At 75.3% G+C, this 57,500-nt stretch carries 44 protein-coding genes and 1 pseudogene (1 of these 45 running past the window's edge); 10 read left to right on the top strand and 35 right to left on the bottom strand.

Translation table 11 applies throughout. The annotated features are described in order from the left end of the window. The 6 genes from AC067J_RS39060 to AC067J_RS39035 all read right to left on the bottom strand — a co-directional run. On the bottom strand, positions 1-908 hold the 5' portion of the coding sequence (locus AC067J_RS39060; protein ID WP_478307551.1) for a hypothetical protein. Its footprint begins 379 nt before the window's first position; 908 of the gene's 1,287 nt are visible here — the first part of the coding sequence; the start codon lies at positions 906-908; its stop codon lies beyond the left edge, outside the window. A gap of 101 nt (positions 909-1,009) precedes the next feature. Then, a complete protein-coding gene (locus AC067J_RS39055) occupies positions 1,010-1,552 on the bottom strand; it encodes a SigE family RNA polymerase sigma factor (RefSeq protein ID WP_478307550.1) in 543 nt (180 codons plus the stop codon). Positions 1,553-1,648: 96 nt separating this feature from the next. Continuing rightward, positions 1,649-2,890 (bottom strand): type VII secretion-associated serine protease mycosin, encoded by a 1,242-nt coding sequence (gene mycP, locus AC067J_RS39050; protein ID WP_478307549.1) that lies wholly within the window; start codon positions 2,888-2,890, stop codon positions 1,649-1,651. Positions 2,891-2,976: 86 nt separating this feature from the next. Then, the gene (locus tag AC067J_RS39045) at positions 2,977-3,270 is read right to left on the bottom strand and encodes a WXG100 family type VII secretion target (RefSeq protein WP_478307548.1); all 294 of its coding nucleotides are present in this window, start codon (positions 3,268-3,270) and stop codon (positions 2,977-2,979) included. Between the two features lie 77 nt (positions 3,271-3,347). Beyond that, the gene (locus AC067J_RS39040) at positions 3,348-3,647 is read right to left on the bottom strand and encodes a WXG100 family type VII secretion target (protein ID WP_478307547.1); all 300 of its coding nucleotides are present in this window, start codon (positions 3,645-3,647) and stop codon (positions 3,348-3,350) included. A gap of 187 nt (positions 3,648-3,834) precedes the next feature. Continuing rightward, positions 3,835-5,538, bottom strand: coding sequence for a type VII secretion protein EccB (locus tag AC067J_RS39035; protein ID WP_478307546.1), 1,704 nt, complete (start codon positions 5,536-5,538; stop codon positions 3,835-3,837). Positions 5,539-5,705: 167 nt separating this feature from the next. Between AC067J_RS39035 and eccE the strand changes: the two genes are divergently transcribed. The 3 genes from eccE to AC067J_RS39020 all read left to right on the top strand — a co-directional run bounded on the left by eccE (position 5,706) and on the right by AC067J_RS39020 (position 10,222). Then, positions 5,706-7,094, top strand: coding sequence for a type VII secretion protein EccE (eccE, locus tag AC067J_RS39030; RefSeq protein ID WP_478307545.1), 1,389 nt, complete (start codon positions 5,706-5,708; stop codon positions 7,092-7,094). Beyond that, positions 7,094-7,867, top strand: coding sequence for a hypothetical protein (locus AC067J_RS39025; protein WP_478307544.1), 774 nt, complete (start codon positions 7,094-7,096; stop codon positions 7,865-7,867). Before eccE ends, AC067J_RS39025 begins: the two co-directional genes overlap by 1 nt. 129 nt (positions 7,868-7,996) lie before the next feature. Beyond that, complete coding sequence (locus AC067J_RS39020) at positions 7,997-10,222, top strand: MinD/ParA family ATP-binding protein (RefSeq protein WP_478307543.1); 2,226 nt, start codon at positions 7,997-7,999, stop codon at positions 10,220-10,222. Between the two features lie 82 nt (positions 10,223-10,304). On the opposite strand, the gene AC067J_RS39015 is transcribed toward AC067J_RS39020, so the two are convergent. From AC067J_RS39015 to rimP, 10 genes are all read right to left on the bottom strand, one after another. After that, the gene (locus AC067J_RS39015) at positions 10,305-11,249 is read right to left on the bottom strand and encodes a bifunctional riboflavin kinase/FAD synthetase (protein WP_478307542.1); all 945 of its coding nucleotides are present in this window, start codon (positions 11,247-11,249) and stop codon (positions 10,305-10,307) included. Further along, positions 11,150-15,343: a trypsin-like peptidase domain-containing protein gene (locus AC067J_RS39010; protein ID WP_478307541.1), complete on the bottom strand. Its 4,194-nt coding sequence runs from the start codon at positions 15,341-15,343 to the stop codon at positions 11,150-11,152. Before AC067J_RS39010 ends, AC067J_RS39015 begins: the two co-directional genes overlap by 100 nt. A gap of 369 nt (positions 15,344-15,712) precedes the next feature. Next, positions 15,713-16,642 (bottom strand): tRNA pseudouridine(55) synthase TruB, encoded by a 930-nt coding sequence (truB, locus tag AC067J_RS39005; protein WP_478307540.1) that lies wholly within the window; start codon positions 16,640-16,642, stop codon positions 15,713-15,715. Positions 16,643-16,852: 210 nt separating this feature from the next. After that, positions 16,853-17,968 carry a DHH family phosphoesterase gene (locus tag AC067J_RS39000; RefSeq protein ID WP_478307539.1) on the bottom strand — a complete coding sequence of 372 codons (1,116 nt, stop codon included), beginning with the start codon at positions 17,966-17,968 and terminating at the stop codon, positions 16,853-16,855. Between the two features lie 2 nt (positions 17,969-17,970). After that, complete coding sequence (gene rbfA / locus AC067J_RS38995) at positions 17,971-18,414, bottom strand: 30S ribosome-binding factor RbfA (RefSeq protein WP_478307538.1); 444 nt, start codon at positions 18,412-18,414, stop codon at positions 17,971-17,973. Between the two features lie 153 nt (positions 18,415-18,567). After that, positions 18,568-18,864 (bottom strand): DUF503 domain-containing protein, encoded by a 297-nt coding sequence (locus AC067J_RS38990; protein WP_030289887.1) that lies wholly within the window; start codon positions 18,862-18,864, stop codon positions 18,568-18,570. 150 nt (positions 18,865-19,014) lie between these two features. Next, positions 19,015-22,185 (bottom strand): translation initiation factor IF-2, encoded by a 3,171-nt coding sequence (gene infB, locus AC067J_RS38985; protein WP_478307537.1) that lies wholly within the window; start codon positions 22,183-22,185, stop codon positions 19,015-19,017. Between the two features lie 250 nt (positions 22,186-22,435). Next, positions 22,436-22,729, bottom strand: coding sequence for a YlxR family protein (locus AC067J_RS38980; protein WP_327683838.1), 294 nt, complete (start codon positions 22,727-22,729; stop codon positions 22,436-22,438). Between the two features lie 80 nt (positions 22,730-22,809). Beyond that, complete coding sequence (gene nusA, locus AC067J_RS38975; protein ID WP_478307536.1) at positions 22,810-23,847, bottom strand: transcription termination factor NusA; 1,038 nt, start codon at positions 23,845-23,847, stop codon at positions 22,810-22,812. 57 nt (positions 23,848-23,904) lie between these two features. Next, positions 23,905-24,489: a ribosome maturation factor RimP gene (rimP, locus tag AC067J_RS38970; RefSeq protein WP_478307535.1), complete on the bottom strand. Its 585-nt coding sequence runs from the start codon at positions 24,487-24,489 to the stop codon at positions 23,905-23,907. Positions 24,490-24,793: 304 nt separating this feature from the next. Here rimP and AC067J_RS38965 point away from each other — a divergent pair, with 304 nt between their 5' ends. Next, on the top strand, positions 24,794-25,990 hold the full coding sequence (locus tag AC067J_RS38965; RefSeq protein WP_478307534.1) for a ferritin-like domain-containing protein: 1,197 nt from the start codon (positions 24,794-24,796) through the stop codon (positions 25,988-25,990). A gap of 222 nt (positions 25,991-26,212) precedes the next feature. Beyond that, positions 26,213-27,133, top strand: coding sequence for an aminoglycoside phosphotransferase family protein (locus AC067J_RS38960; RefSeq protein ID WP_478307533.1), 921 nt, complete (start codon positions 26,213-26,215; stop codon positions 27,131-27,133). Here AC067J_RS38960 and AC067J_RS38955 read toward each other — a convergent pair. The 5 genes from AC067J_RS38955 to dxr all read right to left on the bottom strand — a co-directional run bounded on the left by AC067J_RS38955 (position 27,106) and on the right by dxr (position 32,723). Further along, the gene (locus AC067J_RS38955; RefSeq protein WP_478307532.1) at positions 27,106-27,684 is read right to left on the bottom strand and encodes a GNAT family N-acetyltransferase; all 579 of its coding nucleotides are present in this window, start codon (positions 27,682-27,684) and stop codon (positions 27,106-27,108) included. The two genes, AC067J_RS38960 and AC067J_RS38955, sit on opposite strands and share 28 nt — an antisense overlap. 88 nt (positions 27,685-27,772) lie before the next feature. After that, on the bottom strand, positions 27,773-28,648 hold the full coding sequence (locus tag AC067J_RS38950) for a GNAT family N-acetyltransferase (protein ID WP_478307564.1): 876 nt from the start codon (positions 28,646-28,648) through the stop codon (positions 27,773-27,775). A gap of 155 nt (positions 28,649-28,803) precedes the next feature. Further along, positions 28,804-29,964 carry a flavodoxin-dependent (E)-4-hydroxy-3-methylbut-2-enyl-diphosphate synthase gene (gene ispG / locus AC067J_RS38945; protein WP_478307531.1) on the bottom strand — a complete coding sequence of 387 codons (1,161 nt, stop codon included), beginning with the start codon at positions 29,962-29,964 and terminating at the stop codon, positions 28,804-28,806. Positions 29,965-30,105: 141 nt separating this feature from the next. Further along, the gene (locus tag AC067J_RS38940; protein ID WP_478307530.1) at positions 30,106-31,410 is read right to left on the bottom strand and encodes a M50 family metallopeptidase; all 1,305 of its coding nucleotides are present in this window, start codon (positions 31,408-31,410) and stop codon (positions 30,106-30,108) included. 71 nt (positions 31,411-31,481) lie between these two features. Next, positions 31,482-32,723 (bottom strand): 1-deoxy-D-xylulose-5-phosphate reductoisomerase, encoded by a 1,242-nt coding sequence (gene dxr, locus AC067J_RS38935; protein ID WP_478307529.1) that lies wholly within the window; start codon positions 32,721-32,723, stop codon positions 31,482-31,484. Positions 32,724-32,905: 182 nt separating this feature from the next. Here dxr and AC067J_RS38930 point away from each other — a divergent pair, with 182 nt between their 5' ends. Continuing rightward, complete coding sequence (locus AC067J_RS38930; RefSeq protein ID WP_478307528.1) at positions 32,906-33,571, top strand: NAD(P)H-binding protein; 666 nt, start codon at positions 32,906-32,908, stop codon at positions 33,569-33,571. A gap of 110 nt (positions 33,572-33,681) precedes the next feature. Here AC067J_RS38930 and AC067J_RS38925 read toward each other — a convergent pair whose 3' ends face one another. The 3 genes from AC067J_RS38925 to AC067J_RS38915 form a co-directional block, all read right to left on the bottom strand. Continuing rightward, positions 33,682-35,124 (bottom strand): aldehyde dehydrogenase family protein, encoded by a 1,443-nt coding sequence (locus tag AC067J_RS38925; protein WP_478307527.1) that lies wholly within the window; start codon positions 35,122-35,124, stop codon positions 33,682-33,684. Between the two features lie 224 nt (positions 35,125-35,348). After that, positions 35,349-36,914: a PucR family transcriptional regulator gene (locus AC067J_RS38920; RefSeq protein WP_478307526.1), complete on the bottom strand. Its 1,566-nt coding sequence runs from the start codon at positions 36,912-36,914 to the stop codon at positions 35,349-35,351. A gap of 169 nt (positions 36,915-37,083) precedes the next feature. Then, positions 37,084-39,147: a type IV secretory system conjugative DNA transfer family protein gene (locus AC067J_RS38915; protein ID WP_478307525.1), complete on the bottom strand. Its 2,064-nt coding sequence runs from the start codon at positions 39,145-39,147 to the stop codon at positions 37,084-37,086. Between the two features lie 239 nt (positions 39,148-39,386). Between AC067J_RS38915 and gabT the strand changes: the two genes are divergently transcribed. Together gabT and AC067J_RS38905 are read left to right on the top strand one after the other, a co-directional pair. Further along, the gene (gabT, locus tag AC067J_RS38910; protein WP_478307524.1) at positions 39,387-40,727 is read left to right on the top strand and encodes a 4-aminobutyrate--2-oxoglutarate transaminase; all 1,341 of its coding nucleotides are present in this window, start codon (positions 39,387-39,389) and stop codon (positions 40,725-40,727) included. Between the two features lie 513 nt (positions 40,728-41,240). Then, positions 41,241-41,855, top strand: a complete 615-nt coding sequence (locus tag AC067J_RS38905) for a phosphatase PAP2 family protein (protein ID WP_478307523.1) — start codon at positions 41,241-41,243, stop codon at positions 41,853-41,855. A gap of 34 nt (positions 41,856-41,889) precedes the next feature. On the opposite strand, the gene AC067J_RS38900 is transcribed toward AC067J_RS38905, so the two are convergent. Next, entirely contained in the window at positions 41,890-42,228 is a 339-nt protein-coding gene (locus AC067J_RS38900; RefSeq protein WP_478307522.1) for a DUF2218 domain-containing protein, read from the bottom strand. A 267-nt stretch (positions 42,229-42,495) separates the two neighbouring features. Here AC067J_RS38900 and AC067J_RS38895 point away from each other — a divergent pair. Next, positions 42,496-42,876, top strand: a pseudogene (locus tag AC067J_RS38895) (MarR family winged helix-turn-helix transcriptional regulator); the annotation flags it as partial. Positions 42,877-42,979: 103 nt separating this feature from the next. Here AC067J_RS38895 and AC067J_RS38890 read toward each other — a convergent pair. Beyond that, the gene (locus AC067J_RS38890; RefSeq protein WP_478307563.1) at positions 42,980-43,957 is read right to left on the bottom strand and encodes an EamA family transporter; all 978 of its coding nucleotides are present in this window, start codon (positions 43,955-43,957) and stop codon (positions 42,980-42,982) included. Positions 43,958-44,066: 109 nt separating this feature from the next. On the opposite strand from AC067J_RS38890, the gene AC067J_RS38885 reads away from it, so the two are divergent. Continuing rightward, positions 44,067-44,993 (top strand): LysR family transcriptional regulator, encoded by a 927-nt coding sequence (locus tag AC067J_RS38885; RefSeq protein ID WP_478307521.1) that lies wholly within the window; start codon positions 44,067-44,069, stop codon positions 44,991-44,993. An 82-nt stretch (positions 44,994-45,075) separates the two neighbouring features. Here the strand turns inward: AC067J_RS38885 and AC067J_RS38880 are convergent, their stop codons facing one another. From AC067J_RS38880 to AC067J_RS38840, 9 genes are all read right to left on the bottom strand, one after another. Then, entirely contained in the window at positions 45,076-45,840 is a 765-nt protein-coding gene (locus tag AC067J_RS38880; RefSeq protein WP_478307562.1) for a ZIP family metal transporter, read from the bottom strand. Positions 45,841-46,271: 431 nt separating this feature from the next. Next, positions 46,272-47,942, bottom strand: a complete 1,671-nt coding sequence (locus tag AC067J_RS38875; protein ID WP_478307520.1) for a restriction endonuclease — start codon at positions 47,940-47,942, stop codon at positions 46,272-46,274. A gap of 113 nt (positions 47,943-48,055) precedes the next feature. After that, positions 48,056-50,173: a hypothetical protein gene (locus AC067J_RS38870; protein ID WP_478307519.1), complete on the bottom strand. Its 2,118-nt coding sequence runs from the start codon at positions 50,171-50,173 to the stop codon at positions 48,056-48,058. Positions 50,174-50,392: 219 nt separating this feature from the next. Further along, a complete protein-coding gene (locus AC067J_RS38865) occupies positions 50,393-50,707 on the bottom strand; it encodes a cupin domain-containing protein (protein WP_478307518.1) in 315 nt (104 codons plus the stop codon). Positions 50,708-50,910: 203 nt separating this feature from the next. Continuing rightward, positions 50,911-51,567, bottom strand: coding sequence for a YigZ family protein (locus AC067J_RS38860; protein WP_478307517.1), 657 nt, complete (start codon positions 51,565-51,567; stop codon positions 50,911-50,913). A gap of 142 nt (positions 51,568-51,709) precedes the next feature. Beyond that, positions 51,710-52,999 carry a DUF6986 family protein gene (locus AC067J_RS38855; protein WP_478307516.1) on the bottom strand — a complete coding sequence of 430 codons (1,290 nt, stop codon included), beginning with the start codon at positions 52,997-52,999 and terminating at the stop codon, positions 51,710-51,712. A gap of 178 nt (positions 53,000-53,177) precedes the next feature. Beyond that, positions 53,178-54,941: a DUF2637 domain-containing protein gene (locus tag AC067J_RS38850; RefSeq protein WP_478307515.1), complete on the bottom strand. Its 1,764-nt coding sequence runs from the start codon at positions 54,939-54,941 to the stop codon at positions 53,178-53,180. A 201-nt stretch (positions 54,942-55,142) separates the two neighbouring features. Beyond that, the gene (locus AC067J_RS38845) at positions 55,143-55,808 is read right to left on the bottom strand and encodes a response regulator transcription factor (RefSeq protein ID WP_478307514.1); all 666 of its coding nucleotides are present in this window, start codon (positions 55,806-55,808) and stop codon (positions 55,143-55,145) included. Further along, entirely contained in the window at positions 55,760-57,163 is a 1,404-nt protein-coding gene (locus AC067J_RS38840; protein WP_478307513.1) for a sensor histidine kinase, read from the bottom strand. Before AC067J_RS38840 ends, AC067J_RS38845 begins: the two co-directional genes overlap by 49 nt. Between the last annotated feature and the right edge of the window lie 337 nt (positions 57,164-57,500).

The raw sequence follows: 57,500 nt of genomic DNA, 5'->3' as shown, positions 1-57,500 counted from the left end.
AGGATCTCCGCCTTGCTGTACTCCCCGGTGCCTTGCGGTTCCACCGGGGTCGAGGCCGGGAGACCGGCGACGATCCGGTCCCAGGACCCGTCCGTCACGACCGCCTTCAGCTGCTCGACCGTCAGCGGCGGGGTGGGCCGGGAGACCGGCGCCCCCTTCTCGGCCGCCGCGTTCCACTCGGTCAGCTCGATCAACCTGCCGTCCTTGCCGACCAGCCGCGCGAACCAGCGCTTGGCGCTGTCCCGGCCGTCGGAGTACTCGTAGCCCTGGAAGACGGTCAGTGCTCCGCCGTTCGGCAGGGCGGTCGTGGTGCAGGCGTCGAACCGCACCGTCTTCCGGTCCGGGCAGACCTCCTCCGTCCGGCGCGGGTCGCCCTCCCCGAGGCGGAGCAGCGAGATGCCGATCGCGGAACGGCCCTTGCCGTCGTCGAACACCACCGACGCGCCGGCCTGCGGGCTGGTGCCTCCGCCACCGCTCTCGGTGCCGGTGATCACGCCCTTGGGCAGCAGCGCCCGGAAGGTGGCGAGCACCTCGGCACCGGCGGGCGTACCCGCCGGGGACGATCCCGGGGCGCCCGCCGAAGCGGACGCCGAGGGCGTACCGGCGCCGCTGCCCGCGCCCGCACCGTCACCGCTCGGGGCACCGCTCGGGCCGCCGGCCGCCGCCGCCAGGGGCACGGCGGCCGGGGAGCCGCCGGTCCCGCCGGTGAGGTACACCGCGCCGGTGCCGACCAGGGCCAGCGCGGCCACGCCGCCCACCGCCGCGGCCGCCGAGCGGCGGCGCCAGCGACGGCGCCCGCGGTCGAGCCCGCCGGCCGCCAGCCGGTCCCCGCGGTCGCTGCCGAACCCCTCACCCGTGCGGGTCATGGCGAAGAGAAGGTCGTCCTCGAACCTGTCCTGTCCGGACATGCGTGATCACCGTTTCGGTAGGTGGCGAAGTGGCAGGGCGGCGCCGGTTCCGCGGCGCGGGCGGTCGCGGACCGTCAGTGGCGGCGGGGTCGGCCGGGCACTCAACGGGCGGCCAGCTCGGCGAACGAGTCACCGAGCTGCGAACGCATCCGGCCCAGGGCGCGGGTGGTACGGGTGCGGACCGCCCCCGAGGACACCCGCATCACCTCGGCGGTCTCCTCGACGCTGCGGTCCTCCCAGAAGCGCAGCACCAGCACCGCCCGGTCCTTGGCCGACAGCCCGCCGAGCGCGTCGAGCATGGTCACCCGAAGTGCGCGGTCCACCTCCCGGCCCGCGGGCTCGGGGAGTTCGCCGACGGGCCGCTCGCCGCTCGAACGGCGGCGCTGCTGGGCGAGGAAGGTGCGCACCATCACGGTGTGGACGTACGCGCCGGGGTTGTCGACCCGGTGCCGCCCGCCGGTCCAGGAACTGCGGCGCCACAGCACGTACATCCGGCCGAGGGCCTCCTGGACGAGGTCCTCCGCGTAGTGGGTGTCGCCACTGGTGAGCAGGCACGCCGAGCGGTACAACCGCCCGGTGTGGCCGGCCACGAGTTCCAGGAACTCCCCGTCCTTGGTCTCGCGCGTGCTCCCGGTCCGCCCCATCCGCGGTGTCCTCCCCCGATTCCGGTCCCCCGACATCATGGAGATGCGGTGAGCGGCGCCGGATGTTACAGCCGGACCGGAAAAGGATTCCGCCGATCAGTCCGAGGTCCGGCGGCGGTGGTCGCGGAGCACCACGCCGCCGCCGATCAGCAGGGCGACCAGCAGCGCGCCGACGCCGAGCACGTACGTCGCGGTCCGGCCGTCGCGGTCGGCCTGGGTCTCGCCGAGGCCGAGCGGACGCGGCACGATCGGGGCGGCGGCCAGCCGGACCGGCGGGTCCTCCACGGGGCGGTCCGGCGGCGCCACGGGCGCGGTGGCGACGGCCTTCACCGGGTCGACCACGCCCCACCCGATGTACTCGTTCGGCTTGCGGTCGGTGCGCTGCGCGGTCTGCTCGATCCAGGCCCGCACCTGGCTCGGCCGCCAGTCCCGGTGCGCGCCGACCAGCAGGGCCGCCAGCCCGGCCACGTACGGCGCGGCGAAACTGGTGCCGTTGTCCACGCACTGGCCGCCGCGCGGGACGGTGGAGAGCATGTCGACGCCGGGCGCCGCGACGTCCACGAAGTCGCCGTACTGGGAGAAGTAGGTCCGCTCGTTGTTGCGGTCGGAGGCGCCCACGGCGAGCACGGTCTGGAAGGCCGCCGGGTAGGTGTCGCCCTTCTTGCCGTCGTTGCCGCTGGAGGCGACCACCACCACGCCGCGCGTCTCGGCGTTGTCGATCGCCGCCTTCAGCTCGTCGTAGCCGACGAAGCCGCGGTCGCCCGCGCCGCGCACGTCCTGCGAGATGTTGATGACCTTGGCGCCCTGCCGGACGGCCGAGTCGATCGCCTCGACCAGCGAGTGGACGTCGCCGTTGCCCTCGGCGTCGTTCTGCCGGATCGCCAGGATGGTGGCCCCCGGGGCGATGCCGACGAAGCCGGTCTGCTCGCTGCGGCCGGCGGCGATGATGCCCGCCACCTTGGTGCCGTGGCCGACCAGGTCGTTCCTGCCGCCGCCCTCGACCCGCTTGCCCTCCTTGTCCTTCAGCAGCGAGCCGCCGTCGACCACCCGGTTGGCGAGCTGCGGGTTCAGGTCGTCCACCCCGGTGTCGATGACCGCGACGAGCACCCCTTCACCCGTCGTCGCGCCGCCCTGCCAGAGCTCGTCCAGCACCATCCGCTGCAGCGACCACGGCACGGCCCGCACGTTCTGCGCGGACTTGCCGCAGTCCCCGGCGGCGGCGACGCCCGGTCCGGCCGCCACCGCGGGGGCCGCCGACGGGCCGCCGAGCACCGCGAGCACCGCGAGCGTCGCGGCCGCCGTCCGGCACCTGACCACCGGCACCCTGCCACCCCTCATGTCGTCCACCCCGGTTGCGTGCCTGGGGGCGGGCACCCGGCGGGCGCCCGCCCCCTCGGCGGGTCGTGCTCGGGCCGCAGCCGCCGTCAGCCCGTCCAGAGGGTGGCGTTGCGGTTCTCGGTGTTCTGGTAGCTCTCGGCCGCCTTGTCCAGGGAGTTGGCGATCTGCGCCAGCACCTGCTGCAGGTGGGCGGCCCGCTGGTCCCACTTCGCCTGGTGGGCCTGGTAGCCCTGCTGGGCGACGCCCTCCCAGCTGGAGGCGATCTTGGTGACGCCCGTCTTCAGCTCTTCGAGCTGGGCGTTGATCGTCTGCGCGGTCCGACGGACCTCGGAGCCGGCGTTCTTGATGGTGTTGAAGTTGACGAGAATGTGTTCGGCCACGATGTCTCCTAGTCGAGGCTGCGAGGCACCCCATCGCCCGAGGGGCGCGTCGCCGGGTGAGCGGACGGAGCTGGGGATCAGACCGTGCCGGCGCCGAAGGCGGCCTGCTGGTCAGCGTCGGCCTGCGCGTACTTCTGGGTCGTGAGCTCGATCGCTTCCTTGATCGCCACCAGCGACTTGTTGAGCTCCTGGGCGTCCGTGTTGAACTGGCCCTGGAGGTTCGTGTAAGCCTGCGCGGCCTGGCCCTGCCAACCGCCGGTGATCGAGGTCACCAGGTTGTTGAGGCCGTTGATCTCGGTGTTGATCTTGTTGATGACCTCGTCCATGTGCTTGGCGAACGCCAGCATCTCCTGAGCGGTCGTCCTGAACTGACCCATGCTCCACCGTCCCCATGAGACAGACCCTGTGTCAGGAGGCCGCTCTCCGAGGCCTCCCGAGCATCACCGGTGTGATGTCCTGCAGCACTGTAGTCGGCACACGCAGCTCACCCAACACCAGCCGACGGCCAGTTACCAAGCCATGACATCGACGCCAATTCCTTTGCCCCGAAAGGAGAAAGGCCGATCATGCGTTCTGCTGCTGGGCGGCGCTCTTCGCGTTCAGCGCCGGACCGGACGGCACCAGGTTCGACCACTGCCGGGGGACCGGCGCCGGCTGCAGACCCTGGTAGCCGAGCCGGGCCTGGTTGCCGCCCGACTCCTCGGGCTGCGGCGGCCCGGACGCCTCCCCCGGCTGCCCGGACGGGCTCTTCGGCGCCGCGCCCTGAGCCCCCTGGCCGCCCTGACCGCCCTGACCGCCCGGTTGGGCCGGCGGCGTGGTCTGGCCGCCCTTGCCGCCCTCGCTGCTGGCCGGCACCGGGTACCGCAGGCCGGTCTCGGTGATCAGGTAGTCGGTTCCGGAGCCGTCCGCCCCGTTGTCCAGGGCCCGGTAGAACAGTCCGTGACCCGGCGTCACATGCGCCGAGGACGCGCCGTTGCTGTACCGCGCCGGGTAGTCCGGGCCGGTCCAGACACTGCGCCTCGGGGTCCTGCCGTCCTCCGCCACCCCGTCGAAGGTGCTGCACACCACCGTCCTCGCGTCCTTCTGCGCCTGCCAGTTGTTCGCCGGCGCGCCCGTCCTGGTCGGCCAGTCGGCCGCGCCGTCGGCCATCAGCGGGACGCTGCTGTTGAGCGCCGCGTGCTCGGCCGGGGTGATGTCCTCGATCCGCGGGTTCTTGTTCGCGTCCTGGTTGTACAGCGGCTGCAACAGCGGGTTCTGCCGGATCAGTTCGGCCTGGAACGGGCTGATCAGCAACAGCTGGGTCCGGCCCACCACGTAGTGCCGGTCGCCGAACCGGACCAGCCGTCCCACCTTGCGGTTCTCCGGGTTCTGCAGCGCCACCGAGGAGTTGGGGCCCTTGGTGTCCGGAACCAGCCCGTCGATCCGCGGGAAGACGATGTCGCTGCCCGGCGCCAGCGTGTCCAGCCAGTCCTTCTTCACCTTCTGCGGGTTCGCGGACGCCCCGAAGACCGCCCCCATCAGCTGCGTCCGGATGGCGTCCGAGTCCTCCGGACCGCCGATCGCGTGCTTGCGGCCCTTCGCGTCCACCAGGAACAGCCTCAGCTTCCCGCGGCCCGCGCCCGGCAGCCCTGGCGGGGCCGCCACCTGCGGGTCGTCCGCCTGCTGCACCAGCACCGCCTGGTCGACGTCGAGCAGCCGGTCCTTCGCCTCCAGCGCCAGGGCGTCGGCGCCGCCCGCCACGAAGACCGCCTGGTTGACCGTGTTCCCCTGGTCGTCCGCGCCCGGGCGGTCGCAGACCGACCACTTCATCGGCTTGCTCGCGTTCTCCTTGGACGGCAGCTTGTCCGGGGCGTACGGGATCCCGATCGTCGGACCGTGGTTGGGGTACTTGTCGAGCACGCCGTCGTCGACCACCACCACCTTGGCGTCCACCGGCAGCACCAGCCGCGCCGACGACATGTTCAGCACCTGGTGCAGCCGCTTGGTCCGGCCGTCCGGATCGGTCAGCACCACGTACCGGGTGGTGCTCTGCTTGCCCTGGACGATGAACCCGCCCTCGTCCCAGCCCACCGGCGCGCTCGGCTTGAACACCCCCCAGAGGCCGAACCCGCTCACCACCAGCGCCCCGACGATCACGCTCGGCAGGACCGCCTTCACCGGACGCGGCGCGTCCTCGTCGCTACCCCCGCCACCGGGCAGCAGGAAGGCCGCGACCGTGCGCTTGCGGGCGAAGGTGTAGGCGTTCAGCTCGTCCCGGCGCGATGCCATCCTCGTCGTCCCCCCCTGTCAGACCGACCTGCCCCGTCGTCCGCACCCGGGCGGAAACCTGCTCGAACCCTCTACGATGCGGCAGCAGACGGTGAGTACGGTACGGGTACGGTTCGCCAACCGGCCAGCCCGGCACGGCAACTGACGCAGAGAGGGGCACTCGGGGGATGCCAGGCCACACCGCTCCAGGACGTCAGGGCACGGCACGGGGCGGCGGGCCGCGCCGCCCCGGCAGAGGGCCGCGACCCGGCCCCTCGGCCGCCCCCTCCAGCGCCCCCGACCCGTCCGGCGGCCCCGTCACGGTCCGCATCCACCCCCGCCCCGGACTGCTCGGCGGCCGACTGAGGCTCCAGCAACTCGTCCTGGTCGAGGTCGCGCTGGCGCTGACCGCGGTCGGCTGGACGATCAGCCGGCCGGTCGCCGCCGCGTTCGGCGCGGTCGCCCTCGTCCTGCTGGTGCTCGCCGCCGTCCCGGTCCGCGGCCGCACCGCCCCGGAGGCACTGCGGGTGCGCGCCGCGCTGCGGTCCCGCCGCAAGCGCGCCCGGACCGACCTCCCGCCGGCCGGCACCGACCCGGCGCTCGCCCCCGTGCTGGAGCTGGAACCCGCGCTGCGCACCTGCACCCACGCCACCGAGACCGACTTCGGCGGCCGCCCGGTCCGCCGGGAGACCGGCATGGTCGGCGACGGCACCTTCCTCAGCGCCGTCCTGCTCGTCCAGGCCAAGGACCGCCCGCTCCGCCCGGCCCGCACCGCCCGGCCGCTGCCGCTGGACGTCGTCTGCTCCGCGCTGCGGGTGGACGACATCACCCTGGAATCCGTCCAGCTGGTCCAGCACACCCAGCCCGCGCCGGCACCGCACCTGCCCGAGCAGTCGCTGGCCGCCCGCGCCTACCGGGAGCTGCCGGACGGCACCGCCACCCCCGCCCTACGGCTCACCTGGGTGGCGCTCAAGCTCGACCCCGAACGGGCGGCCACCGCGGTACGCGCCCGCGGCGGCGGCGAGGAGGGCGCCCGCAAGGCGCTCCAGCGGGTCACCGACCAGCTCGCCGGGCGGCTGAACAGCGCCGGCTTCGACGCGACGGTGCTCGACGAACGCGAACTGATCGCCGCGCTCGCCATCTCCACCTGCGTCAACCCGCTGGCCACGGCCGGCCGCCAGGGCAGCGGCGTCGGCAGCGGGCGGCGCGCCCAGGAGGGCAACCGCTTCTGGCGGGTCGACGACCGGTGGCACAGCACCTACTGGATCTCCCGCTGGCCGCAGCTCGGCCGCCCCGGCGGCGCCCCCGGCCGGATCGCCGTCCCCGACCTGGTGAACCTGCTCACCGGCGCACCGGCGCTGGCGAGCACCTTCAGCCTCACCGCCGGGCACGGCACCGGCGGCTCGGTGACGATCAGCGGCCACGTCCGGGTGACCGGGCGCAGCGAGAGCGAGGCGGTCGGGATCGGGCGCCAGGTGGAGGCCCGGGCGCAGAGCACCGGCCTCGGACTGACCCGGCTCGACCTCGAACAGGGCCCCGGCGTGCTCGCCACCCTGCCGCTGGGAGGTGCTTCCTGATGGCGTACCAGGGCTACCGGGCCGTCGGCCCGACGCCCCGCGCGGAGCGGCAGCCGAGGGTCCGGCCCCGGCTGCTGCCCGGCTTCGGGCTGCGCGGCCCGCGCCGGGAGAAGCACGTGCTGACCGTCGGGGAGCTGGGCGCGCTGGCCTTCCCGGTCGGCGACGACGGTGTGCTGATCGGCGAGGACGTGCACCGGGGGCAGCCCGCCGTGCTCGGGCTGTTCCGGCCCGGCGCCTACGACCTGGTCCTGGTCGGCGGTGCGTGGACGGCGCAGGTCATCGCGCTGCGGGCGGCCGCGACCGGCGCCCGGGTCGCCGTCGAGACCGCCCGGGCCCACCTCTGGGGACCGCTGGCGCAGGCCGCGGGCGGCGGCCAGCCGTGCGTGACCGTCCACCAGGTCGGCCGGCTCGGCCCGCAGGGCGCCTCGGTCACCTCACCGGTGCTGGTGGTGCGCGACCTCGGCGCCCGCCCGCCGCGCAGCCGGCTCTCCGCCGCGCCCTGGCAGACCAGCCTGACCGTGCTGCCGTACCTGGGGCCGAACGCGGCCCAGGTCCTCAACACGGCCGACCTGGTCGGGGTGCAGCGGGTCTCGCCGCAGGAGGCCGAGCTGATCGGCCGGGTGCTGTCCCTCGGCCCGCAGGAGGTGGGAGCGCTGCCCGCCCTCGCCGAGGACCTGACGCTCTGGACGACCCGGATGAGCCGGCAGTACGTACGGGTCGTCGCCGGGCAGGCGGAACAGCAGCTCCTGGGCGGCCCGCGCCGGATCGACTGACCCGGCCGGTCCCGGTCACGGCCCGGTCGGAGATGAGATACCGCCTTCAGCGGGGGGTGGCTCACGGCCTAGGCTGTGATGCGGCAACGGCACCGCGAACATGCGGCGGCGAACACGAGGGAGCCCTAGGTGAGTAGCGATCGGGACGGCGTCTACGTCGGCGACAACGCGGCGGAGGACGACGACGACTGGTCCGACGCGCCCGATTACACCCCTCCGTCCTGGTACGTGCAGACGGACGCCCAGGGCGCGCCGTCGGCGGTTCCTGCTCCTGCTCCTGCCCCTGCTCCCGCTCCGGTACCTGCCCAGGCTCCGGCGGCTCCCGCGCCGGCCGTCGAGCCCGTCGCGCAGCCGCACGCCCAGCCCCAGGTCCAGGTCCAGCCCCAGCCGCAGGTCCAGCCCCAGCCGGTCGCCGCACCGGCACCCGCACCCGCACCGGTCGCCCCGGCCGTACCCGCCAGCCAGGTCGCGGCGCAGCACGTCCCGTTCGCCGCACCGCCCGCCGACCCGGCCGTCCCCGTTCCCGTCCCGGCGCCCGCGCCCGCGCCCGCGCCCGCACCCGCGCCGCACGCGGAGCAGCCGCCGGTGACCGCCCAGCCGTGGCAGCCGGCCGATCCGTCGGTCCAGCCGCAGGCCTTCCCCGGGCCGCCGGCCCCCGCCCCGGCACCGGCGCCGCAGCCGGCCCCGTACCCGGACCCCCAGCAGCAGGCCGCGGCCTACCCGCCGGCCCATCAGCAGCCGCAGCCCTACCCGCAGCAGGCCCACCAGCAGGCCCAGCCGCCGCAGGACCCGCAGGCCGCCGCGTGGGCCGCCGCCCAGCAGGCCGCGGCCCAGCAGCCCGGCCCGCACCCGGCGGCCCCGCAGCCCGCGCCGGCCGACCCGCGCGCCGCCGGCTGGCCGCAGCCCAACGCCTACCAGCAGCAACCCCCGCAGCCCGGCCCCGCCCAGCCCTGGCAGCAGCAGCCCGACGCTCCGCAGGCACCCGCCGCGATCCAGCAGTCCGGCGCCCCGCAGCAGACCGCGCACGGCGCGCCGCTCGGCTACACGGCCGCCGTCGAGCTCTCCTCGGACCGCCTGCTGCGCAGCCAGCCGAAGCAGCAGCGCCAGCAGCCGCGGTTCCAGTTCGGCGGCAAGGCCGCCGCCGCGGAGAAGGCCCGCAAGCTGGAGATCATCCGCACCCCGGTGCTCAGCTGCTACCGGATCGCCGTGATCAGCCTCAAGGGCGGCGTCGGCAAGACCACGACCACCACCGCCCTCGGCGCGACGCTGGCCAGCGAGCGCCAGGACAAGGTGATCGCGATCGACGCCAACCCGGACGCCGGCACGCTCGGCCGCCGGGTCAAGCGGCAGACCGGCGCGACCATCCGCGACCTGGTGACGGCCATCCCGCACCTGCGCAGCTACATGGACATCCGCCAGTTCACCTCGCAGGACCTGCACTCGGGCCTGGAGATCCTGGCGAACGACGTCGACCCGGCCGTCTCGACGACCTTCAACGACTCGGACTACCGGCAGGTCATCGACGTGCTGGGCCGCCAGTACCCGATCATCCTGACCGACTCGGGCACCGGCCTGCTGTACAGCGCGATGCGCGGGGTGCTGGACCTCGCCGACCAGCTGATCATCGTCTCCACCCCCAGCGTGGACGGCGCCTCGTCCGCCTCGACCACGCTGGACTGGCTCTCCGCGCACGGCTACGCCGATCTGGTGCAGCGTTCGATCACGGTGGTCTCCGGGGTCCGCGAGACCAGCAAGATGATCAAGGTCGAGGACATCGTCGCGCACTTCCAGACCCGCTGCCGCGGCGTGGTCGTGGTGCCGTTCGACGAGAGCCTGGCGGCCGGCGCCGAGGTCAACCTCGACATGATGCGGCCCAAGGTCCGCGAGGCGTACTTCGACCTGGCCGCGCTGGTCGCCGAGGACATCGTCCGCGCCCAGCAGGCCGCCGCCCAGCAGTCGAGCTGGCAGCAGCCGGCCGCGGCGCAGCAGTACGCCGCCGCGCAGCAGCCCTACGCCCCGCAGCAGCCCCAGCCCCAGCCCCACCCGGACCCGAACCAGCAGCCGTACCCCCAGCAGCCCGGACAGCCGGGGCAGCCGTGGCAGCAGCCGGGCCCCCAGCCCGCCCCCGGCGCACCCTGGGCGCAGCAGCCGGGCCAGACCCCGCCGCCGGCCGGCTACGGCTACCCGCCGCAGGGGCAGCCCCAGCCGGCCCCGGAGTGGCAGCAGCAGCCGCAGCAGCCCGCGCCGCCGGCCGGGGGCTACGGCTACCCGCACCCCCAGGGCGGTGAGCAGCCGCAGCAGCAGCCGCCCGCAGGGTACGGCTACCCGCCGCCGCCCGCCCCGCCGCAGCAGTAGTAGACGGCAGCAGCAGCACCGCGGACATGCGCGAGGGCCCGCCGACCGGAGTCGGCGGGCCCTCGCGCGCGGGGCGGGCGGATCAGCCGGCGTCGGTCAGCTCGCGCGACCGCTTCACGTCGTCGGCCATCCGGTCCAGCAGCGCCTCGATCGAGTCGAACTTCTCCATGCCGCGCAGGTACACGAGGAAGTCCACGGCCGCGTGCAGCCCGTAGAGGTCCAGCCCGACCCGGTCGATGGCGTACGCCTCGACGGTCCGGGCGGTGCCGTCGAAGGTCGGGTTGGTACCGACCGAGATGGCCGCCGGCATCCGCTCCCCGTCCGCCGTCAGCCAGCCCGCGTAGACCCCGTCGGCCGGGATCGCGCTGTGCGGCACGGTGTCCACGTTGGCGGTCGGGTAGCCCAGCTCGCGGCCGCGCTGCGCGCCGCGCACCACCACGCCCTCCACCCGGTGCGGGCGGCCCAGCACCTCGCCGGCCCCGGCCACGTCGCCGGACGCGACCAGCCGCCGGGTCAGCGTCGAGGAGAACGGCTCGCCGTCCCCCGCCGCCCCGCGCACCTGGAGGTCGACCACCTCGACGCCGCAGTCGGCCGCCCGGCCCAGCTCGGCAAGCAGCGCGACGTCGCCGGCCGCCCGGTGGCCGAAGCGGAAGTTCGGCCCCTCGACGACCAGGCACGCGTGCAGGGCGTCCACCAGCACCTGCCGGAAGAACTCCTCCGGGGACTCCTTCGAGAACTCCGTGGTGAACGGCAGCACCAGGACGGCGTCCACGCCGAGCTCCTCGATCAGCTCCGCACGGCGGGGCTGCGGGGCCAGCAGCGGCGGGTGGCTGCCCGGGCGGACCACCTCGCTGGGGTGCGGGTCGAAGGTGACCACGACCGAGCGGACACCGAGTTCGCGGGCGCGCTCGACCGCCCGGTCGATGATCAGCTGGTGTCCGCGGTGCACTCCGTCGAACGAGCCGATGGTGACGACGCTGCGTCCCCAGTCACCGGGGATCTCCTCCAGGCCACGCCAGCGCTGCACCCTGACCGCTCCTTGTTCCGTACGACGCGTACCTTCTGTACGCTCAAACGCTCAAAACCCGAACCCCTATAGCGTGCCATGCGCCTGTCCGGAGTTCGGCACCGGAAGGCGGGTTGGGCGCACGGCCGGGTGCCGGGCCCCGGCGGCGGGTGTCCGGAGCGCCCCCGGGCCCGCCCCGCACCCGGCGCCCGGCCCGCCGTCGAGCCCGCCGTCGCGGGCCACCTCGTGGCCGGCCGCGCAGTCGACCCGGCGCCCGGCGCCGCCCGGCGCTCCGCGTCGGTTGCCGCGTACTGCGGATCCCGGCCCGCCGCCACCAGGGCACGGAACCGGTCCAGCCGGGGACCGCCCGGGCGGGCGGGGCGGCCGTCCTCCGGCCACCGTGCCAGCAGCTGCGCGAACGCCGCCGACCGGCCGGCGCAGCGCACCAGCAGCCCGTCCGCGTCCGGCAGCCCGGCAGCCGCCCGGACCAGCACCGACCTGGCCCGGGCCGGCCGCTCGGCCGCGCAGTGCTCGGCGAGCGCGGCCACGGCGGCGGCCAGCACCTCCGGGTCGCCCTCGGTGGCCAGCAGGGTGTCCAGCAGCTCGCAGCGCAGGGCGTCCGCCACCGGGTCGGCCACCGGGCGGGACAGCACCTCGGCGAACGGCCTGCGGACGGCCGCGGCCCGGGCGGCCAGCCCGCTGCTCAGCAGCACCCGCAGCTCCAGCCGGGCGACCGCGCCCTCGACGGCCCCGCCGGCCAGCCGGCGGCCCAGGTAGTCGACGGCCACCGGCCCGGCCAGCGCCGGGCGCTCGCGCAGCAGCCGGGCCGCCAGCTCGGCGCCCCGCCGGACGGCCAGTGGTGACCGGGCGTCCGCCAGCACCCGGAGCGTCCCGGCGACCGGCGGCCCGGCGACGGACGCCCCGGGGAGCGGTGCCCCGGTGGCCGAAGGCCCCGCGACCGACGGCCCCGCCACCCACGGTCCCGCGAGCGGTGCCCCGGCGACCGGCCGTTCGGGGCGGGCCCCCCGCTCCGGCCCGTCCAGCCGGGCGGCGAGCGCGGCCAGGACCGGTTCCGGGTCGCTCTCCAGGGCGGGGGCCAGCGCCTGCGCGGTCAGGAAGCGGTCCTCCCCGCTCCGGTACGCGGCCAGCGCCGCCGGCAGGTGGGCCGCCCGGGTCCGCGGGTCCCGGACCAGCAGGGCGAGCGCGGCACCGTGCAGGGCCGGCTCGTCCTCCCGGGCCAGCAGGGCCAGCGCGGTGAACCGGAGCAGCTCCGGCCCGGCACCGCTCGCGTACGGGGCGACGCGCAGCGCGTGCACGGCGGCGGCGACATGGCGTTCGGGCCGCGGGTCGTGGCTCCAGCGGTCCACCGCCCGGCAGAGCGCCGAGGGCTCCTCGGCGGCCAGGACGGCGAGCAGCGCGTCCGCCCTCGGGTGCGCCGCTCCGGCCAGCGCTTCGGTCAACTCGTCCAGGGCCAGGGCGCGGTGGGCGTACAGCAGGTCGTGGGCGAGGTCGGCGACGGTGCCGCCGGGGCGGGCGGGCAGGCCGCGCGGATCGTCGAACCAGGCACAGAGCAGCGGGAGGACAGCGGACGTGTCTGCGCGGAGCCGGCCGGCCACCGCGGCGAGGAACCGCCGGTCGGGGCCGTCGGCGGCCACCAGCCGCCGGTAGAGGGCGAGTTCGCGATCGACGGGCAGGCCGAGGCCGGCCCAGAACGCCGGTCCGAACCGGCCGAGCCCGGCCGCCGGGAGCTGCTCGAACCCGCCTGCCTCCGCGGCGCGTTCGACGATCCGGTCGGCCAACTGGCCGAGCAGTGCCCGGTGTTCGGCGAGGTCCGGGCTGGCGGCCAGGCCCGCGGTGAGCAGCCGCCCGGCCCACCAGCCGGGTTCGCTGCCGGGCGGGCGCAGGTCCAGGGCCCGCCAGATCCGGTGCAGCCACGGGTCCAGCGCCGGCGCGCCCCAGGTGTCGGCGAGCCGCCGGAGCGCGGCGGCCACCGGGCCGACCCGGCAGCGCGGCACCGCCCGGACCTCCCCGGAGGGGCGGGTGTCCTCGGTCTCGCCGAGCAGCAGCCGCAGCGCCGCGTCGAGGTCCAGGTGCAGGCCCTGCAGCCAGTCGGCGAACTCGCCGTGCGCGAAGCGGTAGCCGGGCCCGGCCGGCACGAACAACCCCTCCGCCAGGACGGCCGCGGCCCAGCCGCCGGCGGCGGGGAACAGCTCCTCGAACGCCGCCCGGCCCAGTCCGCCCGGCTCCGCGCCGAGCATCCGGCGGGCCGCCTCGTGCACCCGGCCCGCCACCGCCGCCGCCAGCCGCCGTACCCGCCCGTGCCCGGCCGGGCGGACGGCGCCCCGCCGGTGGGCGCCCGGCCGACGGGGCCGGCCGTCCTCGACGAGCCGCTGGGCGGCCCGCAGGCAGCACAGGTCGAGGTGGGCGGCGAACAGCTCGCCGCGCCGGGCGGGCTCCCCGCGCAGGCCCTCCGCCCACAGCTCCCCGGCCAGCCGGACCGCGAGCGGGTGCCGGGCGTCCGCGTCCTCCGGCCAGCCCGGCGGCAGCCCGTACCGGCGGCGGACCCGGTCCGCCGCCTCGGCCGGGAGCGGCCCCAGCCGGCGGACCACGACCCGGACGGCGAGGGCGGCCGGCGCCGTCCCGCCGTACCGGGCCGCCGGCTCGTCGTACCGGGCCGCCGGCTCGCCCTCCGGGCCGGAGCAGCCCGCACCGCCCGGCCCGGGCGCCGGGAGGTCCGGCTCGCCCACCGGGACCAGGAACTCCCCCTCGCCGCCGCCCGGCGCCAGCCGCTCCCAGGCCTCCTCCCCGCAGGCCGTGAGCAGTCGCGCGCCGCAGGCGCCCAGCCACCGTGCGGCCGCCCGCAGCCAGTCGGCGTCGAGCGGCGCCGGTGCCTCCTCGGGCCCGTCCAGCACCACCAGCAGCGGCCGGCCGGCCGCCGCGCAGAGCGCGGCCACCTCGCCCGGCCCGGGCGGCGGCGGGCTCTCCAGCTCCGCCGCGGCGGCGGCGAGCGCCCGCTCCACGGCGTCCGGGAGCGAGTCGCCCCCGGCGCCCAGGTCGGCGCCGCGCAGCCAGAGGGTGGGCCTCGGGTGCTCCCCTCCGCCGCGCCGGACGGCGAGGGCCGCCAGCTCGGTGCTCCGGCCCGATCCGGGCGCCCCCACCAGCGCGACGACCCCCGCCCCGGCCGCGTCCCCGAGCGGACCGCCCGCACGGCCGCCACCGTCGTCACGGCCGTCGCCGCCGTCGCCGCCGGGCCACTCCCCCAGCCCGTCCGGCCGGTCCACCCGGTCGGCCGCCAGCGCGGCCACCCGCCCGGGCCCCGCACCGGCGGCGGCCAGCTGGGCCGAGGCCAGCCGGAGCACCCCGGCCAGGTTGAGCGCGCTGCCGTACGCCGGCACACCGGCCGCGTTGCGGGCGAGTGCCCCGGCCAGCTCCGTCCCGCCGTCCCCGTCGTCCCCGCCACTGCCACCGCCGGCGGCCGTCCCCGCCGGCGCCACCGGTACGGCGAGCGGCGGGCCCGGCCTGCCGGGGGCGCGCAGCGCGGGCGCGACCACGGCGACCACCGCGCCGCTGCGGGCGTCCAGCACCGGCGCGCCGGCCGGCACCGCGGCCGCGCCGCCGGGTGACGGCACGTCGAGCCGCAGGGCGCCGCCGATCAGGTGGAAGCGGTCCGCCCACCCGTAGACGGCGCCGGTGGTCACGGCCACACCGCAGCGCAGCAGCACCGTCCGCCCGTCGGCACGGCCGTCCGCCCAGACCGGTACGGGCACCAGCAGCACGTCCCCGGCCTCCGCCCCGGGGACCGCCCCGACCGGCAGCGGTGGCACCGGGACCCCGCCGACGGTGTCGGTGCGCAGCAGGGCGAGGCCGTGCCCGGGCAGCTCCCGGACGTGGTCCGGGCCGAGGACACGGGTCTGGCCGCCCGGGGTGTGCAGGACGATCCGGTCGAGGCCGGCGACGGTCTCGTGAGCGGTGAGGACGGTGCCCTGCGGGTCGACCACGAAGCCGAGTCCGCGCGGCCGGCCGTCCCGGTCGCGGATCCGCAGCAGTCGGCGGCCCGGGTCGCCCGCCGCCCCGTCGTCCGCCGGCAAGCCCAGGAAACCCAGCAGTCCCGGCATTCGTGCAGCCCTCCCGGCAGGGCCGGCCGGCCCCGGAGTGGACGCGTCGCGGCGACCTGCTCGCCGCCCGGGAGCCTGCCCGGCACGGGTGCGGACCGACCGTGCCCACGCCGTTCACGACCGCCGTTCACCTCGCGCGCTCCCCCGTGCGGGTGAACTTCCGGCCCCAACGGCCCCCACCCGCCCCCGTCCCGGCCCCCGCGCCCGCGTCCACGCCCGCGCACGAGCCCGCGCACGAGCCCGCACCCGCGCACGCACCCGGCCGCAGCCCGCCCGAAGGAACCCCACCCGCCGCGAGCCCCGCGCACGGAAAGGGCGGGGCCCCGGGAGCCGACAGCTCCCGGGGCCCCGCCAGCGGACCGCTCCGGCTCAGCCCACGAAGACGGCGACCGGCTTGGCCTGGCCGCCCTTCTCCTCCACCAGCGCGAGGAACCCGCCGTCCGGCCCGAACACCGCGATCGGCCCGTCCACGCCCAGCCCGGGCGCCTTCAGCCGGGCGCCGTGCGACAGCTGCTTCGCCTGGTCGGCGTCGAGGTCCCAGCGCGGGAACGCGGCCGCCGCGGCCGCGCCGATCGGCAGCACCTCCAGCGGCGCCCCGGCGCCCCCGGTGACCGCCTCCTCCAGCTCCTCCAGGGTCCGCGCCGACTCCACCCCATACGGGCCGACCCTGGTGCGCCGCAGCGCGGTCAGGTGCCCGCCGACGCCGAGCCCGGCGCCGAGGTCGCGGGCCAGCGCCCGGATGTAGGTGCCGGAGGAGCACTCCACGGTGACGTCCAGGTCGACCACCGGCGTGCCGTCCTCGGCGACGGCGGCGCGCTGCTCGTGGACGGTGAAGGAGTGGATCGTGGTCGGCCGGGCGGCGAGCTCGAAGTCCTCGCCCTCGCGCACCCGCGCGTACGACCGTTTGCCGTCGATCTTGATCGCGCTGACCTTGGACGGCACCTGCATGATCTCGCCGGTGAGCGCGGCGATCCCGGCGTCGATGTCCTCCCGGCGCACCGCGTCGGCCGGGGTCGAGGCGGTGACCTCGCCCTCCCGGTCGTCGGTGACGGTGGTCTGGCCGAGCCGGATGGTCGCCTCGTAGGTCTTGGCGGTCAGCATCAGGTGTCCGAGCAGCCGGGTGGCCCGTTCGACGCCGATCACCAGCACGCCGGTGGCCATCGGGTCGAGGGTGCCGGCGTGGCCGACCTTCCGCGTCCCGGCCAGCCACCGCAGCTTGGCGACCACCCCGTGCGAGGTGATGCCCTCCGGCTTGTCGACGATGACCAGGCCGTCCGGACCGGTGCCTTTGCGCTTCATCGGGTTCTTTCTCTGAGGATGGTCAACTACACGGGCGGCCGACCACGCGCACCGACCGCACGGGTCGCGTGCGCGGGTCCGCCGCCCGGCCGCCGCCGCGGAGGGCCGCCGCACGGCTCCACCGCACCGGTGCACCGCACGCCGCCCCCCGGCGGCCTGGGCCGCGTCCGGTGGACCGGCCCGGGTCCGCGCCGGTCCACCCGACGCGGCCTACACGGGCCGCAGCGCGGCCCGGAACCGCTCCACCACGGCGGCGACGTCCTCCCGGACGGAGAAGCCCGCCGCGAAGGTGTGCCCGCCGCCGCCGAGCGCGGTGCAGGCGGCCGCGACGTCCACCGCGCCCTTGGAGCGCGAGGAGCCGCGCAGCGTGCCGTCCGGGTCCTGCTTGAGCACCAGCGCCACCTCGGCCTCGGCCGGGCGGCGCAGGATGTCGATCAGGCCCTCGATCTCCTCGACGGTGACGCTGAACAGCACCAGGTCCTGGTAGGGCACCCAGGTCCACACCAGGCCGAGCCCGTGGGCCGCCTCCGGCTCGTAGACGGCCCGGTCCAGCGCGCCCGCCAGCACCTTGAGGTAGCCGAAGGAGGAGGTGTCCCACAGCTGCCGGGAGATCAGGTCCTGCCGGATGCCGGTGGCCAGCAGCCGGGCGGCGAGTTCGTGGGTGGCGGGCGTGGTGGCCCGGTACTTGAACGAGCCGGTGTCGGTCGCGACCCCGGTGTAGAGGCAGGTGGCCAGGTCCTGGTCCAGCTCGACGCCGAGCCGGCGCAGCAGCTCGTCCACCAGGACGGCGGTGGCCGGGGCGCCCGGGTCGATCAGCTGGTGGGTGCCGAAGCCGGGGTTGGAGGCGTGGTGGTCGAAGACCACCAGCACCGGCGCGGCGAAGGCCTTGCCGTGCAGCAGGCCGAGCCGGCTCTCCGCGGCCACGTCGAAGCAGAGCACCAGCTCCGGGGTGTCGGGCACCTCGGAGGCCGGCACGATCAGCTCCTGGCCCGGCAGGAACGCCAGCGACTCGGGCACGACCTGCGGGTCGTCGCCGAAGGAGACCCGCACCTCCTTGCCGAGGCCGCGCAGCGCCAGCCCGGCCGCCAGGGCCGAGCCGAGCGCGTCGCCGTCCGGGCAGATGTGGCAGACCAGGTCGACGGAGCGGGCCCGCCCGATCTCCGCCACCACCTGCTGCCAGACCAGCTCGAAGCCGCTCTCCTCGGCGCGCGGCCCCGGAAGCACCGCGAGGGCACCCTCCACCGTGTCGGTGGAGGATGCCCCCGTGGCCGTACCGGCCGTGGTCGTACCGGTTGTCGAACCGGCCTCCGCCGGCTCACCCGCCATGACTACTCGTCCTCGTCGTCACGCTCGGACGCCGGGACCTTGTACGGGTCCGCGTCGCCGGCGTAGGCCGCGCCCGCGGCCGTGGTGCGCACCGCGGCGTCGATGGCCCTGGCCCGGTCGAGCAGGTCGTCGATGTTCCGGGCGTTCTCCGGCAGTGCGTCCGCGACGAAGGTCAGCGTCGGGGTGAAGCGCACCCCGGTCTGCTTGCCGACCTCGGAGCGGAGCACGCCCTTGGCGCTCTCCAGCGCGGCGGCCGTGGCCTCGCGCTCGGTCTCGTCACCGAAGACGGTGTAGAAGACGGTGGCCTCGCGCAGGTCGCCGGTCACCCGCGCGTCGGTGATGGTCACGAACCCCAGCCGGGGGTCCTTGATCCGTCGCTCCAGGGTCTGGGCGACGACCACCTGGATGCGGTCGGCGAGCTTGCGCGCCCTTGCGGTGTCGGTCACGTTGCCTCCTCGTGCAGTGGGCCGGGTACTCGGGCATGCTGCTCGCCCGTCGGGGCCCCTGCCCCAAAGTACCGGCCCGCGCCCAGCCTTGTGGGCGCTCTCGGTCCTGATCTGTGTGAGAACGGCGACTCGCGCCGGCCTGCTCCGCAGATCTCATTCATCGTCGTCGTTGTGGTAGCGCCTCCTGGCGGAGAGCAGCTGAACCTCGGGGCGGCCGGCGACCAACCGCTCACAGCTGTCCAGGACCTCGGTGACGTACCCGGCCTCGCCGGACACCACCGCGAGGCCGATCTCGGCCCTGCGGTGCAGATCCTGGTTCCCGGTCTCGGCAGCGCACACGCTGTACTTGCGCTGCAGTTCGGCCACGATGGGCCGCACGATCGACCGCTTCTCCTTGAGCGAGTGGACGTCGCCCAGGAGCAGGTCGAAGGTGAGTGTTCCCACGAACATGTGTGACAGGTCTCGCCGACCTGAAGGCCTCGGGGACAGCCCTGACCGGGCTGGTGCCGGCGATTGCCCGGCACCCCAGGACCCTACACAGCGAGACCGGGGCCGGTCGACGGGAATTCCACCCGTCGACCGGCCCCGGACACCACTCGCTTACGCGCGCGGCTTCTCGCGCATCTCGTAGGTCTCGATGACGTCGTCGACCTTGATGTCGTTGAACGACCCGAGCGTGACACCGGCCTCGAAGCCCTCGCGGACCTCGGTCGCGTCGTCCTTGAAGCGGCGCAGACCCTCGATGGTGAGGCTCTCCGCCACGACCTTGCCGTCGCGGATGAGGCGGGCCTTGGCGTTGCGGCGCAGCAGGCCCTCGCGGACCAGGACACCGGCGATGTTGCCGAACTTGGAGGAGCGGAACACCTCGCGGATCTCCGCGGAGCCGAGGCGAACCTCCTCGTACTCCGGCTTGAGCATGCCCTTGAGGGCGTTCTCGATCTCCTCGATCGCCTGGTAGATGACCGAGTAGTACCGGACGTCCACGCCTTCCTTGTCGGCCGCGGCGCGCGCACGACCCTCCGCGCGCACGTTGAAGCCGATGATGATGGCGTCCGAGCCCATCGCCAGGTCCACGTCGGACTCGGTGATGGCACCCACACCGCGGTGCAGGACCCGGAGCTCGACCTCCTCGCCCACGTCCAGCTTGACGAGGGCGTCCTCGAGGGCCTCGACCGAACCGGAGACGTCACCCTTGATGATGAGGTTGAGCTGCTCGATGGAGCCGGCGGCGATGGCCTTGTCCAGGTCCTCCAGGGACACCCGGACCCGACGCTGCGCGAAGGCGGCGTTGCGGTCGCGGGCCGAGCGCTTCTCGGCGATCTGGCGGGCGGTGCGGTCCTCGTCGACGACGATGAAGCTGTCGCCGGCGCGGGGCACCGAGGTCAGACCGAGCAGCAGCACCGGGCGGGACGGGCCGGCCTCGGCGAGGCTGTTGCCGTTCTCGTCCAGCATCGCGCGGACGCGGCCGTAGGCGTCGCCGACCACGATCGAGTCGCCGACGCGGAGGGTACCGCGCTGCACGAGCACGGTCGCCATGGCGCCGCGGCCCTTGTCGAGGTGGGCCTCGATGGCGATGCCCTGCGCGTCCTGGTCGGGGTTGGCCCGCAGGTCGAGCGAGGCGTCCGCGGTGAGGACCACGGCCTCCAGCAGCTGGTCGATGTTGAGACCCTGGCGCGCGGAGATGTCGACGAACATGGTGTCGCCGCCGTACTCCTCGGCCACCAGACCGAACTCGGTCAGCTGACCGCGGACCTTGGTCGGGTCGGCGCCCTCGACGTCGATCTTGTTGACGGCGACCACGATCGGCACACCCGCGGCCTTGGCGTGGTTCAGCGCCTCGACCGTCTGCGGCATGACACCGTCGTTGGCCGCGACCACCAGGATCGCGATGTCGGTGGACTTGGCACCACGGGCACGCATGGCGGAGAACGCCTCGTGACCCGGGGTGTCGAGGAAGGTGATCGGGCGCTCTTCGCCGTTCACCGTCGTCGCCACCTGGTAGGCACCGATGTGCTGGGTGATGCCACCGGCCTCGCCGGCCACCACGTTGGACTTGCGGATCGCGTCCAGCAGGCGGGTCTTACCGTGGTCGACGTGACCCATGACGGTGACGACCGGCGGGCGCGCGGCCAGCTGGTCCTCGTCGCCCTCGTCGGCACCGAAGTCGATGTCGAACGACTCCAGCAGCTCGCGGTCCTCGTCGTCCCGGCTGACGATCTCCAGGACGAAGCCCATCTCGTCCGCCAGCAGCTGCAGCGTGGCGTCGGAGACCGACTGGGTCGCGGTGACCATCTCACCGAGGTTGAACATGACGGAGACGAGCGCGGCCGGGTTGGCGTTGATCTTCTCCGCGAAGTCCATCAGCGAGGCGCCGCTCGACAGGCGAACGGTCTGGCCGTTGCCGCGAGGCAGCATCACACCGCCGACGGACGGGGCCTGCATGGCCTCGTACTCCTGGCGCTTCGCCCGCTTCGACTTGCGACCACGGGCCGGACGGCCACCGGGGCCACGGCCGAAGGCACCCTGCGTGCCACCACGGCCGGCCGGGCCGCCGGGACGGCCGCCGAAGCCGCCGGGACGCGGGCCGAAGCCACCGCCGCCACCGGGGGCACCGCCACCGGGACGGGGGCCGCCGAAGCCGCCACCGGCCGGACGCGAGCCCGGACCGGCCGGACGACCGGCGAAGCCGGGACGGGCGCCACCGGCGCCACCCGGACCGCCCGGACGGCCACCGGGGCCACCCGGACCACGGCCACCCGGGCCGGGACGCGGGCCCGGACCGGCCGGACGCTGGGGCATCATGCCCGGGTTCGGACGCGGCATGCCCGACGGGGTCGGACGCGGGCCGGCCGGACGCGGCATGCCGTCGGGACGCGGGGCGCCACCCGGACGGGGGGCACCGGCACCCGGGGCACCGGGAGCGCCGCCACCCGGACGCGGACGGTCGCCACCGGGGCGCGGGGCACCGGCACCGGGCGCACCGGCACCCGGACGCGGACGGTCGCCACCCGGACGGGGAGCGCCGCCACCGGGCGCACCGGCACCCGGACGCGGACGGTCGCCACCGGGGCGCGGACGGTCGCCGCCCTGGCCGCCCGGACCGGCCGGACGCGCACCGGGCGCGGCCGGACGACGGTCACCGGGGCGGGCCATGCCGGTCGCACTGCCCGAGGTGAAGGGGTTGTTGCCCGGACGCGGGCCGGCCGGGCGCGGGCCCGGACGGGCGCCGCCGCCGGCGGGGGCGCCGCCGGCCGGACGGGCGGCCTGCGGGGCCTGCGAGGCCGGGCGCGGAGCCTGGGTCTCACCCGACGCCGGGGCCGGCGAGGAGAACTCGGCCGCCGGGGCGGCCGGGGCCGCGGGAGCGGCCGGACGCGCCGGGCGCGGGCCCGGAGCGGGGGCGCCGCCGGCCGGCTTCGGCGCGGCGGGGGCGGCCGGGGCGGCGGGTGCCGCGGCGGCCGGGGTCGGACGGGGGGCCGGAGCCGCGGCAGGGCGCGGACCCGGGGTGGGCGCACCCGGCTTGGGTGCGGCCGCACCGGCGGCGGAGCCACCGGCGGGCTGGGGCGCCGCGGGCTTCCGCGGGCCCGGCTTGGCAGCGGAACCACCACCGGTGGGGGCCACTCCCAGCGCGTCAGTCAACTTGCGTACGACCGGCGCCTCGATGGTCGAGGACGCCGAACGGACGAACTCACCCAACTCGGTGAGCTTGGCCATCACGGCCTTGCTCTCCAAACCGAGCTCCTTGGCGAGTTCGTAAACCCGGACCTTAGCCACTTCACTCCTGTCTATGAGTCCGGGGGGTCTCGTCCGCCGGACCGTCGCTACTTCATGGGCGTACCCATCGCGTACTCATCGCGTACTCATCGAGTGCTCATCGCAATCTCGACCTACTTCCACATCGCGAGGTACCTGACTGGTGGCACGGCGTGCGGCTGCCCGTCTGCCGTGCTTGTTGCGGTGGTTCTCCGCCGCGCGAGCGGCGGCCGTTACGAGGGGGTGCCCCACCGGACCTGGCCTGGGAAGCTCAGGGCTCCGGGGTGTCGCCCGCCCGTTCCCCGATGTACTCGCGGAGCCGCTCGGTGTCGAGCGCGCCCTGGAGCCGGAAGGCCCGGGGGAACGCCCGGCGGCGGACCGCGAGGTCGAGGCAGGCCGGTTCGGGGTGCAGGTGTGCGCCCCGGCCCGGCAGTGCGCCACGGGGATCGGGGACGCAGACGCCCTCGACCGCCGTGACACGCAACAGCTGGTGCTTGGCCGCGCGCTTGCGGCAGCCCACGCAGGTGCGTTCCGGGCGTGCTCGGACATGCGTCCGGCCAGACAAAGGCAAGTCTACCCCTCCGAAGGGACATGGCGCCGCCCCGCCGATCCGGGGAGGACCGGCGGGAGGCATCTACAACGCTGCTACTCGCCCGAGGATTCCCGACCACCGGCCTCGGAACGGCCCTCGGGGCGGCCCTCGGACTGGCCCTCGGTGTCCGGGCGGATGTCGATCCGCCAGCCGGTGAGACGGGCGGCGAGGCGGGCGTTCTGCCCCTCCTTGCCGATCGCCAGCGACAGCTGGTAGTCCGGCACGATCACCCGTGCGGAGCGCTGCTGGAGGTCCACGATCTCCACACTGGTCACCCGCGCGGGGGACAGCGCGGCCGCGACCATCTCCCGCGGGTCCTCCGACCAGTCGACGATGTCGATCTTCTCGCCGTGCAGCTCGCCCATCACGGCGCGCACCCGGGAGCCCATCGGGCCGATGCAGGCGCCCTTGGCGTTCAGGCCCTGACGGCGCGACCACACGGCGATCTTGGTGCGGTGGCCGGCCTCGCGGGCGATCGCCGCGATCTCCACGCTGCCGTCCGCGATCTCCGGGACCTCCAGCGCGAACAGCTTCTTGACCAGGCTCGGGTGGGTCCGGGACAGCGTCACCGAAGCGCCGCGGACGCCCCGGCGGACCGCCACGACGTAGCACTTGAGACGGGTGCCGTGCCGGTAGTCCTCGCCCGGGACCTGCTCCTGCGGCGGCAGGATGGCCTCCAGCTTGCCGATGTCGACCAGCACGTTCTTCGGGTCGTTGCCCTGCTGGACGACACCGGTGACGATGTCGCCCTCCTTGCCCGCGTACTCGCCGAAGGTCTGGTCGTCGGCGGCGTCGCGCAGCCGCTGCAGCATCACCTGCATGCCGATGCTGGACGCGATCCGGCCGAAGCCGCTCGGGGTGTCGTCGAACTCCTTCGGCTCGACGCCCTCGTCCAGCTCCGCCGGGTCCTCGGTGGCCCACACGGTCACGTGGCCGGACTTCCGGTCGAGGTCGACCCGGGCGCGGCGGCGCGAGCCCTCGGTGCGGTGGTACGCGGTGAGGAGGGCCGACTCGATCGACTCGACCACCAGGTCGAAGGGGATGTTCTTCTCGCTGCTCAGCGCGCGCAGGGCACTCATGTCGATGTCCACGGCTACGCCTCCTCGTCTTTCGTCACGTTCATCATGGTGCGGTCGGTGCGCAGGTCCTCACTCCGCACCGTCCTCCCCCTCCTCCGAGGAGCCGGCCGCCGGGACGTCGTCCGCGTCCTCGGAGTCGTCCGCGAAGTCCGGGGCCGCGTCGAGGAGTTCCTCGTCCTTGCGGTTGAACTCCACCTGGACGCGCGCCCGGTCGACCTCGGTGTACTCCAGACGGCGCTCCTTGGGCCGGCCGCGGCCCTTCACGGGCTGCACCTCGACCAGCGCGCCGTCCTCGTCGGCCGACAGCACCCGGGCGACGATCTCCCCGCCGTCGACCAGGTGGATCTTGGCCAGTCGGCCCTCGGCGCGGATCCAGTGCCGCGGCGCGCCCAGCGGGCGCTCGGCACCCGGCGAACCGACCTCCAGCACGTACGCGCCGGCGCCCATCACGTCCGACTCGTCGAGGGCCGCACCGACCACCCGGCTGAACTCGGCGATGGCGTCGAGGTCCACGCCGCCGTCGGCGTCCACGTCGATCTGCACCTGGCGGCGGCTGCCCGCCTGGGTGACCTTGACGTCCTCCAGATCCAGGCCCGCCTGCGCGGCCAGCGGCTCCAGCAACGCACGCAGCCGGTCGGTGTGGGTGGTGCTCATCCGGGTGGACTCCTCGGCCGCGTGTGCTGTTGTCGGAAGGGCGCCCCGCACCCCCGGGCGCCGGTCCGGCGCACACCGGGTCGCGGCAGCTCGGCCCAAAGCCTAGCCGGTGAAGCGCCCAACCACCGATTCCGGACGGTGCGCGGCCGCCCGGCCCGGCGGCGGTGCGAGCAAGGTCACACCGGACCGGCGGCCGGGCCGGCAACGGAATCCGCGCCCGGGGACGTGAGGATTCTGTAATCATTCACGCCAATGAGGGCAGGCGGGCAGGCCGTCCTCCCGTACACGCCCCGGAGTGACGCCGATGCAGCCGCCCAGCCGACGGACCTTCCTGGCCCTCGGGCTGCTCCTCACCGCCGGCGGAGCCCTCACCGCCTGCACCGACGAGCCCGGCACCGGCCCCGGCACCGCCGGCGAGCGCCGCCGCCCCGACCCCGACGAGCCCGTCCGGCTGCGCGCCGTCGCCGCCACCGACACCCTGCTCGCCGGGTACGACGCGCTGCTCGCCGGAGCGGGCGCCGGGCAGGCGGCGCAGCTCCAGCCGCTGCGGGCCGAGGTGGTCCAGCACCGGGCCGCGCTGTCCGCCGGGCTGCCGGAGACCCCGGTCGGCCCCTCCGGCTCCGGGTCCGCCACTCCCCCGGCCACCGCCTCCGCCTCCGCTGCTGCCTCTGCCGCTGCGTCCGCCTCCGCTTCCGCTTCCGCGGCGTCCCCCGGTGCGCCCGGCTCCGCGGTGACCAGCGCCGCCACGCTCGCCTCGCTGGAACGGCAGACCGCCCAGGCCCGGCTGGCCGACCTCGGCGCCGCCTCCCCGCAGCTGGCCCGGCTGCTCGCCTCCGTCTCCACCGCCGGGGTGCTGCACGCCGTCGCCCTCGGCGACAGCCCGCCGCCGACCGTGCCGGCCCCGGCGCCCACCGACCCGCCCACGGGGCCCGCCACGAGCGCGTCCGGCTCCGCCGCCCCGTCCGCACCCGGCACCCCGGCCGCCGGCAGCTCCCCCGCCGGCACCCCGGCCGCCGGCGCGGAGACGGTCGCCGCGTTCCAGACGGCGCTCGGTGCCGAGCACGCCGCGATCTACGGCTACGGCGTGGTCGGCGCCCGCCTGCCCGACGACCAGCAGCGCACCGACGCCCGCACCGCGCTCGCCGCCCACCAGACCCGCCGCGACGCCTGGCAGCGGCTGCTCGGCGCGGCCGGCGCCACCCCCGGCGCCGCGGCGGCCGGCTACCAGCTGCCCTTCCCCGTCACCGACGCGGCCGGCGCCGCCCGCCTCGCCGCCCACGTCGAGACCCGGCTCACCACCGTCTACGCCGACCTGGTCGCCGCCGTCCCCGGCGCCCAGCGGACCACCGCCACCGACGCACTGCGCGAGTGCGCCCTCCGGGCCCGCCGCTGGGGCGCCGCCCCCACCCCGTTCCCCGGCCTCCCCGACCCCGCCGCGACCGCGTCGCCGACGGCCGGCGGAAGCACCTCCCCGACCCCGGCGGCCTCCCCCACCACCTGACCCGCCCCACCGTCCCGGGCCCGCCCCGCCGCTCACCGCCCGCCCCGGCCCCGCCCTTCCCGGCGGCGCTGACCTGCGCCTCCACCCCCGGGCCGGCCTCCCCCGGCCCGCGGCCGGGCTGCTCCGGCCCTTCCCCCGTCCGCTCCACTGACCTGCGGTTTCGCCCCCATGACCGACAATGGACGGGTAACACCACGGGGGAACGGCTACCGGAAGGCCAGCATGTCGGCAGCACCAGGGCAGATCACCGTCCCCGAGTGGCTGGCGCGGAGCGCCGCCGGACGGGGCGAGGAGGGGCGGCGCTGGCTGGCGGAGCTGCCCGAGCGGGTGGCCGCGCAGCTCGCCGGCCGGGACCTCACGCTGGAGCGGGTCCTCGACCCGGGCGGCAGCCTGAGCCTGGTCGCCTACGTGCACCGCGACGACCTCTCCCCCGCCGTCCTCAAGGTGGGCCTGCGCACCCCCGAGACCGCCCGCGAGCCCGACGCCCTCGCCGCCTGGGCCGGCCGCGGCGCCGTCCTGCTGCTGGAGGCCGACCCGGCCGAAGGGGTGCTGCTGCTGGAGCGGCTGCACGGCGAGATCCCGCTCCGCTCGCTGGCCGAGCCGAAGGCGATGCTGGAGGCGACCAGCCTGCTGCACCGGCTCTGGGTGCCGCTCCCCGGGGAGCACCCCTTCCCCGTCCTCGCCGACCACACGGCGGGCACCGCCGCGGCCCTGCGCCGCCACCGCGAACTGCCAGGCGCCGCCGAGGCCGACGCCCTCGTCGCCGAGGCGCTGGAGACCGCCGACGGACTGACCGCCTCGGCCGCCGAGGAGTTCCTGCTGCACGGCGACTTCCACCACGGCAACGTGCTCGCCGCCGACCGCGCGCCCTGGCTGGCGATCGACCCGCGGCCGCTGGCCGGCGAACGCGCCTACGACCTGGCCCGGCTGACGCTGGACCGGGCGGACACCCTGGTCGGCTCACCGGGCGTCCCGGCGGCCGTCCGGCGCCGGCTGCACCAGCTCGCCGACGCGCTGGAAGTGGACCGCGAACGGCTGCGCGGCTGGACGCTGGTGCGCGCCGTCGAGCTGGGGCTGGACGCCCTGGCGGCCGGACGCCGGCCCGACGCCGAGCTCTACCTGGAGTTCGCGGGCGCGCTCTGAGCCCGCCCGGGCGGCGCCTGCAGCGGCAGGCGGGCCCCCATCACCGCGTAGAGGCGGTCGGTGTTCGGGAAGTGCACCGCGCGGGCGAGGTCCCGGTAGCCGAGCGCGCGGTAGAGCCGTCGGGCGGGCGTCTCGGCGTCGATCGCGGAGAGGATGCTGCGGTCCAGGCCGGACCGCTCGCAGAGGGTGCGGATCAGCGCGGAGCCGACCCCCCGGCCCTGGAACTCCGGCAGGACGTGCAGCTCGGTGATGGCGAACACGCCGTCCAGCCAGTCGCCGTGGCCGCGGGCGACCAGGTAGGGCTCGATGACGGAGCTCCACCAGTGCTCGCGCCGGTTGGGCATCCCGTAGCCGAAGCCGACCAGCCGGCCGCCGCTCAGCGCGCCCAGTGCGACGACCCCGGGCTGCTGGGCGTGCCGGCCGACGATGTGCAGCCGGACCATGACCTCCTCGGGCGTCAGCCCGAACGCCACCGCCTGGACATCGAGCGCCTGCGGAGCCCACGCCGCTAGGTCGATGGCCTCGATCGTCACCCCGGTCAGCTGATCCATGACCCGGACGTTACTACCCGCCCGGCCGGCGCGCGGGCCGGGCGGGGAACAGCCGTCCGCGGCACCGCGGCCCGCCGGACCGGGCCGGTCAGAACAGCACGCTCATGAACGCGCCGACCTCGCGGAAGCCGACCCGGCGGTAGGCGGCGCGGGCACGCAGGTTGTAGTCGTTGACGTAGAGCGAGACGACCGGGGCGACCTCGCGCAGCGCGATGTCGAGGACGGCCGCCATGCCGGTCTCGGAGAGCCCGCGGCCGCGGTGCCCGGGGGCGACCCAGACGCCCTGGACCTGGCAGGCGCCCTCGGTGACGGCCCCGATCTCGGCCTTGAACACCACCTCGCCGTCCTCGCCGAAACGGGCGAACGAGCGGCCGGAGGCGACCAGTTCGGCGACCCTGGCCTGGTAGAGCAGTCCGCCGTCACCGGCCAGCGGGGAGACCCCGACCTCCTCGGTGAACATCGCGACGCAGGCCGGCATCAGCGTCTCGACCTCGTTGCGCCCCACCCTCCGGACCAGCGGGTCGGGGGAGATCTCGGCGGACGGCACGGAGGTGGCGAGCAGCGGCTGGTGGGCGCGGACCTCGCGGGCCGGGCCCCAGCTGCGCTCCAGCAGGGCCCACAGGGCGGCGGTCGGGCCGGCCGGCCCGACGATCGACGAGCAGCGGCGGCCCTGGCGGCGGGCGCGTTCGGCGAACGCCTGGACGGCCTGCGGCCCGGCGTCGACCAGCACGAGATTGGCCCCGGCGTAGCAGAGCGCGTCGAGGTCGCCGTGCTCGTCGTACCAGCCCCACATCTCGCCGCCGAGGCGCCAGGGGTCGAGACCGACGGCCTCCACCCGGGTGGCCACGAAGGCGTTGGCGACCGGGTCGCGGTGGAGCACGGCGAGGGCGTCGGCGAGGTCCGACGGCTCCAGAACGCGGGTGGTCGCCAGGGCGCGGGCGGCCTGGAACGAGCTGGGGAGCATCACACCTCGATCAAGCATCGAGACAGCACCTTACTGAGACGACTCTGGCCGCACCCTACTCCCTGGCCCCACCCGGCAACGGCCGCGGGGCCGTCCGCGCACGGACGGCCCCGCTTCCGGAAGAACTGCGACGGACTACCGCGCACCGGGGCCGGTCACTCGCCGGCGGTGACGGTCGGCGCGCCGGCCTCGACGCCCTCGGCCTGCATCAGCTCGGCGAGCTTGAGGGCCTCCTCGATCAGGGTCTCCACGATCTTCGACTCGGGGACGGTCTTGATGACCTCGCCCTTGACGAAGATCTGGCCCTTGCCGTTGCCGGAGGCGACGCCGAGGTCGGCCTCACGGGCCTCGCCCGGGCCGTTGACGACGCAGCCCATGACGGCGACGCGCAGCGGCACCTCCATGCCCTCCAGGCCGGCGGTGACCTCCTCCGCGAGCTTGTAGACGTCGACCTGGGCGCGGCCGCAGGACGGGCAGGAGACGATCTCCAGGCCGCGCTCGCGCAGACCGAGCGACTCCAGGATCTGGTTGCCGACCTTGATCTCCTCGGCCGGCGGGGCGGAGAGCGACACCCGGATGGTGTCGCCGATGCCCTCGGCGAGCAGCGCGCCGAAGGCGACCGCGGACTTGATGGTGCCCTGGAAGGCCGGGCCGGCCTCGGTGACACCGAGGTGCAGCGGGTAGTCGCAGGCGGCGGCGAGCTGGCGGTAGGCGTTGATCATCACGACCGGGTCGTTGTGCTTGACCGAGATCTTGATGTCGCGGAAGTCGTGCTCCTCGAAGAGCGAGCACTCCCAGAGCGCGGACTCGACCAGCGCCTCGGGGGTGGCCCGGCCGTACTTCTCCAGCAGGCGCTTGTCGAGCGAGCCGGCGTTGACACCGATCCGGATCGGCACGCCGGCGGCCCTGGCGGCCTTGGCGATCTCGCCGACCTTGTCGTCGAACGCCTTGATGTTGCCCGGGTTGACGCGCACCGCCGCACAGCCGGCGTCGATCGCGGCGAAGACGTACTTCGGCTGGAAGTGGATGTCGGCGATCACCGGGATCTGCGACTTCTTGGCGATGATCGGCAGGGCGTCCGCGTCGTCCTGGGAGGGGACGGCGACCCGCACGATCTGGCAGCCGGAGGCGGTGAGCTCCGCGATCTGCTGCAGCGTGGCGTTGATGTCCGAGGTCACCGTCGTGGTCATGGACTGCACCGAGACGGGGGCGTCGCCGCCGACGGGTACGTTGCCGACCATGATCTGACGGGAGACCCGGCGCTTGGCGAGCGGCTTGAGCGGCAGAGACGGAATACCGAGCGAGATCGCGGTCATGTGCGCAGGGTTCCCCGGGGTTGAGGTGTGGTCGGCCCGGTCGTTGGGACGGCCGAACCCGGGCGCGCCGACGATCGCGCACCCGGGCTCCAACGGTACGGCACCGGAACCGGCACCCGTGCACCCACCGGCCCCGACGGGCTAACTGATCTTGACCGGGTTCACCAGGTCGGCGACCAGCACCAGCAGGGTGAAGCCGATGAACACGCTGGCCACGACGTACGCCAGCGGCATCAGCCGGGCCACGTCGAACGGGCCCGGGTCGGGCCGCCGGAACAGCTGTGCGAACCGGCGGCGGACCGACTCCCAGACCGCGCCCGCGATGTGACCGCCGTCCAGCGGCAGCAGCGGCAGCATGTTGAAGAGGAAGAGCGACAGGTTGATCCCGGCGAGCAGGTTCACGAAGTAGGCGACCCGCTGGCTGCCCGGGATGTCGAGCGCGAACACCTCACCGCTCACCCGGGCCGCACCGACCATGCCGATCGGCGAGTCGGCCTCGCGCGGCGCGCCGTCCACCACCGAGTGCCAGAGGCCCGGGATCTTGCCGGGCAGCGCGGCCAGCGACTCCACGCCGTTCTCCGCCATGTCGTACATCCGGTCGAGGGACTGCCCGAAGCCCAGCTGGACGATCCCGCTGGTCGGCGTGAAGCCGAGGAAGCCGGCCCGCACCGTCTCGCCCTTGACCGGCAGGCCGTCGGCGTCGTACTTCTGCACGTCGTTGACGGCGATGGTCGGCCGCAGGGTGAGCTGCTCCCCGTTCCGCTCCACCACCAGCGCCACCTGCTTGCCCGCCGACTTCCGGATGTCGGCCTGGAGCTGCTCGTAGTCGCCGATCCGGTCGCCGTCGAAGGAGATCACCTTGTCGCCCGGCTTCAGCCCCGCCTGGAACGCCGGCGCCGGCTGCGCGTCCGCAGGGCAGGTGTCGGTGGGCTGCCCGGCCTTCACCACGCACTCCGACACGGTGCCGATGGTCGGCACCGCCATCGAGACACCGAAGCCCATCATCACCGTCAGGAAGAGCCCGAAGGAGAGGAGCAGGTTCATGAACGGGCCGGCGAACATCACGATCACGCGCTTCCACGGCTTGCGCGTGTAGAAGAGCCGGCTCTCGTCGCCCTCCTTGACCTCCTCGTACGAGGCCTCCCGGGCGTCCTCGATCATCGTCCGCCAGGGCGAGGTGCTGCGCTGGGTGATCCGCCCGTCCGCACCGGGCGGGAACATCCCGATCATCCGGATGTACCCGCCCAGCGGGATCGCCTTGAGGCCGTACTCGGTCTCGCCCTTGCGTCGCGACCAGACCGTCGGGCCGAACCCGACCATGTACTGCGGCACCCGGATGCCGAACAGCTTGGCCGTGGAGAGGTGGCCGAGCTCGTGCCAGGCGATCGAGAACAGCAGCCCCAGTACGAAGACCAGGATGCCGACCACCGTCATCACCGTTGCCACCGCTGCTCCTCCGTCATGCCGCTCCGCTCATCCTGTCGTCGTACCGGTCGTCCGGGTCCCGGCGGGGACCGTCAGCCGGCCGCCAGCTCGCGGGCCCGGGCGCGCGCCCAGTCCTCCGCGTGCAGGACGTCCTCGACCGTCAGCGAAGTTCCCGCCGCCCGTCCACCGTCGTACTGTCCGTGCTCCGCCACGACCTTCGCAACAGTGTCCACGATTCCGGTGAAGGCGAGACGACCGCCCAGGAAGGCCTCCACGCACTCCTCGTTGGCCGCGTTGAACACCGCCGGGGCCGTCCCGCCCAGCGTGCCCACCTCACGGGCCAGCTCGACCGCCGGGAAGGCCTCGTCGTCCAGCGGGAAGAACTCCCAGGTCGACGCCTTGGTCCAGTCACAGCCCGGCGCCGCGTCCGGCACCCGGTCCGGCCAGCCCAGGCCCAGCGCGATCGGCATCCGCATGTCCGGCGGACTCGCCTGCGCCAGCGTGGACCCGTCCGCGAACTCCACCATCGAGTGGACGACCGACTGCGGATGGACCACGACCTCGATCCGGTCGAACGGCACGTCGTACAGCAGGTGCGCCTCGATCACCTCCAGGCCCTTGTTCACCAGGGTCGCCGAGTTGATCGTGACGACCGGGCCCATCGCCCAGGTCGGGTGCGCCAGCGCGTCCGACGGGGTGACCCCCGCCAGCTCCGACCGGCTGCGGTTGCGGAACGGGCCGCCGCTCGCCGTCACCACCAGCTTGCGCACCTCCGCCCGGGTGCCGCCCGCCAGCGCCTGGAACAGCGCCGCGTGCTCGGAGTCCACCGGGACGATCTGGCCCGGCCGGGCCACCGCCTTCACCAGCGGACCGCCGACGATCAGCGACTCCTTGTTGGCCAGCACCAGCACCCGGCCCGCCCGCAGCGCCGCCAGCGTCGGCCGCAGACCGATCGAACCGGTGATGCCGTTCAGCACCGAGTGGCACTCCAGCGCCGCCAGCTCGGTCGCCGCGTCCGGACCGGCCAGCACGGCCGGCAGCGGCCGGCCCGCCGCCTTGGCGGCCAGCGCCTCGCGCAGCGCCGGCTCAGCCGCCGGGTCGGCCACCGCCACGGTGTGCACCCCCAGCTCCAGGGCCTGCTCGGCGAGCAGTTCCACCCGGCCGCCGGCCGCCGACAGGGCGACCACCCGGAACCGGTCCGGGTTGCGGCGCACCACGTCGATGGCCTGGGTACCGATCGAACCGGTGGAACCGAGGATCACCAGCTCCCGGGGGCCGGAGGGGTCGTTCACCTCGGGGGTGAACCGCAGCTGCGGGTGGGCGAGCGAAGTCATGGGCCCATTGTGTCCTGCCCGGCCGCCTCCCCGGGACGCCGGGCCGCCGCTCCCCCGGTGCCGACCACCTCCCGGGGACACCGGGGCACCACTCCTCGACGCCGGCCCCCGGTCGACGCCCGGTCGACGCCCGGCCGCGGCTCGCCAGGACGCCGGACCGGCGCCGGGCTACCGTCGGAACCATGCGAATCGTCATCGCCGGAGGCCACGGACAGATCGCGCTCCGGCTGGAACGGCTGCTCGCCGACCGCGGCGACCGGCCCGCCGGCATCATCCGCCGCCCCGAACAGGCCGAGGACCTGGCCGCCGCCGGAGCCGAAGCACTGCTGCTCGACCTGGAGACCGCCACCCCGGCCGCACTCGCCGACCTGCTCACCGGCGCCGACGCCGTGGTCTTCGCCGCCGGAGCCGGACCGGGCAGCGGGGCCGACCGCAAGCTCACCGTCGACCGGGACGCCGCCGTCCTGCTCGCCGACGCCGCCGAACTGGCCGGCGTCCGCCGCTACCTGATCGTCTCCTCGATGGGCGCCGACGCCTCGGCGGCGTACCCCGAGGACGAGGTCTTCGAGACCTACCTGCGGGCCAAGGGCGCCGCCGACGACGCCGTCCGGGCCCGCACCACGCTCGACTGGACGGTGCTGCGCCCCGGCCGGCTCACCGACGGCCCGGGCACCGGCCTGGTCCGGCTCGCCCCCTCCACCGGTCGCGGCCCGGTCGACCGGCAGGACGTCGCCGCCGTCCTCGCCGCCCTGCTGCACGAACCGGCCACCGCCGGGCAGACCCTGGAACTGGTCGCCGGCGACGCGACCGTCGAGGAGGCCGTCGCGGCCGCCGCCGGCCGCGACTGATCCCAGCCCCGTCCGTTCCGCGGACACGCGAAGGGCCCGGCAGCTGTGCGCTGCCGGGCCCTTCGCGCGGACCGGGCCGGTCCGATCGGATCCGACCCGAACCGGTTCGATCAGAGGTCGAGGCCGGTGAGGACCATGACCTTCTCGACGGTGTAGTCGTCCATCGCGTACTTGACGCCCTCACGGCCGACGCCGGAGTCCTTGACGCCGCCGTACGGCATCTGGTCGGCACGGTAGGACGGCGCGTCACCGATGATCACGCCGCCGACCTCCAGCTCCCGGTGAGCCCGGAAGGCGGTCTGCAGGTCGTGGGTGAACACACCCGCCTGCAGGCCGAACGGCGAGTCGTTGACGGCGGCGAACGCCTCGTCGGTGCTCTCCACCCGGTGCAGCGACAGGACCGGGCCGAACACCTCGGCCTTGGCCAGGATCGCGTCGGCCGGCAGCTCCGCCAGCACGGTCGGGGCGTAGGTCGCGCCCTCACGGGTACCGCCGGCGAGCAGCTTCGCGCCCTTGGCCACCGCGTCGTCCACCCAGGACTCGACCCGCTTGGCCGCGTTCTCGTCGACCAGCGGGCCGACGTCGGTCGCGTCGTCGTTCGGGTCACCGGTGACCTGCGCCGCGACCTTGGCGACGACCTTCTCCACCAGCGCGTCGTAGACGGACGCGTCGGCGATCACCCGCTGCACCGAGATGCAGGACTGGCCGCCCTGGTAGTTGGCGAACATCGCGATCCGGGTGGCCGCCCAGTCCAGGTCCGCCTCGGAGGACCAGTCCGCGAGCACCACGGCCGCCGCGTTGCCGCCCAGCTCCAGGGTGGTGTGCTTGCGCGGCACCGAGTCCATGATCTGGTAGCCGACCTTGTCCGAACCGGTGAACGAGATCACCGGCAGGCGCGGGTCCTGCACCAGCGCCGGCATCCGGTCGTTCGGCACCGGCAGGACGCTCCAGGAACCGGCCGGCAGGTCCGTCTCGGCCAGGATCTCGCCCAGCACCATCGCGGAGAGCGGGGTCGACGGGGCCGGCTTGAGGATGATCGGCGCACCGACCGCGATCGCCGGGGCGACCTTGTGCGCGACCAGGTTCAGCGGGAAGTTGAACGGGGCGATGCCCAGCACCACACCGCGCGGGAAGCGGCGCACCACCGCGAAACGGCCCACGCCGCCCGGGTCGGTGTCCAGCCGCATGGTCTCGCCGTTGGTGCGGCGCGCCTCCTCGGCGGCCCAGCGGAAGACGGAGACGGCACGGCCGACCTCACCGCGGGCCCACTTGATCGGCTTGCCGTTCTCGGCGGTGATCAGCTGGGCGATCTCCTCCGTGCGCTCGGTCAGCCGCCGGGCCACGTGGTCCAGCGCGGCGGACCGCACGTGCGCGGGGGTCGCGGCGAACACCGGCAGCGCGGCCACGGCGGCGTCCAGCGCCTCCTCGACCTGAGCCTCGGTGGGGACGCTCACCTTGCCGACCAGGCGGCCGTCCCAGCTGTTGTGCACCTCGAAGTCGGCGTCGCCGCTCGCCCGGCGGCCGGCCAGCCAGAAATCGTACGTGGTGGTCACCGTGGTACCGGCCCTCTCCTCGTCGTCCTCACGGCCCCACGGACGTGGCGCCAGAACCGAGGGTAGGGGCGGCGGCGCGCCGATCGGATTGGCCACGGCGTAACGTTCGCCACCCCGGCCACTCCACCGCGTCCAGCGGCCCCGCCGCAGGCCGCCGGGCCCGGGGGCCGAGCGGGCTCGGTGGCCCCGGGCGTACTCCTCCGGCTACTCCTCGTCGCTCCTCGTCACTCCTCGCCGGAGCGGAGCGCCAGCCAGAGCTCCATCCGCACGTCCGTGTCGTCCAGCGACCGCCCGAGCAGCTCCTCGACCCGCCGCATCCGGTACCGCAGCGTGTGCCGGTGCACACCGAGATCGGCAGCCGCCGCGTCCCACTGCCCGTGCCGGGACAACCAGGCCCGCAACGAGGCCACCAGGTCACCGCGCGCCGTCCGGTCGTGCTCCCGCAGCGGCCGCAGCAGCCCCTCCGCGAACGCCGTCACGGCGTCCTCCCCGAGCAGCGGCAGCAGCGACCCCGCGCCGACCTCCTCGTGGTCCACCGACCGCCGGCCGCCGCGCAACGCCACCGCCAGCGCCCGCTCCGCCTGCGCGTACGCCGTCCCCGCGTCCTCCAGCGCCGCCGGCGCCGAAACACCCAGCGACAGGCCCTCGTGCTCCTCCACCGCGCCCAGGCACGCCCGGTGCACCGCACCGTTGTCCAGCGCCAGCACCATCAACCGCGGCCCGTGCGCCCCCTCCTCCCGCGCCACCAGCAGCTTCTCCGCCACCCGCGACCCGGCCTGCTCCGCCCGGTCCCCCAGCTCGCCCAGCGACTCCCCGGCGTCCACGCCCTGGCCCGCCCCGGCCACCAGCACCCGGACCGTCCCCTCCGGCAACCCCCCGAACAGCCCCGCCGCCACCTGCCGGGCGGTCGCCACCTCCCCGGCCAGCACCATCCGCAGCAGCGCCGCGCCCATCTTCTCCTCGGCCTGCCGCAGCTCCCGCGACCGCTCCAGGGTCAGCGTCAGCAGCGCCACCGCCGCGTTCAGCACGTAGCGCTCGGTCGGCGTGATCCGGTCCTCGGTCCCCACCGCCAGGAACCCGCGCGCCCGCCGGTCCGCACCCAGCGACTGGACCACCACGTAGTCCTCGTCCGCCGTGTCTATCCCCGGCGACCGCCCCTGCAACGCCGCACTCGACGGCGCCGGACGCCGCCGCAGCCGGTCCACCTCGGCCGCCAGCCGGCCGGCCCGGCGCGCCGCCCAGTCCGGCGCCACCACCGACAGCGCCCCCGACCCGTCGTACAACGCCGCCCAGCCACCCAGCCGGGACGCCAACCGGCGCACCACCGCCGTCGTGCCGTCCTTGCCCAGCGCCGCCCGGGTCAGCTCCTCCTGCGCCTCGAAGCTGGTGGTCACCGCCTCGTACTGCTCCGCGGCCAGCGCCGCCGACACCACCTTGCTGATCGCGATGAACGGCGTCGGCTCCGGCACCCTCAGCAGCGGCAGCCCGCGCTGCGCGGCCGCCTCCACCAGCGGCTGCGGCACCTCGGTGTGCGACAGCCCGACACCGAGCCCCAGCCCCACCACCCCCGCGTCCGCCAGACGGTGCACGTACGCCTGCAACTGCGCGGCGGTCCGACCCAGCTTGATCCCGGTGGTGAGCAGCAGCTCACCACCCTCCAGGAACGGCGTCGGGTCGTCCAGCTCGCTGGTGTGCACCCAGCGGACTTGCCGCTCCAGGTGGTCCGCACCGGCGAGGACCGTCAGATGGAGCGAGGTGTTGCGGACGACGGAGGCAAGTGTGGGGGGCATGGCACCTTCGGGGGAACGACCCGACCGCGCCGTTGCGGCCGGGCGAGAAGAGGGCTGAGGGTTCTGGGGAACTCCCTCCCCTCATTATGGACGCCCCGGACAACCCGCACTGCCGAATCCTCCTCGAAGGCGAGCTTCACCCCGTTTCACCCCCCGCTTCACCCACGCCTCACCCGCGGAGATCCACCAACAGCGGCGGCACCTGCTCCCCCGACACCGCCGTCAGCGACACCACCGCGTGCCCCGCCGGCAGCGCGTGCGCCAGATCCGACGGCGACCACCGCAGCCGCTCCACCTCCCGCGTCGTCACCGACTCGGTCTGCGCCGTCGTCCCCGACAACGCCTTCCGCCCCAACCGCCCGGCCTTCCGCACCAGGCCGCCCGAGGTGTCCGGGGCGAGCGTCACCGCCGTCTCCCGCACCACGTGCGTCCCCCAGGCTTCGGAGAACAGCCGGCCGTCCCAGGGCGCGATGCCCGGGAACGCCGCCCGGCACCCCACCGCCCCGAACAGCGGCGCCCGCAGCGCCTCCGGCAGATCGACCAGCGTCCTCAGCTGCAGCACCACCCCGGCGTTGGCCCCGCGCAGCCGCTGCAGCCCGCGCACGATGCCGGCGTCCAACGCCGCCGAGGCGTCGTCCACCACCAGACCGGCGAACAGCGAACGGTCCCGGCGCACCCCGGCCGCCTGCACGAACTGCCCCACCAGCAGGCGCGACAGCATCCGCGCCGCCTCCGGATGACTGCGTTCGGGCAGCCGCACCAGTACCCGCAGCGGATGGTCCAGCACCCGCATCGCGAACGGCGGACGCCCCGAGCCGTCCGTCGCGAACGCCCCCTCGAAGGCCGGCCGATCCAGCAGCGACAACCGGTCCGCCAGCAGCGCCCCCGGGTCGTCCGCCCGACCGTGCTGCCGCTCCCGGTGCTGCAGGTCCCGCTCGTACGACCCCAGCCGGCCCGCCGCCCGCAGGCCCTTCACCAGGGCCTCCAGCGCCTCCGACTCGCCGGCGAGCAGCGCCCGCAGCTCGCGGACCCCCGGGTAACGGCCGAACGCGGCGTGGAACGGGCCCACCATCTGCTGCAACGCCGTCCGGGCGGACTCCGCGCGCGCGGTCAGCTCGTCCGGGAGCAGCGCCTCGGCCAACCGGGCCGCAGCCTCGTCCGGATCCTGGGCCGCGCCGTACAGGTCCAGCCCGTACCGGGAACCCGCCTCACCCGGGGCGATCACCACGTCGTACCAGGCATCCGGCCCGAGATCCGCGTCCGACGAGCCGATCACCACCGCGCACGCCGTGCCCGCCAGCGCCTGCAGACAGAGCGCCTCGGCCACCGGCCGGGCCAGCCTGGCCGTCTTCCCCGTCCCCGCCGGGCCCACCGCCAGCAGCGACGTGCCCAGCACCGCCGGGTCCAGCGCGAAGCCGGCGGCCCGGTGGGTCAACGGATTCTTCGGCACGTCCTGGGCCGTCCCCAGCCGCACCTGGCCCACCAGCAGGTCGTGCCGCTCCGCCCGGCCCGGCAGCTCCCGCGCCTCGGAGGGGTGGGCGAACGCCGCCGCACCGCGAGCCGCCACCTGCTCGACGAAGGCCGGGAGGAACGCCGGATCCGCCTGGGCCGACTCCCAGGCCCGCTGGATCCGCACGTAGTCGACGTCCCCGACCGCCTCGCCGTCCAGCCGCCCGGCGGCGGCGGCCGCCCCGCCGTGCCGCAGCAGCACCCACGGGTCCCGCTGCCGAACCGCCTCCGCCGCCTCCACCTCGGTGGCGGGCTCCTCCTCGGTCACCGTCCGGGACAGCAGCGGCGCCGCATACCGCCGCCACACCTCGGGCCACCGGCCCATCCGACCGAAGACCTTGATCACGATGCCCGCGACCAGCACGTTGAGGGTGAGGACGACGGAGACCGCGACGAAGGCCGAGCGCGTCGGCAGGACGCCGATGAGCGTGGTTCCGTATTTCGCCAGCTCGACACCGTAGATATAGGCGAGCCACCCCACCACCGCGTTCAGACCCGCGCGGAGGAGGAGGGGCCAGGTGGGCACCTTCGCCGCCTCGGCGCGGTCCGGGTCGAGCTGCCGGTGCCCCTGGCGGTAGATGCCCGGGGCGGCTTCGGGGCGGGGGGCGGCGACCCAGGTGGGGAGGTCGAAGGGGAGGCCGGCCGGGGGCCGTGGGTGCGGCACGGGGGTGAGGGGGTGGGCGGTGGTCCGCTCGCCGTGGCTCTGTGCCCCGTCCAGTCCCATGTACGGCCCCGCTCCCTCGCCCGCCGGCCCGACCGCCGTCGGTGCCGCCATACCCATGCCGCCGCCCCGGCGACACGCCCGCGCTCAATGTAGTGGAGTGCGGGCTGCCGGTAGTCTCGTCGCCCGCGCTGGCCGTGCCGGACAAGTCGGACGGCCCAGTGCTACCGAGTGGCGCATGCCCGGCCGGGGAGGGCGGCCGTAGCCTGCGAAGCACCGAGCCGAGAAGTCTGGAGAAACCCATGAGCGCCGCAACGCCGCTCCCGCAGGAGCGCCGCCTGGTCACCGCGATCCCCGGTCCGAAGTCGCAGGAGCTGCAGGCCCGCAAGCTGGGTGCGGTGGCGGCCGGCGTCGGCACCACCCTGCCGGTGTACGTGTCCCGTGCCAACGGCGGCGTGCTGGAGGACGTGGACGGCAACTCGCTGATCGACTTCGGCTCCGGCATCGCCGTGACGAACGTCGGCAACAGCGCCGAGGCCGTGGTGGCCAAGGCGTCCGAGCAGCTGGCCGCCTTCACGCACACCTGCTTCATGGTGACCCCGTACGAGGGCTACGTCGCCGTGGCCGAACAGCTGAACGAGCTGACCCCGGGCGACCACGACAAGCGCACCGCGCTGTTCAACTCGGGTGCCGAGGCCGTCGAGAACGCGGTGAAGATCGCCCGCGCCTACACCAAGCGCACCGCCGTCGTGGTGTTCGACCACGGCTACCACGGCCGCACCAACCTCACCATGGGCCTGACGGCGAAGAACATGCCGTACAAGCAGGGCTTCGGTCCGTTCGCCCCGGAGATCTACCGGGTGCCGGTGGCGTACCCGTACCGCTGGCTGACCGGTGCCGAGAACTGCGCCGCCGAGGCCGCCGCGCAGGCGATCGAGATCATCACCAAGCAGATCGGCGCCGAGAACGTCGCCGCGATCATCATCGAGCCGATCCAGGGCGAGGGCGGCTTCATCGAGCCGGCCAAGGGCTTCCTGCCGGCGATCGTGGAGTTCGCCAAGGACAACGGCATCGTCTTCGTCGCGGACGAGATCCAGACCGGTTTCTGCCGCACCGGCCAGTGGTTCGCGTGTGACGACGAGGGTGTCGTCCCGGACCTGATCACCACCGCGAAGGGCATCGCCGGCGGTCTGCCGCTGGCCGCGGTGACCGGCCGCGCCGAGATCATGGACGCCGCGCACGCGGGTGGCCTGGGCGGCACCTACGGCGGCAACCCGGTGGCCTGCGCCGCCGCGCTGGGTGCCATCGAGACCATGAAGGAGCAGGACCTCAACGGCAAGGCTCAGCGGATCGGCGAGATCATGCTGGGCCGCCTGCGGGCGATGCAGGAGAAGTTCGACATCATCGGCGAGGTCCGCGGTCGCGGCGCGATGATCGCGGTCGAGCTGGTGAAGCCGGGCACCAAGGAGGCGAACGCGGAGGTCACCGCGGCCGTCGCCAAGGCCTGCCACGCGGAGGGCCTGGTCGTGCTGACCGCCGGCACCTACGGCAACGTGCTGCGCTTCCTGCCCCCGCTGGTCATGCCGGAGCACCTGCTGAACGAGGGCCTGGACATCATCGAGGGCGCGTTCGCCGCGCTCTGAGGCGTCGCACCGCCGACGTGGCACGCGCCGTCCGCGCGGCCGCGCCGGGGTGCCGCACCGAGACCCGCCGGAGGGATGTCCGGACAGCGCTGAACGGCCCGTGGGGACTCCCGTCCCCACGGGCCGTTCGGTCGGTGCCGGTCCCGGGTGGCCGGAGCGACCCGACGCGGACCCGGTGTGGCGCCGGCCGCCGCGGCGGTGAAGATGGTGTGCGGAATCGCTGAAGCTCCTCGGCCGTGCAAGGACCTTGACGTAGTGTCATCACAGATGGACAGCGAGCCCCAGCCATTGGCGGATCCGTCCGCGGCACCGCCCCCGTCGGCGGTTCCGCGCGTCACCCGCGAGGACAACCGGGCCGCCCCGCACCGGGCGGCACACACCGAAGGCCGATCGACCGACCGTCCGACCCACACCCCCCGGGGCGCACGGAACGGCGATCATCAGAGCCGCCCCGGAGCTCTCCCCCCTGCTCCGGGGCGGCTGTCCCGCGTCCTGGGCCACCCGGCGTTGCCGGTGCTGCTCGGGGTGGTGCTGCTGGCGGTGTCCTGGCAGGTGGCGGTGGACGGCCCGCTCCTCGGGCTGGACCGCTGGGTCCGGCACGCCGTCCGGGAGGCCCGGACCGGGCTGCACAGCACCCTGCTCAACCGTCTCGGCAAGGCGCTGTCCGACCTGGGCGGCGGTTCCGTGGCGGTTCCGGTGCTGTTCCTCGGCGGGGCGGTGGCGGCCTGGCGGGAGTTCCGGGCGGGGGTGGCGCGCTGGTGGCTGCCGGGGGTGGTCGCGGTGCTGACGGCCGGGCTGATCCCGCTGCTGGTGGTCCCGGCGAAGGCCTGGTTCGCGCGGCCCGGCCCGTTCGGCCTGCCGCTGGCGGCCGACCAGTGGGGCTGGTACCCGTCCGGGCACACCGCCACCGCGACGCTCGCGTACGGGGTGGCGGCGCTGCTGCTGGCCCGGACGGCCGCCCCGCGGGCCCGGCGCCTGTCGGCGACCGCGGCGACCCTGCTGTCGGTGGGGGTGGGACTGGGGCTGGTGTGGAGCGACTACCACTGGCTGCTGGACGTGGTGGCCAGCTGGTGCGTGGGCGGGCTGGTGCTCCTGGGCCTCGCCCGGTGGCTGCCGGCCCGCCGCTGACCGCTCCCGGTCCGTCGGCGGGCCGCCGGCGGGCTCAGTTCGCGGCCGGCTCCTCGTCGTTGCGGTGGACGAGGCCGGTCTCGCCGTTGTCGCGGTGCCACTCGACGACCAGTTCGTCGCGGGCGCCGAAGCGGACCAGGTGGCGGCCGACCACGTCCTCCAGGCCGGGCAGGTTCTCGGTCTCGCCCTCGACCGCGAGCAGCAGCGCGTCGGGGGTGGCCTCCAGCGTGGCGGTGCCCAGGCCGAAGGTGAGGGTGCCGTGGCCGGTCTCCTCGGACCAGTCGGTCTGGATCTTGCGGCCCATGTGGGCGGCGAGCTGCTTGGCGTAGCGGGCGGAACGGTCGGTGGCGACGCGGGCTTCGGAGCGGGGCACGGGCCCTCCAGGGTACGGGGAGGGAACTTAGGTCGCCCTCACTTGAGACTTACGCTAACCCAGATACTGAGTCAGGCTCAACATATTTCCGGCGCCGGTCGCCACCCCGTCCCCCGCCCGGTCCCACCCGGTCCCGCCCAGCCCCTTGCCCGGTCCGTACCCGGTCCGCGCCCGGGCCACCGGCGGGTCGGTGGGCCCTTCGGGCCCGGTTCCGCGCCCGGAGGCGGCCGATACCCTTGGTCGAACACCTGCCGAGGAGAGCCGCCCATGACCACCACGCCGACCGACGACGCGGCGGGCTCCTCCCCTGCCCCGGACGCCGCGCCCGACGCCGTCGGCGACGACACCGTCGGCGGCACCGCCACCGACGCCACCACCGACACCGCCGCCGAGCTGGCCGACGCGATGACCAGGGTGATCAAGCGGATCCGCCGCCTCACCAGCGAACGGCTGGAGCCCTTCGGCATCACCCCCGGCCAGGGCCGCGCCCTGCGGGCCCTGGCGCACGCGCCCGGCTGCGAACTGCCCGACCGGGCGATGCGGCTGAGCGACCTCGCCGACCGGCTGCACATCGCCCCCCGCTCGGCCACCACCGTGGTCGACGCGCTGGAGGAGGCCGGCATGGTCGAGCGCGCCCCGGACCCGGCCGACCGCCGCGCCGTGCGGATCGTGCTGACCGCGGCCGGGCGGTCGGCGGTGGAGCGGATCGGCCAGGTCCGGCACGAGGTCGCCCAGGAGTACTTCGGCCCGGTCAGCCCGGCCGACCAGGACGTGCTGCTGCGGGCTCTGCGGAACGCCGAGGCCGCGTACGCGGCCTCGGCGCCGCCGCGTCGGACGACGTCCCCGTCCGCTCCCCTGTCCCCGTCCGCGCCCTCGTCCCCGGGCGCAGCGCGGTGATCCCGATGCCGGTGATCACCAGCAGTGCGGCGGCGCAGGCCAGCGGGCTGACCGGTTCACCGAGCAGCAGCCAGGCCGAGGACATCCCGAACACCGGCACCAGCAGCGAGTAGGGCGCGACGGCGGTGGCGTCGTAGCCGCGCAGCAGATAGCTCCAGGCGACGAACCCGAAGAGCGTGGAGACCAGTCCGACGTAGCCGATCGCGCCCAGGCCGGCCGGGGTGATCTCGCGCAGTGCGCGCAGGTCGGCCTCCGGCCCCTCGACCAGCAGGGAGAGGGCGAGCAGGGGCAGCGGCGGGACGGCGCTGACCCAGACCATCCAGCGCAGCGCGTCCGGCGGGGCGGCCTTGCGGGTCAGCACGTTGGAGAGGCCCCAGGCGGTCGCGGCGAGGACGACCAGGACGAACGCCCCGACCGGTCCGCCGAGGCCGCGGTCGACGGCGCTCAGTCCGATCCCGGCGAGCGCGACGGCCAGGCCGGCCAGCCGCCGCCCGCCGGGCCGTTCGCCCAGAAGGGCGGCGGCGAAGAGCGCGGTGAAGACGGCCTGCCCCTGGAGCACCAGGGAGGAGAGGCCGGCCGGCATGCCGGCGTGCATGCCCAGGAAGAGCAGGCCGAACTTGACCACCCCGAGCACCAGGCCGACCGCGAGCACCCAGCGGAGGGCGACCCTGGGCGGGCCGACGAAGAAGATCGCCGGGACGGCGACCACGGCGAACCTCAGCGCGCAGAAGAGCAGCGGCGGGAAGTTCTGCAGGCCGACGTGGATGAGGACGAAGTTGAGGCCCCAGACGGCGGCCACCAGGACGGCCAGGGCGATGTGACGCGGGCTCATGCCGCCGCCCGGGGCGGCCTGCGGGGTTGCGCTCATGGATCGAGGATGGCCGCCGCCCACCGTGTAGCACTAGCGATGAATACTGAAGGCCACGTTTTAGTATTGCTTCATGATGGATCTGGGGCGCCTGCGGGCGCTGCACGCGGTGGCTGTGCACGGCTCGGTCGGCGGGGCGGCGGCCGCCCTCGGGTTCACCCCGTCCGCCGTCTCGCAGCAGATCGCCAAGCTGGAGCGGGAGACCAGGACGGTGCTGCTGGAGCGTCAGGGCCGCGGTGTGGTCCTGACGGACGCGGCGCGCGAGCTGGCCGACACCGCGCAGGCCGTCCTGGGCCTGGTGGAGCGGGCCGAGGTGCGGCTGGAGGAGCAGCGCGGCCAGGCGGTCGGGCGGCTGCTGGTGGCGGCCTTCGCCACCGGCGCGCGCGGGCTGATGCCGGGGGTGCTGCGCGATCTGCGCGAGCGGTGCCCGGACCTGGACGTGCGGCTGCTGGAGAGCGACCCGTACCCGGCGGCCGAGCTGGTGGCGCGTGGCGAGGTCGACCTGGCGCTCGTCCAGGACTGGCCGACGGTGCCGCTGCCGGTGCAGGAGGGCCTCTCCCGGCTGGAGCTCGGCCAGGACCCGGTCGACCTGCTGCTGCCCGCCGGCCACCCGCTGGCCGGCCTCGCGGTGGTGCCGGTGGGCCGGCTCGGCGCGCAGCGCTGGATCAGCGTGCCGCCCGGCAACATCTGCCACGACTGGCTGGTCCGCACGCTGCGCGAGGCCGGCGAGGAGCCCGACGTCCACTACCAGGTCGGCGAGTTCGAGACCCAGATCGCGCTGATCGAGGCCGGGCTCGGCGTCGGCCTGGTGCCCCGGCTGGGCCGGGGTGTGCTGCCGCCGGGGGTGGTCGCCCGGCCGGTGGTGCCGGAGCCGACGCGGCGGGTGTTCGCGCTCTGGCGCGCCCAGGCCTCCCGGCGCCCGGCGATCACCGAGGCGCTGGGCGCGCTGCGGGCCCGGTGGGCCGCGACGGCCGGACGAGCGGGCGACGGTGGCGGGTGAGCGGGCGTCCACGGAAGGGTGAGCCGACGGCTGGTCCTGCCGTCGGGTCCGGCCGTCGGGTGACGGCGGACGGGTCAGGCCGTCAGCCGGCGAATCCGATCACCAGCCACATGAAGCCGACGCCCGCGAGGGTGCAGAGCAGCGTGGAGCGCGAGGGGTGCGGACTGTGCGCCTCGGGGAGGATGTCCGAGGTCGCCAGGTAGAGCAGGAAGCCGGCGAAGAACCCCAGGTAGAGGCCGAGCAGGTGCTCAGAGATGGTGAACAGCAGGGTGATCGCGGCGCCCGTCACCGGCGCGAGCGCGTCCGCCGCGAGCAGGGTCAGCGCCCGCCGCTTGTCGTTCCCGTACAGCCGGGTGAGCGTGTAGGTGTTGAAGCCGTCGGCGAAGTCGTGCGCGACCACGGCGATCGCGACCACCGTCCCGACCGTGGTGCCGGCCTGGAAGGCCGCGCCGATCGCGAAGCCGTCCATGAGGCTGTGGCCGACCAGGGCGAGGGCGGCGGTCAGGCCCACGCCCTGCTGCCCGTCGATGCCGGACCGGGTGCGGCCGTGGGAGTGCCCGTGGGCGTGGCCCTGTGCGGACCGCTGGCCGTGGGTGTGTTCGGCGTACTCCTCCTCGTGGCCGCGGTGGATGGCGACCGCCCGCTCGACGATGTGGATGGCCAGGAAGCCCGCCGCGAACATCAGCAGCGCCTGCGGCACCCCGTGGACCTCCTCCGGCGCCTGGTGCAGCGCCTCCGGGAGCAGGTCGAAGGCCACGACGCCGAGCATCAGCCCGGCGGCGAAGCCGAGCACCAGGTGGCGGCGGTCCCCGGTGCGCTGGGCGACCCAGCCGCCCAGCAGCGTCATCAGGAACGCCCCCGCCGCGACCAGGATCGCGGTCACCGCTCCTCCGCCGTGGCGGACCGTCTGTCCATTCCCTCTCCCCCGTGTCCCGCCCGTCCCCGGGCCGACCGCCGACCTGTGCCGGACTGCTCCCCGGCACCCCGCCCTGCGCCGGGTGCCGCCACTCGGCCGGGCCTCCGGTCACCCGGACGCCCGCGCCCCCAGCCTCACGCGGGCCGCCGGGCGGCGCCCGCCGGACCGTCCGTCAGGGTGAGCCGCCCGCAAGGGTCCGGGCCCGGTGCCGGGCCGACCACCGTACTGGACCGGGGGCGACGGTGCGCCCCCGCGGCGGTGCGGGGCTTCGGGCTTCGGGTTCCTGGTTCCGGGTTCCTGGCTCCGGGCTCCGGGCTCCGGGCTCCGGGCTCCGGGCTCCGGGCTCCCCGGGAGCGTCCCGCTCAGCGGCCGGCGGCGAGCGGCAGGCCGAGGTGGGTGCGGGCCAGCTCACGGAAGCCCTCGCCGTCGACGAGGTGGATGTGTCGGTGACCGTCCTCGCCCGTGAGGTCGAGTGCGTCGTCGGTGAACCGGCCGGTGGTCAGCCGGAGCCCGCGCTCGGCCGACTCCTCGCGGACCGCCTCCGCCAGGGTCCGGATCTCCTCCTCCCCCACCGCGTCCGCGCCGCGGGAGGCCCAGACCACCCAGCGGCCGGGGAGCGCGCTGCCGGCCGGTCCCTCGCCGGTGGCCACCAGTCCGGCCTGGCCGCGCAGCCGGACGCTCCACTGCGCCAGCCCGCCCCGGGTGAGCAGTTCGCGGACCAGCTGGGCGAACTCGTTGGCGGAGAGGTCCGGCGCGGCCGGTACGGTGGCGGCCGCCAGTGCCGCCGGCTCGACGCCCGCCCGGGCGTACGGGTCGGGGGTGACGGCGGCGCCGAGCCCGCGCAGCCGGACCAGGGCCTCGTCCTGTTCGGCGTCCGCGTAGACGCCCTCGCCGTCCGGCTCCTCGTCGGGGTCGGCCGGCGGCAGCAGCCTGGTGCGGGCCAGCGCGTCCCGGTCGGCGTCCACGCTCAGCAGGCAGAGCGGCTCGGAGGTGCCCGGCTCGCGCAGCCAGCCGTTGAGCACGACGCCGGCGAGTATCTCGTCGGTGTCGACGGCGTCGGCGGCCTGGAGCGCGCGCAGCGCCAGCCGGGCGACCAGTCGGAGGTAGTCGGCGGCCCGGTCGGCGGGCGGTCGCGGCACCGGGAGGACCTCCCCGTCGGCGCCGAGCCGGTAGCCGGCCAGCGAGGGCGCGACGTCGAGGGACGGCAGGTCGAGGTCGAGCACGGCGGTACGGGTCAGCGGACGGTAGACGGCCCGGCAGGGCGCGGGCAGGTCCTGGGTGGCGGTCTCGGCGGCGGCGAGTGCCCGCTCCAGCAGCGACTCGACGGCGGCCGGCTCGGCCAGCCGGTAGGCCCGGCGGCACTCCTCCAGCGACTCGTTGTACTCGCGGACGGCGCGCGCCCGGGCCTGCTCGGCCTCCTCGTGGGCGCGCCGCTCGTGGTCGGCGGCCGGGCTGCCGGCCTCGGCCCGCCGGGTGCGCCACTCGCGCAGCGCGCGCTGGTGGGTGAGGCGCGCCTGGGCCAGTCCGCGCTGGTAGCCGGAGTCCAGCAGCCGGCGGGACGGGGCCTCGTCGGGGTCGGCGGCCTGCGGTTCGGCCGGCGCGTAGTCCTCCCAGCGCGGCTCCGGGTCGTCCTCGCCCGGCCCGGCCGACGGGCCGTCCGTGGGGTAGGGCCGTGGCTCGTAGCGGCGCAGCTGGCTCTCGAAGTCCATGGCCGAGACGGGCAGCGCGGCCCGCCGCAGCAGGTCGACCAGCCGCTCGTGCTCGGCCTGGACGGTGAGCGTGCGGTGGTGGGTCAGGGCGGCGGCCCGGGCGTGGGCGGCGACGGCCTCGTCACCGCCCGCGCCGTACGGTTCGCCGGGTGCGGGGCCGGACGGCGTGCCGTCCGGCCCCGGGTCGGACGCGCCGGCGGGGCGGCCGGGCAGGCCGTCCCCGTCAGGTTCGTCGACCCCGAGGTCACGGAAGACCGAGGCCAGGAAGCCCGGTCGGGGGGCGGTGAGCGCACCGTCGGACTGGCCGTCTGCTGAGTACTGCATCGGTGGTCGTTCCCCCATGCTCGTCCGGCGCCTGCCCGGGGCGCCCGGCGACCCCGGGGTCCGCCCCTGCCGGACATTGTCCACCGAACGGACGCACCGGTCAGCCAAGCCTCTCAGTTGGTGCGGGTGTTGGTCAGGTGCAGGCCGATGTAGCCGACATAGATCCGGCCACTGCCCGAACAGTCGTCGAGGTAGTGCAGCCTGGGCGCGGTGCGGCCGCCGCCGATCCGCAGGTGGGCGCCCATGAACGCACGCCGGGAGGCGTCCACGCACTCGGGCACCGGCAGCATCCGCTCACGCTTCCACTTGGTGTGGCTGAACACCGTCCGGGACTCGCCGCGCACCGCCTTGCGGGGCGGGAAGCGGTGGCAGCCGGCCGGGGTGCGCTCGCACCACTGCTTGAAGTCGCCGCCGGCCTCGCCGCGCACGGCCGCCTCGGCGTACTCCTGAAGTGCCGTCAGGCCGTCCCAGGTGAGCCTGGCCCAGCCGGTGCCGGCGCAGCGCAGCTCGTCGAGGGCGAGCGCGGCCTTCTGGTCGCCGGTGAAGGTGAGCAGCGGGAACTCGCCCAGCCGGGTCATCAGCTCGGTGAAGGTCGCGGGGGTGCCGGACGGGCCGCCCCGGCGGCCGGAGCGCCTCCCGGGGCCGGCCGGCGCGGGCAGCGGGCGCCCGCGCGACGGTGACGGACCGGCGAACCCGGCCACCGGGGCCGGGCCGGCCACCCCGCCGGGCAGGGTGCAGAGACGGCCGGACGGCGCGCGCCCCGGGCCGCCGCCGTGCCGGGTGGTACCACCGGCGGGTCCGGAGGTGCCGGGCCCGGAGGGGGACTGCTCCCCCGGCGCGGGCGGGCGCGCCACCGGTGCCCGCCCGGCGCGGCGGCGGCGCTCGCGGCGCAGGCTGTGCCGGATCCGCTCCAGTTCGTCCGCCCGGGCCTGCTGCTCGGCGAGGTCCTGCCGTTCCTCGCGGGCGAGCGCCGCCGACTCGGCCGGGGCCGCGGCGTCGGGGCAGGCTCCGGCCCGTGCGGACGGGCGGGCCCCGGTCGGGGACGCGGACGACGCCGGGACCTCGGGCGCGAGCGGGGACGGGGACCGTGGCGCGAGCGGGGACGAGTACGGGGACCGGGGCGGGGGCGGGGCCACCCTGAGCACCGGGACGGCGGCCAGTACGGGCGGCAGCGGCAGTTCGGCGGCGATCCGGCGCGGCTCGCGGGCCAGCAGCCCGGCGGCCCGGCGGAGGTCCTCCTCGATCCGGCGCCGGGCCAGCACGGGGTGCCGGGCACCGTCGTGCCGGGAGGCCGGGTCCACCTCGGGGAGGTAGGTGCGCACCGCCCCGCCGTAGACGGTGTGGTGCTCCAGCGCGACGTTGAACCGCGTCCGGGCGCCCGGGTCGAGGACGTAGGCGGTGGCGAGGCCGGGCAGCTGGTCGCAGAGCGGGCCGACCACCTCCGCGAGCCACTGGTCGACGGCGTGGCCGGCCGGGACGCTGGCGACCACGACGGGCATCCGGCGGTCGGGGTCGCAGAGCTCGTCGATCAGGTCGTCGACCCCGGTGGCGGTGAGCACCCGCGGCACGGTCTGGACGGCGACCGGTCCGTCCGCGGCGTCGAGCAGCGGAAGCAGGGTGCGGGCGGGCTCGGGCACCGGAACCCGGCCGGGTGTCCGCACACCGCTGTCGGTGATGTGCGTCTCGGCCTCCAGCCTCACCCAGGTCGGGCCCGTGGGCCCGGTCGCGACGGTGACGGTGAGCTGGGCGGTCCCGTGCGGGGCCGGGGTGCGGAGCCGGCGGCGGTCGTAGCGGCCGGCGGCGGGGGCGTGGTCCGCGGCCGACCCCGGCCCGGCGGCGCGCAGGAGTACGGCGCGGAGCGGGCCCCCGTCGCGGTCGAGCAGGACGCGGTCGCCCAGCCGGAGGCGTTCGGCCGGCGGGCCGGGGAGGGCCGCGGCGGCCTCGGCGGGTACGAAGGCGGGTTCGAAGGGGGGTACGGAGGGGGCGGGTACAGGTGCGGTTACGGGCGCAGGGGCAGGTGCAGGCGCAGGTGCGACGGGCGTCGCTTCGACGGGCGGGGGTTCCTCGTACCCCTCCTGTTTCAGCCAGTCGGCGAGGTGCCGGTCGGCCAACGCGACGGCGTCGGCGTGCGGGAGCGCGGTGGTGACGGTCATCCGGTAGGGCGTCGCGGGGCCTCTGGAGCCGGACGGACCGGCATGGGCGGGCGACGACGGGGAGCGGTCCGAGGTCATGCGCGTACCTCCGTGGTGCGGTGGTGGGGTCCCGTGTCCTCCATCGATGGGTCATTGGTCCGGTTCGCCGGACCTTGCCCAGGAAACGCCATAGCCCGGAGCGGAAGTTCCAACTCCGGGCCACGTCAATACGTTCGAGTGAATCTGCTCAAGCCGCCCTGGCGCGTTCGGCGACGATCTGCTCCAGCGTCGGCGGCGGTTCCGGCGGAGCGTCCGGGCTCAGTCCCCGCAGTGCTCCGCGCCGCTGCGGCTCCACTCCGGCACCGGTACCGGCACGGCCAGCGGGCACCCCTCCGGGGCCTCGTAGTCGGCGACCAGGACGACGGGGACGGTCCCGTGGTTGTGGCCGACGTGGATGTGCACCGGTCCGGCCTGTTCGACCAGCGAGTCCCCGGCGCGGCTGACCTCGACCCGGCCGTCGTGCAGGGTCCGGGTGAGCGTCCCGGAGAGCACCACGACGTCGACCCGGCCGGGATGGTAGTGCCAGCCGGTGCCCTCCCCCGGTGCCAGCGTGATGGTCTGGACGACGGGCATCGCGGCCTCGGCTCCCTGGTCGGCGGATCCGACCAGGCTAGGCAGGGCACGCCGGGCCCGAAACCGGCCGGTCCTGATCTGTCCGAAAACCTGTCCGGATCCGGTGCCGCCGCGTGAAGCCCGTCCGAGGGAGCACCGGCCGGTGGGCACCGGGGCCCGACGGGACACCGACCACGGGACACCGACCCCTGCGGGGCAACGGCTCAGACCGGCACCTCGACGTACGTGCGGCCCGCCGCCACCGCGACGGCCGTGCCCCCGGTCGCCTCCGCCAGCCAGGTGTGGAACGCCGCGACCTCCGGCTCCGGCACCCCGACCTCGATCCGCACCCCGGCCGCCTCGTAGCCGAGGTCGCTCACCGTGTACCCGGCCGCCCGCAGGTCGTTCTCCACCCGCCCGGCCCGGGTGTGGCCGGCCGTCACCGCCAGCAGCGCCACCGGCCGCCGCTCCAGCAGCCCGACCTCGTCCAGCGCCTCCGACACCGCGCTGCCGTACGCCCGCACCAGGCCGCCCGCACCCAGCTTGATCCCGCCGAAGTACCGCGTCACCACGGCCACCGTGTCGGTCACCCCGCGCCGGCGCAGGACCTCCAGCATCGGTACGCCGGCCGTCCCGCCGGGCTCGCCGTCGTCGCTGGACCGCTCGCGGCGCTGCTCGTCCCCGACCACGAAGGCGGTGCAGTTGTGCCGGGCGTCCCAGTACTGCTTGCGGATGCCCGCGATGAACGCCTGGGCCTCGTCCTCGTCGGCGACCCGGGCGAGGTGGCAGATGAACCGCGACTTCTTGATCTCGGTCTCGTGGCTGCCCGCGCCCCGGATGGTGAGGTACTGCCTGGGGGTCGGCTCCGGCGTGGCGGACATGGCGCGGCGGTTCTCCCGGAGGACGGCGGGGCGGGCGGGCGGGCGCCCCCGGACCTGCGGCCCGGGCGGCCCCGCCAGCCTAACCCCGGCCGCCGGGCTGCCGGGTTCCCCGTCGACCGCGGTCGGCCCCGGCCGGCCCCGGTCAGCGCCCGGCCAGCGACTCCAGCCGGGCCCGGTCCAGGCCGGTCGCCGCGACGACCTCGGCGAGGTCGACCGCACCGCAGTCCAGCCCGCGCAGCACGTAGCCGCTGAGCGCCCGGGCGGTGGCCGGCTCGTCCATCACCTCGCCGCCCGCCTTGGCGACGTAGGCGGCCAGCCTGGCGCCCGCGGCCGCCAGTCCCTCGCGGTAGAAGGAGTAGACCGCGACGTAGCGGGTCGGCAGGTGGGCCGGGTGCATGTCCCAGCCCTGGTAGTAGGCGCGGGCCAGCGAGCGGCGGACCAGGTCGTGGTGGAGCTTCCAGGCGGCGTGCACCTGCGCGGTGGAGCCGGTCGGGATCACGTTGGTCGAGCCGTCCGAGAGCCGGACCCCGGTGCCGGCGGCGGCCACCTGCATCACCGCCTTGGCGTGGTCGGCGACCGGGTGGTCCATGCTCTGGTACGCGGCGCCGACCCCGCAGGAGGCGCTGTAGTCGAAGGTCCCGTAGTGCAGTCCGGTGGCCCGCCCCTCGGCCGCCTCGATCATCCGGGCGACGGTGGCCCGGCCGTCCGGCCCGAGGATCGCCTGAGTGGTCTCGATCTGGATCTCGAAGCCGAGCCGGCCGGACGGCAGCCCGGCGGCGCGCTCGAAGTCGGCCAGCAGCCGGACCAGGGCGGTGACCTGCTCGGCGTAGGTCACCTTGGGCAGGGTCAGCAGCAGCCCGTCGGGCAGGCCGCCGTGGGAGAGCAGGGTGGTGAGGAAGAGCTCCAGGGTGCGGATCCCCCGGTCGCGGACGGCCGCTTCCATGCACTTGGTCCGGATGCCGACGTACGGCGGTGCGCTGCCGTCCGCCACCGCCGCGGCGACCAGCTCGGCGGCGCGGACGGCGGCGGCGTCCTCCTCCGCGTCGGGGCGTGCGCCGTAGCCGTCCTCGAAGTCGATCCGCAGGTCCTCGACGGGTTCGCGTTCCAGCTTGGCCCGGACCCGGGCGTGCACGTCGGCGAGCAGCGCGTCGTCCGCCACGCCGAGCGCGCGGGCCAGCTCGGCCGGGGTCCCGGCGTGGGTGTCGAACACCTCCAGCGCCCGGCGGCCCCACGTCCGCACGGTGTCGGCGGCGAAGGCGTCGGCCGGCACGTAGACGGTGTGGACCGGCTGGCGGGTGCCGGGGTCGCCCGGGTAGCGGCGGGCCAGGTCGGCGTCGACCGGTGCGAGCAACGCGTCCACTGCGGCGCGGGCGGCTGCGGAGAACCCGGCTCCGCCCGTCGGCCCGGTAGCGCCCACCTCGACCTGCGACATCCGTACTCCTCACGCCGGCATGCGCGCGGGGCCCGTGCCAGGCCAGCGCTTCAACAGTTTGTTGAGGCGAAGGTAGACCGGCCGGGGTCGGGCGTCAATGGCCGACCGAGCGGCGGACGGGGGCCTGCGGGCGCGCGCGGCGGGGTGGCGGTGGGGTCGCGGTGGGGTCGCGTCCGGGTCAGTCCCGCCCGGAGGCGGCATAGCGGTCACGCAGCTCCGGGATGAGCTCGGCGACCTCCTTCGGGTGCACCGAACCGTCCGGGCGGTTGCCGGTCACGCCGTACTCCTTGGTCAGCCAGTCGGCGAGCCGCTGCGGGTCGGGGTGGTTCTCGAAGGTGTCGATGTAGCTGACCAGCGCCTCGTACGCGACCTCCGGGTCCAGCCGGTACGAGCCCGGACGCGGCGCGGGGCCGATCGGACGCTCCGGGCGCCCGCCGGAGCCCGTCCTCTCCGGGAACTGCGGCGCCTCGGGGAAGTCCGGCACCTCGGGGAAGTCCGGCGCGGCCTCGAAGCCGGCCCCCTGCGGGCGGCCCGCCTCCGCCGCCGACTCCGCGTAGTCGCCGTACCCGGGCTGCTCGGTGTACTCGGGCTGCTCCGCGTACTCCACCCGCTCGGCGTATCCGACGGCCTGCCCGGCGTACGGTGCCGCGGCCGGGCCGCCCTGGGCGGCGGCCGCCTGCGGAACCGGCTGCGCGGCCGGCCGGGTCACCGGCTGCACCTCCGGCTCGGTCGGACGCGGCGGCTTGAACCACGGCGAGGCCTGGCCGGGCACCCGGCCGCCCGGCGCGCCGTCGTCCTGGTGGCCGGTGGTCCGCACCGCGCGCTCGGTCCAGACGTTCAGCTCCTCCTGCGGCTGCGCCGGGGCCTGCTGCGCCTCGCCCTCCGGCTCCTGAGCCGCCCTCAGCCGCACCGCGGCGAGCTTGGCCAGCATCGGCGCGGCCACCTCGGCGGGCATCGGCGCCACCCCGGCCGGAGCCGCCTCGGCCGCGGACGACGGCTGCTCCTGGACGGGCTGCTCCTGGACCGGCCGGCCCTGGACCGGCTGCTGGGCCTGCCCCTGCGGTCCGGGCCCGCCGGCCTGCGCCGGCTGCTGGACGTGGACCTGCGCCCGCGGCGCCGCCGGCACCGGAACCTGCGGTCCGGCCTGGGGCCCGGTCTTGGTGAGCTCCTGCGGCCCGCCCTCGACGGCCGCCGGCGCGAGAGCGCCCGCCGCGCGCGCCTCCTGGACCGCGCGCGCCTCCTTGCCCTCCTGGGCGACCCGGGCCTCCTCGTCCAGCCGGTCGAGCACCGCCGGATCGAGCGGCACCCCGTACTTGGCCAGCTTGAGCGGCAGCAGCGCCTGGATCGGCGCCGAGCGGCGCCAGCCGCGCCCGTACCGGAAGCGCAGCTGCGCCCGGTAGACCAGCCGGTTCTGCTCCAGCCGCACGACCTCGTCGTACGAGCGCAGCTCCCAGAGCTTCATCCGCCGCCAGAGCCGGAAGGTCGGCACCGGGGAGAGCAGCCAGCGCATCATCCGGACCGACTCCATGTGCCGGTCCGCGGTGATCGCGGCGATCCGGCCGACGGCGTGCCGGGAGGCCTCGACCACGACGACGAACAGCACCGGGATGACCGCGTGCATGCCCATGCCGAGCGGGTCGCCCCAGGAGGCGGCGGCGTTGAAGGCGATGGTGGCGACGGTCAGCAGCCACGCGGTCTGCCGCAGAAGCGGGAACGGGATGCGCAGCCAGGTCAGCACCAGGTCCAGTGCGAGCAGCACCACGATGCCGGCGTCCACGCCGATCGGGAAGGCGTACGAGAAGGTGCCGAAGCCCTTCTCCGCGGCCAGGTCCCGCACCGCGTTGTACGAGCCCGCGAAGCCGATGCCGGAGATCAGGCAGGCCCCGGCCGCGACAAGGCCGAGCAGGCTCCGATGGGCCTTGGTGAGCGGTGGGCGTGCCATTACGTCTATCAACCCCTGGATGTCGGCTGCGGCCGTACGCTGCCCCCGGCTGCCGGTTCCCGCTTGTCGGGGCGCCGGACGGCTCAGCGACCTCCGGGCTCGGCCCACCGGAGTTTACTCGCACGCCTGTTTCAGCGTTTCCGCAGCCCGGACTGTCACCCTCCGCCCGCCCCGGCTCCGCACCGGGGACCGGGCGGGGTGTCAGCCGGTCCGTTCCGCCGTGCCGTTGAGGTAGGCGAGCACCGCCATGACCCGGCGGTTGGCGTCGTCGGCCGGGGCGAGCTCCAGCTTGGTGAAGATGTTGGCGATGTGCTTGGCCACCGCACCGTCGCTCACCACCAGCCGGGCCGCGATCGCGGAGTTGGAACAGCCCTCCGCCATCAGCTCCAGCACCTCCCGCTCACGCGGCGAGAGCCGCTGGAGCGGCCCCGGCCGCCGGGCGGTGCTCTGCATCAGCTTGGCGATGACGTCCGGGTCCATCGCCGTACCGCCGGCCGCCACCCGCCGGACCGCGTCGATGAACTGGTCGGCGTTGAAGACCCGGTCCTTCAGCAGGTACCCGATCCCGCCGGTGCCGTCCGCGAGCAACTCCCGCGCGTACAGCTGCTGGACGTGCTGCGACAGCACCAGCACCGGCAGGCCCGGGATCTCCCGCCGGGCCTGGAGCGCCGCCTGCAGCCCCTCGTCGGTGAGCGTCGGCGGCAGCCGAACGTCGACCACGGCGACGTCGGGACGGTGCGTCAGCAGTGCGTCCAGCAGTTCCGGGCCGGTCTCGACGGCGGCCGCGATGGTGAAGCCGTGCGCTTCCAGCAGCCGGATCAGGCCTTCGCGAAGGAGGTAGAGGTCCTCGGCGAGGACAACTCGCACGGCAGCTCCAAGGTGATGGTGGTCGGACCGCCCGACGTACTGTCGATGGCGAGGACACCGTCGAAGGTACCCAATCGGCGCTCGATCCCGCGCAGCCCGGTCCCCCGGGCCGGGTCCGCCACACCTACTCCGTCATCCGTCACCGTGACCCGCAGCCGCCCGGCCCGGTACATGATGTCCACCCACACCTGCTCCGCACCCGAGTGCTTGGCCGCGTTGGCCAGCAGCTCGCAGATGCTGAAGTAGGCCGTCGCCTCGACCGGCGCCGCCAGGCGGTCCGGCAGGCTCACGCACACCTCGGTCGGCAGCGCGGAGTCCAGCGCCAGCGCACGGACCGCGTCGCCCAGGCCGCGCTCGGCCAGCACCGGCGGGTGGATGCCGCGGACCAGGTCGCGCAGCTCCTGGAGCGCCCGGGCCGAGGACTGCCGGGCCTCCGAGAGGAGCTCCCGCGCCGCCTTCGGATCGGTCTCCATCAGGTGCTCGATCGTGCCCAGCGTCATCCCGATCGCCACCAGCCGCGCCTGGGCACCGTCGTGCAGGTCCCGCTCGATCCGCCGCAGCTCGGCCGCCTGGTTTCCGACCGCGTCCGCCCGGGTCTCGGTCAGCTCCGCCACCCGCTTGGTCAGCTGGGCGTGCGAGGCCCGGCCGTCCTGGTCCAGCACCCGGCGGGCCAGCTCCGCGTAGCCGCGCACCGCGTACGGCGCCGCCAGCACAGCGAGGCCGAGCAGCGCGAACCCCAGCAGGACGGCGCCCAGCGCCGAGCCGGTGGGCGTCGGCCCGAACTGCCGGTAGTCCTGCACCGCGGACGTCAGGTACGCCGCCCCGCCCACGATGAGCCCGAACACCATCGCCGCGAGGGACGCGACGGCGAGCGGACCGACCAGCAGCCAGAGCAGCTCCGACCGCGTCGCCCGGTCCCGCGCCGACCAGTGCAGCAGCTGCGCGAACCTCGCCACCGAGTGGGACCGGTGGTACGAGTACCCCGTCCACCAGTGCCCGCGCTCGTCCGCCTCCAGCGCCGGCCGGGGGCTGTACTCGACGGGCAGCCGTATCCCGTACCACCGCAGGAGCTGGGCCCGCGTGCGGGCCGCGCACCGGCGCACGAAGAACCCCGCCACCACGACGCCCGCGGTGAGCCCGGCCACCAGCGCGAAGAGGGCCGCCGGGTAGTAGTACTCCATGAGCCAGGCGACGGTGGCGCCCGAGAAGAACGCCCCCAGGACCGGCAGCACCACGACCGGCACCATGCCCAGCACCAGCAACGCCAGCCGTGCCAGCCCGCGACCGCCCGACGCCAGCGCAGTCTCGGCCTGGGCGCGCACGGTGCCGCCGCTGAATCGACTCTCTGCTGTCACGGGTACTCCTGGTGCTGGTGCTGGTACTGATGGCGGCCGGCCTGTCGGACCGTCCCGGTCAAGTCTTCCCTGCGCGTGCCGGCCGGGCACTGGCCGTCTTACCCCGATTCCGAGGTGGTGCTAGGTCCACCCTCTGGTGGTGGGGGGTTCGGGGACTCCGTCCGGTTCTTCTGCCGCATTTCCCGGATTCCCGGGATACCAGGGCTTCCCGGACTTCCCGGGTTTCCCGGGTTTCCCGGCAGAACGCAAAGAACCCCCGTCCGGATCCCGGACGGGGGTTCTTTGTGAATGATTGTTCGGCGGCGTCCTACTCTCCCACAGGGTCCCCCCTGCAGTA

The organism is Kitasatospora sp. NPDC042419, from assembly GCF_056437345.1.
Note: the sequence above shows the minus strand (reverse complement) of the source record. Positions and strands in the feature narration are given on the sequence as shown.

Excerpts from the sequence above, each read along its gene's own strand:
- AC067J_RS39055 (WP_478307550.1), bottom strand. The coding sequence starts at position 1,552 with ATGGGGCGGACCGGGAGCACGCGCGAGACCAAGGACGGGGAGTTCCTG.
- AC067J_RS38885 (WP_478307521.1), top strand. The coding sequence starts at position 44,067 with ATGATGGATCTGGGGCGCCTGCGGGCGCTGCACGCGGTGGCTGTGCAC.
- AC067J_RS39000 (WP_478307539.1), bottom strand. The coding sequence starts at position 17,968 with ATGGCGGGTGAGCCGGCGGAGGCCGGTTCGACAACCGGTACGACCACG.
- AC067J_RS38915 (WP_478307525.1), bottom strand. The coding sequence starts at position 39,147 with ATGGGACTGGACGGGGCACAGAGCCACGGCGAGCGGACCACCGCCCAC.
- AC067J_RS38865 (WP_478307518.1), bottom strand. The coding sequence starts at position 50,707 with ATGCCCGTCGTCCAGACCATCACGCTGGCACCGGGGGAGGGCACCGGC.
- truB (WP_478307540.1), bottom strand. The coding sequence starts at position 16,642 with ATGAAGCGCAAAGGCACCGGTCCGGACGGCCTGGTCATCGTCGACAAG.
- eccE (WP_478307545.1), top strand. The coding sequence starts at position 5,706 with ATGCCAGGCCACACCGCTCCAGGACGTCAGGGCACGGCACGGGGCGGC.
- AC067J_RS39040 (WP_478307547.1), bottom strand. The coding sequence starts at position 3,647 with ATGGGTCAGTTCAGGACGACCGCTCAGGAGATGCTGGCGTTCGCCAAG.
- AC067J_RS38860 (WP_478307517.1), bottom strand. The coding sequence starts at position 51,567 with ATGTCCGCCACGCCGGAGCCGACCCCCAGGCAGTACCTCACCATCCGG.
- AC067J_RS38880 (WP_478307562.1), bottom strand. The coding sequence starts at position 45,840 with ATGACGCTGCTGGGCGGCTGGGTCGCCCAGCGCACCGGGGACCGCCGC.
- AC067J_RS39035 (WP_478307546.1), bottom strand. The coding sequence starts at position 5,538 with ATGGCATCGCGCCGGGACGAGCTGAACGCCTACACCTTCGCCCGCAAG.
- AC067J_RS39025 (WP_478307544.1), top strand. The coding sequence starts at position 7,094 with ATGGCGTACCAGGGCTACCGGGCCGTCGGCCCGACGCCCCGCGCGGAG.
- mycP (WP_478307549.1), bottom strand. The coding sequence starts at position 2,890 with ATGAGGGGTGGCAGGGTGCCGGTGGTCAGGTGCCGGACGGCGGCCGCG.
- AC067J_RS38870 (WP_478307519.1), bottom strand. The coding sequence starts at position 50,173 with ATGACCTCGGACCGCTCCCCGTCGTCGCCCGCCCATGCCGGTCCGTCC.
- AC067J_RS38955 (WP_478307532.1), bottom strand. The coding sequence starts at position 27,684 with ATGGATCAGCTGACCGGGGTGACGATCGAGGCCATCGACCTAGCGGCG.
- AC067J_RS38930 (WP_478307528.1), top strand. The coding sequence starts at position 32,906 with ATGCGAATCGTCATCGCCGGAGGCCACGGACAGATCGCGCTCCGGCTG.
- AC067J_RS39010 (WP_478307541.1), bottom strand. The coding sequence starts at position 15,343 with ATGCCGGGACTGCTGGGTTTCCTGGGCTTGCCGGCGGACGACGGGGCG.
- ispG (WP_478307531.1), bottom strand. The coding sequence starts at position 29,964 with ATGACCGCGATCTCGCTCGGTATTCCGTCTCTGCCGCTCAAGCCGCTC.
- gabT (WP_478307524.1), top strand. The coding sequence starts at position 39,387 with ATGAGCGCCGCAACGCCGCTCCCGCAGGAGCGCCGCCTGGTCACCGCG.
- AC067J_RS38990 (WP_030289887.1), bottom strand. The coding sequence starts at position 18,864 with ATGTTCGTGGGAACACTCACCTTCGACCTGCTCCTGGGCGACGTCCAC.
- rimP (WP_478307535.1), bottom strand. The coding sequence starts at position 24,489 with ATGAGCACCACCCACACCGACCGGCTGCGTGCGTTGCTGGAGCCGCTG.
- AC067J_RS38890 (WP_478307563.1), bottom strand. The coding sequence starts at position 43,957 with ATGAGCCCGCGTCACATCGCCCTGGCCGTCCTGGTGGCCGCCGTCTGG.
- AC067J_RS38875 (WP_478307520.1), bottom strand. The coding sequence starts at position 47,942 with ATGCAGTACTCAGCAGACGGCCAGTCCGACGGTGCGCTCACCGCCCCC.
- dxr (WP_478307529.1), bottom strand. The coding sequence starts at position 32,723 with ATGACTTCGCTCGCCCACCCGCAGCTGCGGTTCACCCCCGAGGTGAAC.
- AC067J_RS38855 (WP_478307516.1), bottom strand. The coding sequence starts at position 52,999 with ATGTCGCAGGTCGAGGTGGGCGCTACCGGGCCGACGGGCGGAGCCGGG.
- AC067J_RS38850 (WP_478307515.1), bottom strand. The coding sequence starts at position 54,941 with ATGGCACGCCCACCGCTCACCAAGGCCCATCGGAGCCTGCTCGGCCTT.
- AC067J_RS38920 (WP_478307526.1), bottom strand. The coding sequence starts at position 36,914 with ATGCCCCCCACACTTGCCTCCGTCGTCCGCAACACCTCGCTCCATCTG.
- AC067J_RS38960 (WP_478307533.1), top strand. The coding sequence starts at position 26,213 with ATGTCGGCAGCACCAGGGCAGATCACCGTCCCCGAGTGGCTGGCGCGG.
- AC067J_RS38950 (WP_478307564.1), bottom strand. The coding sequence starts at position 28,648 with ATGCTCCCCAGCTCGTTCCAGGCCGCCCGCGCCCTGGCGACCACCCGC.
- AC067J_RS38965 (WP_478307534.1), top strand. The coding sequence starts at position 24,794 with ATGCAGCCGCCCAGCCGACGGACCTTCCTGGCCCTCGGGCTGCTCCTC.